This is a genomic window from Echinicola sediminis, from assembly GCF_054777495.1.
The window spans coordinates 1-42,887 of the sequence record NZ_BAAHAP010000050.1 but is presented as its reverse complement, the minus strand read 5'-3'; the positions used below and the strand labels follow the sequence as shown (position 1 = coordinate 42,887).

General features: G+C 45.2%; 21 protein-coding genes. 4 read left to right on the top strand and 17 right to left on the bottom strand.

What is annotated here, in order from left to right; translation table 11 throughout:
- Window positions 1-540: 540 nt before the first annotated feature.
- Window positions 541-2,703, top strand: coding sequence for a family 43 glycosylhydrolase (locus ACYVAA_RS13670; RefSeq protein WP_460542609.1), 2,163 nt, complete (start codon window positions 541-543; stop codon window positions 2,701-2,703).
- Window positions 2,704-3,436: 733 nt separating this feature from the next.
- Here the strand turns inward: ACYVAA_RS13670 and ACYVAA_RS13665 are convergent.
- The 3 genes from ACYVAA_RS13665 to ACYVAA_RS13655 form a co-directional block, all read right to left on the bottom strand.
- Window positions 3,437-5,680, bottom strand: a complete 2,244-nt coding sequence (locus ACYVAA_RS13665) for a S9 family peptidase (RefSeq protein ID WP_460542607.1) — start codon at window positions 5,678-5,680, stop codon at window positions 3,437-3,439.
- Between the two features lie 440 nt (window positions 5,681-6,120).
- On the bottom strand, window positions 6,121-7,719 hold the full coding sequence (locus ACYVAA_RS13660; protein ID WP_460542605.1) for a RagB/SusD family nutrient uptake outer membrane protein: 1,599 nt from the start codon (window positions 7,717-7,719) through the stop codon (window positions 6,121-6,123).
- Window positions 7,720-7,730: 11 nt separating this feature from the next.
- Window positions 7,731-10,745, bottom strand: coding sequence for a SusC/RagA family TonB-linked outer membrane protein (locus ACYVAA_RS13655; protein WP_460542603.1), 3,015 nt, complete (start codon window positions 10,743-10,745; stop codon window positions 7,731-7,733).
- Window positions 10,746-11,190: 445 nt separating this feature from the next.
- On the opposite strand from ACYVAA_RS13655, the gene ACYVAA_RS13650 reads away from it, so the two are divergent.
- The gene (locus ACYVAA_RS13650) at window positions 11,191-12,075 is read left to right on the top strand and encodes an AraC family transcriptional regulator (protein ID WP_460542601.1); all 885 of its coding nucleotides are present in this window, start codon (window positions 11,191-11,193) and stop codon (window positions 12,073-12,075) included.
- Between the two features lie 136 nt (window positions 12,076-12,211).
- Here ACYVAA_RS13650 and ACYVAA_RS13645 read toward each other — a convergent pair whose 3' ends face one another.
- Entirely contained in the window at window positions 12,212-14,053 is a 1,842-nt protein-coding gene (locus ACYVAA_RS13645; RefSeq protein ID WP_460542599.1) for a right-handed parallel beta-helix repeat-containing protein, read from the bottom strand.
- Between the two features lie 465 nt (window positions 14,054-14,518).
- On the opposite strand from ACYVAA_RS13645, the gene ACYVAA_RS13640 reads away from it, so the two are divergent.
- Window positions 14,519-16,804: a glycosyl hydrolase family 95 catalytic domain-containing protein gene (locus ACYVAA_RS13640; RefSeq protein WP_460542597.1), complete on the top strand. Its 2,286-nt coding sequence runs from the start codon at window positions 14,519-14,521 to the stop codon at window positions 16,802-16,804.
- A 68-nt stretch (window positions 16,805-16,872) separates the two neighbouring features.
- Here ACYVAA_RS13640 and ACYVAA_RS13635 read toward each other — a convergent pair whose 3' ends face one another.
- The 13 genes from ACYVAA_RS13635 to ACYVAA_RS13575 form a co-directional block, all read right to left on the bottom strand.
- Window positions 16,873-18,363: an SLC13 family permease gene (locus tag ACYVAA_RS13635; protein ID WP_460542595.1), complete on the bottom strand. Its 1,491-nt coding sequence runs from the start codon at window positions 18,361-18,363 to the stop codon at window positions 16,873-16,875.
- On the bottom strand, window positions 18,360-19,133 hold the full coding sequence (locus ACYVAA_RS13630) for a DUF4886 domain-containing protein (RefSeq protein WP_460542593.1): 774 nt from the start codon (window positions 19,131-19,133) through the stop codon (window positions 18,360-18,362). The genes ACYVAA_RS13635 and ACYVAA_RS13630 overlap by 4 nt, the downstream gene beginning before the upstream one ends.
- Before the next feature lie 59 nt (window positions 19,134-19,192).
- The gene (locus ACYVAA_RS13625) at window positions 19,193-20,419 is read right to left on the bottom strand and encodes a glycoside hydrolase family protein (RefSeq protein WP_460542591.1); all 1,227 of its coding nucleotides are present in this window, start codon (window positions 20,417-20,419) and stop codon (window positions 19,193-19,195) included.
- Between the two features lie 105 nt (window positions 20,420-20,524).
- Window positions 20,525-22,486 carry a sialate O-acetylesterase gene (locus ACYVAA_RS13620; protein ID WP_460542589.1) on the bottom strand — a complete coding sequence of 654 codons (1,962 nt, stop codon included), beginning with the start codon at window positions 22,484-22,486 and terminating at the stop codon, window positions 20,525-20,527.
- A gap of 82 nt (window positions 22,487-22,568) precedes the next feature.
- Window positions 22,569-26,870: an Ig-like domain-containing protein gene (locus ACYVAA_RS13615; RefSeq protein WP_460542587.1), complete on the bottom strand. Its 4,302-nt coding sequence runs from the start codon at window positions 26,868-26,870 to the stop codon at window positions 22,569-22,571.
- 197 nt (window positions 26,871-27,067) lie between these two features.
- Window positions 27,068-28,708: a RagB/SusD family nutrient uptake outer membrane protein gene (locus tag ACYVAA_RS13610; RefSeq protein WP_460542585.1), complete on the bottom strand. Its 1,641-nt coding sequence runs from the start codon at window positions 28,706-28,708 to the stop codon at window positions 27,068-27,070.
- Between the two features lie 18 nt (window positions 28,709-28,726).
- Window positions 28,727-32,116: a TonB-dependent receptor gene (locus tag ACYVAA_RS13605; protein WP_460542583.1), complete on the bottom strand. Its 3,390-nt coding sequence runs from the start codon at window positions 32,114-32,116 to the stop codon at window positions 28,727-28,729.
- A gap of 70 nt (window positions 32,117-32,186) precedes the next feature.
- Window positions 32,187-33,332: a FecR domain-containing protein gene (locus ACYVAA_RS13600; RefSeq protein WP_460542581.1), complete on the bottom strand. Its 1,146-nt coding sequence runs from the start codon at window positions 33,330-33,332 to the stop codon at window positions 32,187-32,189.
- A gap of 163 nt (window positions 33,333-33,495) precedes the next feature.
- Window positions 33,496-34,056, bottom strand: coding sequence for a sigma-70 family RNA polymerase sigma factor (locus tag ACYVAA_RS13595; RefSeq protein ID WP_460542579.1), 561 nt, complete (start codon window positions 34,054-34,056; stop codon window positions 33,496-33,498).
- Between the two features lie 416 nt (window positions 34,057-34,472).
- Entirely contained in the window at window positions 34,473-36,074 is a 1,602-nt protein-coding gene (locus ACYVAA_RS13590) for a RagB/SusD family nutrient uptake outer membrane protein (protein WP_460542577.1), read from the bottom strand.
- A 12-nt stretch (window positions 36,075-36,086) separates the two neighbouring features.
- Window positions 36,087-39,281 (bottom strand): SusC/RagA family TonB-linked outer membrane protein, encoded by a 3,195-nt coding sequence (locus tag ACYVAA_RS13585; RefSeq protein ID WP_460542575.1) that lies wholly within the window; start codon window positions 39,279-39,281, stop codon window positions 36,087-36,089.
- Window positions 39,282-39,498: 217 nt separating this feature from the next.
- Entirely contained in the window at window positions 39,499-40,473 is a 975-nt protein-coding gene (locus ACYVAA_RS13580) for a FecR family protein (protein ID WP_460542573.1), read from the bottom strand.
- A 117-nt stretch (window positions 40,474-40,590) separates the two neighbouring features.
- Entirely contained in the window at window positions 40,591-41,178 is a 588-nt protein-coding gene (locus tag ACYVAA_RS13575; protein ID WP_460542571.1) for an RNA polymerase sigma factor, read from the bottom strand.
- Between the two features lie 399 nt (window positions 41,179-41,577).
- On the opposite strand from ACYVAA_RS13575, the gene ACYVAA_RS13570 reads away from it, so the two are divergent.
- Entirely contained in the window at window positions 41,578-42,414 is an 837-nt protein-coding gene (locus ACYVAA_RS13570; RefSeq protein ID WP_460542569.1) for an endonuclease/exonuclease/phosphatase family protein, read from the top strand.
- Window positions 42,415-42,887 lie beyond the last annotated feature (473 nt).

Here is a 42,887-nt window from a genome sequence, read left to right as displayed (position 1 = left end):
ACTGTTTTCGACTCTACCTGGCGGCTAGACAGGTTCACCATAGCGGTGCTATGTCTCAGTCTCCAAACAGCCTGATTTTCTTGCATTTTCATGCCTCATTACGATTCCTAATGCATAATCCGGGTTAAAGTGTTTCTCTTTTTCTAACACTTCAAAACTTTATTATATCCCCAAACATTTCTGTTCCTTTATTCAGGTATTGTTTTGTTCTTAAAGGTCTTCATGAATGCTGCGCATTTCCATTGATGAAAAGAACCAAAAATCTAGGGCTGTGGAGCATCCTTCAAATTGGTCATGTCCGTTATCGATGATATCGCTATTTTCCAATTTGATTTTGAACTATTGCTTCAGGTTAAAAATGAGTGGATCTTGCTCGTCCACATCGCAAGCTAACTCATTTTCTTAACACCTTCCGCAATTGTTCAAAACCGGATGCTCCAAGGCCTCTCTTGGGGGATCCGTTGTAATATCTTGTTAAACACGTCGGTTCGGCCTTACCTGTTGACAGACTATATTTTCAGTGAATAGCCCAATCATAAAATGAAAACAGCAAACCAATTTTTCCTATTTTTCTTCCTGAGCTTATGGATGGCTTCCTGTAACCAAAAGGGACAAGAAATGAGCGCTTCTCAGAAAGAATCCTCCGGTTCTTCCAATATGCTGGAGAATCCCATTTTGCCAGGCTATTATGCCGATCCGACCATTAAGAAATTCGGTGACATTTACTATATCTATGCTACTACGGACAACGAAATGCTGGCTTCTGGAGCACCAACGGTCTGGTACAGCAATGACCTCCAAAATTGGTACAATTACACCATGGAGATTCCTTCATTGTCATCGGTTAATCTAAGAAATTACTGGGCTCCGGACATTGTAGAGGGAAAAGACGGAAAATACTATTTATACTTTGGCAACTGTCAGGCAGGCTGTAATATTTACGGGTATGTTTCCGATACACCCGTTGGCCCTTGGACAAAGTTAAATGAAGATGACACCCCCGTCATTGCCCACCACTATCCCAGACAGGGCTTCCCCTCTTTGGATGCCCAGTTTTTTACCGATACCGATGGAAAAATCTATGCCTATTGGGGGACATGGGTACATTATAATGGTGGGTATGCGGTAGGTGAACTTGATCCAAAGACCATGAAGGACATCAAGGCTCCTGAAAACATCCCCTTGGAACAAACACCCAACCCTTTCGAGGCAGCCTATATGATGAAAAAGGGGGATAAGTACATCTTAATGTATTCAGGGGAATCATGTCATGATGAAACCTATAAGGTACTTTACTCTTATGGAGACAGTCCTTATGGCCCCTTCACCCCGGGTGAAAACAACCCCATTCTAAGCACCAATGAAGACCAGACCGTCCATGGGCCGGGACATCACTCGGTACTGCAGGAAGATGATCAATATTACATCGTTTACCACAAGCACGACTACCCCATGACCAGAGGGGGATTGGCAAGACAGGTCTGCATGGATAAGATGGTCTTTGAAAATGACTCCACCATCAAAACGGTGGTTCCTTCAGACAATGGGATCCCGGCAATAGTTTCCTCCACGGTCCCCGAAAACATTGCGCTACAAGCAAGCGCCAATGCTACTTCTGTTTATCATTTAACCTCCCTACAGCACGATTACAGCTATAAAGCTAACCATGCCACCGACGAAAACAATGCCACCATGTGGAAAGCAGGGGACAATTCCTTTCCCCAAAGTCTGACCCTTGATCTGGAAGAGGTCAAAGATATCAAACGGGTCATGACCCAATTTGAATTTGCCAGCTACTACTACCAATACCTTTTGGAGTATTCTCAGGACGGTAAAAACTGGAAGGTATTTGCCGATAAATCACAGAACAAAACACCGGGAAGTCCCATGATCGATGATAAGGAGGTGCAGGCACGCTTTCTCAAGCTAACCGTTTTGGGTACTGAGAAAGCAGGTTTGCTTGCTGCCGTATGGAACATCAAGGTCTATAGCGAACAATTTGAGCTCCCGCTCAATTTGAAAAACAAGGCTTCCAATCAAGAACCTGCAAGGATCAGTAAGAGAGAGAAAATAATTGACATTGAAGCAGAAGGGCTAAATGGCCAATCATTGGCTGCCATCCCCAACAAAGGAACACTTTCAGGGCATTTTACAAAACAGGGAGAAGTCTCCCTCACTTCCGATAAAGAAACCGGCAAAAAGGTATTCCACTTCCAAAAAGGCGCATTGGTACTGGACCAAGCCGTGCCGGAAAATTTGGCTTGGAACGGGTCCTTTACAGTGGCGGCTTGGGTGAAAAACCCAGAAATAGCCAAAGAGGGAGAAATATTGGCCTCATGGTGCAACAGATTCACCTTTGGCCTGGCCAATTCCTATAACGCCCTGGCTTATAATAGCGGTCCTTATGGCGCTGCCCCCCATTTAGATGGTCATTTCGATATGCCTTACAAAAATGTCCCTGCTGCCAATCAGTGGCATCAAATTGTTTTAACCTTTGACGGAGTGGTCGAAAAAATCTATGTGGACGGGGTCCTTGACAATTCCCAAAACATGACCTTATCATCCGCTACTGAAGATGCCAAAATCATCATTGGAGCCTCGGATATTGGTGAGCACTTTTCGGGCCTGATCGCCAAATTCCAAATGTATGATTATGCCCTCAGCGCGGAGGCTATCGGGCAATTAGAAAAGTGGCAGAAATAATCCCCTCTGTTTCTTTAGCTCTGCACTTAAAAAAGCCTATCGGTAACTGGGAGTCCAGACCGATAGGCTTTTTTAACTCGGGTTCAATTCCGTTTAGATAATAGCATGCTTGAAGAATGTCGCCCTTCAATCAGAAGGGATTGGAGTGGATTCTACTTTCCGTCCAGGTGGACTGTAATGTTCTTAAGCTAAACACAGATGAGAAGGAGAAAAACAACCACATCCGTGTTTATCCTCATTCATCCGTGACAAATATTCCTCTTAATTTAAAGCATTTGGCCGGACTGGGACCGAAGGCTGTTTAACGGTGGAGTTTAAATGGCCTATAAAAAGCTATTCTAACTATCCGATATTTTGCACTTAGAATTAAACCCGAAATACTTAACTGAAATCCTTCATAAGGCTTTTGGAGCATTCGGTTTTGGGACAGTTGATGGAGGCGTTAAGAAAATGAGCTAGCTCGCGTCGTGGAACAGCGAGATCCGCTCATTTTTAGCCTCAAGCAGCTGGCACAAAATCAAATTGAGTCAAAAGTACTGTAGTCGAAAACAAAATCTGCTCAATTTGAAGGACCTGTCCCGACCACTGTACGGGATGCTCCATGGCCTAGATTTCCTGCCTCCCGCAGGCGAGGTTTGCCTACTTTTTCATCAATGGAAAAAGTAGGAAAGATTTATAGAAGAAAATCAGAATTGAATTTGGATACGTGCAACATTGCAGACACACAGTAAAACTATTTACTTTCTTCAAACTCACTCCATTCCGGTGGTTCCACGCCCAACAAATGCTTCACAAAGAAATCCCTCCTTTTGTGCTCTCCATAGCTTCCCCCTGCACTGTGTCCCATTCCCGGCACCATCAGAAAGTCAAAATCCTTGTTATGCTTGATCAACTGATCCACCAATTGGTAGGTCGAGGACGGATCCACATTATCATCCACTTCCCCCACGATCAACATCAATTTCCCCTCCAGGTGCTGGGCATTTGCCACATTGGAACATTCTTCATAATGTTTTCCGATAGGGTAGCCCATCCATTGCTCATTCCACCAAATCTTGTCCATGCGGTTATCATGGCAGCCACAGGAAGACACCGCCGCCTTGTAAAATTCAGGATGAAACAACAATGCCCCGGTGGAACTTTGCCCCCCGGCAGAAGTCCCGAATATGCCCACCCTGTCAAGGTCCATATAAGGTCTGGATTTGGCAGCCGCCTGCATCCAACGTATCCTGTCCGGGAAACCGGCGTCTTTTAGATTTTTCCAGCACACATCATGAAAAGCCTTGGAACGATTGGAGGTTCCCATTCCATCTATCTGAACTACTATGAAACCAAGCTCCGCAATTTCATTGAGCCCCCTGTAATTGGGCGCAAACGACTTGGGCACAAAAGAGCTGTGAGGCCCGGCATAAATATATTCAAGGACAGGATAGCTTTTGGAGGGATCGAAATTGGTCGGTTTGATGATGAGTCCCCAAATATCCGTTTTACCATCCCTTCCTTTGGCCGAAAAAATTTCGGGAGCTTCCCAACCTGCTTCTTGAATAGCGCTGATGTCTGCTTTTTCTAGTTCCATCAGGACTTTTCCCGTCGCCACCTCCTTCAATACCGAAACCGGGGCCTGATCTTGCCGAGAGTAAACATCGACAAAGTAGCTCAAGCCATCAGAGAAGGTAACACTGTGATTGGCCTTCTCTTGGGTAATCTGCTTAAAACCTTTCCCATCCAGCCCCACACTGCATAAGTGCAAATGGTAAGGGTCTTCCTTCGGGTCCAGACCGCTGGCCAAAAAATAAACCTTCCTTTGCTCCTCATCCACCTGCAAGACATCCCTAACTACCCAATCGCCTTTTGTAACCTGGTTCTTTACCTTTCCGCTGACACCATCATAAAGGTACAGATGTCTCCATCCATCCCTCTCAGATGACCAAAGGATTTCCTTCCCGTCTGCCAGATCCTTTCTGTATTTTTTTCCACTGTAATCGATAAACGTTTCACTGGACTCCTCAATCAGGGCTTTGGCCTCTCCTGTCTGTCCATCCACAGAGATCACACGATAAACTTGATGCCCTCTTTGATTGTATTCGAAGGTAAAAGCCCTACTGTCTTCCCTCCACTCCAATGAAGAAAGTCCGAACTGATGGGGGATTAGCCTGCTGCTAATGGTTATTGCCTTTTTGGTGTCCACCTGAAAGAGCACGGGGGTCTTTACCGGAAGTGCATCCCCAGGCTTTACGTAATCCCGTGTTTCGATTTTAGGCTGCAGCTGCCCCTGTGGAGAAGAGGCGATCAACGTAAGTTGCCTGACCTCCGCGGGCCTGACCTTATAGGCTGCCAGCTTCTCTCCATCGGGAGACCACCGCAACTGGGAAGAATAATACTCTCCGGCTGCCCCATCAAAGCTCAATTGGAATTCTTCTTCTGTTTTTAAATCCTTTATCCAAACATTATGTTCTGCGATATAAGCTTCTTTGCTTTCATCGGGGGATTGGACGGGATCGCCCTTGCGGTCGTCCCATCTGGTTCCCCAGTATCCCCGGCCTTCTTTGACTTTTTCATTTTTGACCAGGCTGGCATCCTTGAGGTCAAAAGTCCAGGAAAATGCCTTGGCCTGGAAGCTCATTTGAGTTCCTTCCTTTTCTATTTTGATGCGGCTGATCGGAAGCTGGAAGGCAGCGATGCTATCGTTTATGGCTTCTGACAACTTTGACGCCAACAGCGCTTGATCAAACAGGGGCTTTTTGATTTTTTCCTTGGCGGAAACCCGAATGTATTCCTGGCCTTTGCTGGTCTTCATCGGGTACCAAAAATCATCCGTACCCTCGATCCATTCAAAATGATCTGGTGAAAAGTAGACTTTTCCGAAGGCGTTTTTGACCGTTTCAGCTCTTTGGTAATCAGCAAATGTTCCTTGAGAGAAACCATCCACACTGGTGAACATTCCCCATAAAGCAATCAGTAGGTAATTAAACCTCATAAAGTTATACGTTTTGGTTTAAAAAAACTTTCCCGGCCAAGAAAGCTCTTGACCGGGTAATACTAAAGTAATCTAACTATCCGGGATTTTGCACTTACTATAAACGAAATGATTAACTGTAACCCATTATTAGGCCTTTGGAGCATTCGGTTTTGGGACAGTTGATGGAGCGTTAAGAAAATGAGCTAGCTCGCGTCGTGGAACAGCGAGATCCGCTCATTTTCAGCTTCCAGCAGCTGGCACAAAATCAAATGGAGTCAATAGTATTGAAGTCGGAAACATGATTTGCTCAATTTGAAGAAGGCTCCATGGCCTAGATTTTTTTCCTACTTTTTCATCAATGGAAAAAGTAGGAAAAATCAATAAAGGACAAACAGTATTGAATCTCAACAAGTGCAACTTAATGGATATGCAGTTATGATAAACATATTATCCTTCCATTAATTCGAATACCCTGGATTCTGTGTCAAATTAGGATTTTTATTGATTTCACTATTGGGTATAGGGAAAATCGTTCTGCTCTCAGCTTGAGGATGAGGACTGTGATTGAACCAGCTTTTGGTCTGAAAAACACCAAAACGGATCAAGTCCTGTCTTCTATGTGCTTCCGCAGCAAACTCCCATCCCAACTCATCGAGTAATCTGCCAAATTGGACATCAGCGCCCCCTGTTCCGTCAATGGAACCATCTTCCTGCTGGATACCATAATTATAACTGCTTCCCTGCATCAGCTCAGCCCCTGTTACTTGGGCTTTGGCAGGATCAGTGTCCTTAAAAGCCCTTTCCCTTACTTCTGTCACCAATGAAGCCGCTTCATCCGCATGGCCTGTTCGCAACAATGCCTCTGCTTTCATCAACAGGACATCCGCATATCGGAACATGGGGTAATCGTTATCCAAAGAACCGGTAGCACCTTCTTTGATGGCATATTTACCAATTCTAAAGCCCTCATTGGAGGCTGTACCGGCCATGCTGGGCACTTCTTTTTGGTAATCGATCACCACCTCTCCTGTATTGGCATGGTATTGTGGTCCCATAATCCATGTGTCCTTTAACCTGCCGTCTCCTTCATCATAGGTATCTATAAACTGAGGCACCGCACAGTTTCCTCCCCATGGCCCTGCCTGCATATTGTAAACAAATCGGCTCAAGGGGTCCAGGGTTTTCATATGAACCAAATTTCCAGTACCATAGATCTCATCATAAGGGACTGCAAAAATGATCTCCGGGGAAGTATGGTTTTCCCAATTAAAGATTTCCGAATAGTTATCATCCAATTCGTATTTCCCTCCTGCTATCACCTCATCGCAGGCAGCAATACACTTTTCCCATTCAGGAGTACCGGTATATACTTCAGCGTTAAGGTAAATTTTAGCCAATAAGGTTTGTACCCCCCATTTGTTCAGCTGTCCATAAGTGGCACTTGCATCTTCACTGAGCAAGGGCATCGCTGCTTCCAGTTCGCTGATAACAAAGGAATAGACTTCCATCCTGCTCTTTTGCTCAGGCAGGGATACATCCTTGAAATCAGTCACAATGGGGACATTACCATGATTGTCCAAAAGCAGGTAATAGGCAAAGGCCCGTGCTGCCCTTAGCTCGGCAATTACCTCGTCCTTTCCTTCGGTCATGGGAATCTCCCCGTCCTCAATTTGGGACATGACCCTATTGGCAGTGGTGATGCTACGGTAGGCACTTTGCCAGATATTGGTAGGCTGCCATTGCAGTGAGGTCCAGTTATGCTGATGCATCCGTAAATAGGTGCCACCATCGTACCAGCCGTTTGGTCTAGCCGGGGTGATGATGATATCAGCAGATTCTTCCTGTGTATCCAAATACCCCTGCCAGCCCATCATCAAACCTCTAAATGAGCCATAAACAGGCGCAATAATAGCGGGAATATCCTTTTCGGTTGGCTCAAAGTTACTGGCAAGTACCTCAGAGAAAACCTCTTCCTCCAAGTTTAAGCAGGAATATAAGCCCGTGGTCAAGATCCCAGCGGTCAGCATCCACTGGATTGATTTATAGTTGAATTTCATGATTGTTCCTTTTAGAATGTTACATTAAGTCCCAATGTATAGGTGCGGGTGGTAGGGTATTTATCGCGTTGGTCATTACCCGGATCAAATCCCGTGATACTCACCCCTTCCGGATCAATGCCCTTGTATTTGGTAAGGGTAAAGAGATTGAGGCCAGAGGCATATACCCTTGCATTTTTCAAGAAACCTAATTTCGGAATGCTGTAGCCTATCGTCAGGTTGTCCAGTTTTAAGTAGTCACCGCTTTCAATATAATGGCTTACCAAAGCCAAATCACTGTTGAGTCGCTGTCCGTAAACGGGATCGTAAGCGGTATTCAACATATTATAGGCCTTGTTGTAAGGGTTTTCGTAAAACATGCGTTGAAAATTCAGGATTTCATGGCCAAAGGCGCCCCTGAAGTTTGCCTGCATGTCAAAGTTCTTGTAACGGAAACTATTGTTGAATCCCAGGATATGGGGCGGAATGCCGTTTCCATAGAATTGTCGGTCTTCCTGGGAGGCCTGGCTTATCGGAATGGCTTCACCTTCCGTATTTTCTACCATCCACTCCCCGGTGTCCGTCAAGCCCACTGATTTCCATACATAAAATTTGCCGATCGCTCCCCCCACTTCCACACGGTGGGTATAATCCTGAATCGGTTCACCGGTATATCCGGCATTGAAGAAATCATTGGTAGCCTCAAATTGGTCGTTGGACAGGGATACCAGTTTGTTCCTGTTGGTGGAATAGGTAATGCCCGCATTCCAGGTGAAATCTTTGTTTTGAACAGGAACCACATTGATCAGCATCTCAACACCGTCATTTTGCAGCACGCCTGCATTGATGGTCATGGAACCGATCAAATAGGGCGGTACCGGCACAGGGAAATTGTACAATAAGTCATTGATGTCCCTTCTGTACACATCTATGGAGCCGCTCAGCCTGTCGCCGAAGAAGCTGTAGTCAATACCAAAATTGAATTCTTCTTTTTTCTCCCATCTCAGGTCAGGGTTGAAGTTCCTAGCCGGAACAAAACCTGGAACCCAGCTTCCTCCGATAAATGCTCCCTGGCCACGGGTAAAGTCGTAACTGATCTGGGACAAATAAGGTGAGTTGGCAATGGTTCCGGTCACACCAAAACCTGCCCGGATTTTGATCTCTCCGATATTTTTAATCCCACTCAGGAAAGGCTCATTACTGATTCTCCAGCCCAATGATACCGCAGGGAATGTACCCCATTGGCTATTCTCCCCAAAACGGGATGATCCTTCTCGGCGGACACTGGCCATGAACAGGTATTTTTCATTATAGCTATAGGTAGCCCTGCCAAAGAAGCCAGCCAACTGCCATTTGTTTTTGGAGCTGCCCATACCTGCTTGTCCGGCTTGCAAAGCCCCTCCTGCACCAAGATTGTTCCAGCCGTACAGATCTGTGGGAAAACCCCAGTTGGAAGCGCTGAAATCTTCATAAGTAGCATCCTGCCAGCTGTATCCCCCCAATAGGGTAAAATAATGGTTTCCAAGGACTTTATTATAATTGGTGGTAAATTCCAACAAGCTTTCATTATAGGCACTTGTCGACCGGGAAGCCGTTCCGTTTTGATTGTTCAGCCGGGTATTGGTATGGTCAAAAGTCGTGGCATAACCGCTAAGGTTATTGTTTTGAACATTGGAAACCATTAATTTCACATCCAGATTATCAATCGGATTATAGTTTAAGCTTCCATTTACCCGCATCTCCTTGAATTTGGATTCGGAATTGGCCTCGTATATTCTTGAAATGGGATTTTCATAAAAATAACCATCTCTCTCCTGCCAGGAACCGTCCTCTGTCCTCACCCGGTCGGTCGGGTTACGGATGATGGCCTGTCGGTAAGCATAACCGTCGGCTCCTCCTTCATCACGGGTAAACACCCGGTTGATCACCTGAATATTGGCTCTTAACTTGTCATCGTACATACTGTGGTTCAGGTCCGCCCGGATATTGAAACGCTCCTGATTGGACCTTAAAAATATCCCCTGCCAGTTACGGTAGTTGACCGATGCCGTGAAATTGGTGGTTCTGTCTCCACCATAAAAACTCAAGTTATGGTTGTGGCTGATAGGGTTTCGGGTCATTTCATCCACCCAATCGGTATTCCCTCCATAATCAGTGTACGCGATCCCTTCTTCATCGATGAGTCTTCTGTAATCATCTCCGGTAAGCAGCTCCGGCTTGCGGGCAATGGTCTGCAAGCTCACATAGCTGTTATAATTGATGGAATTTTTATTTCCCCCGCTGTTTTTCTTGGTAGTAATCAGAATTACCCCTCCTGTGGCTCTGGTACCGTAAATGGCCGCCGCTGATCCATCCTTTAGTACATCCACGGATTCAATATCCTCTGGTGGAACTGTATTTAGATTACCGGGCACCCCGTCAATCAGCACCAAAGGGTCTGAAGTACCATTGATACTATTGATCCCCCGAAGGTTGATCTGTGTATTGGATCCAGGATCGCCACTTGGGGTGGTTACCCGCAAACCGGCCACTTTGCCCTGAATCAGCTGAGCAGCATCCCTGACCGCGCCCTTCACAAAGTCTTCCTCTTTCACCCCTCCAATGGAGCTGGTCACATCCCCTTTTCGCATGGTGCCATACCCCACCACAACGACTTCAGTCATGGAAGTGGTCTCCGGTTCCAGCGTAAGGGACAACTCTTTAGAACTATAGACCGCCACCTCTTGGCTCCCAAAGCCAATGAAGCTAAAGACCAAGGTAGCCCCCTCCTCTGGAATTTCGATAGAAAAATGCCCGTCAATGTCTGTGGTCACTCCTTTCGTGCTCCCTTTGATAATAATGGACACTCCCGGAAGAGGAAGTCCATCTTCTCCACTGATAATCTTGCCGGTAACGGTGTGCTCCCTTAAGCTTTTTGTTAAAGAAACATTACTCGGGACTGTAGGAGACAAGGAATAGGGCTTTGCCAATAGCTGATTGGAATCGGTCAAATACCCCATAAAACATATTGCTCCTAACAATGCTGTTTTTGTAGTAAATCGTTTCATACGGTTCGTTAGATGGTTAAACATTTGCTAATCAAACAATTACCAGACATCAAATCAGGTAGATTTAATCAACATGATAAAAGTAGAGGATCGGGAAGTGAAAAATTTTAACCATAATACCGAATGATAGCACAGGATTATCATGTATCCATACGAAACGAAATAATAATAGGCACTTTGCCCTACTTGACCTAATAAAACCACCATGAAAAAGTCCTTAGTCTAATAATATCAGGGCTATAAACCTTAAATCTATCAGGGAATTTGTTCAAGCCCTGATACGAAATTAATCATTTCTGATACTCTATTAACACGTGTAAACCGTTTGCTGTTATTAATGGCTAATCTTTTCTATCTTAAAAGTGTACAAACCACATTTTATTAACCCTTTCTTCACATTCAACCTTAACCAAGTTAAATGTGATCCACCCCTAACAACTATCGTATGAAACCCTTATTATTTAAAATCGCCAAAACGGAAGATGAAGCCGTCAGAATATTAAAAGAAGATTATCCTTACTTTTACGACAAGCTCCATTATCATGAGGAAATACAGATCATGGTGATATTGGAAGGTAAAGGAACCTATTTCATTGGAGATGCCATAGGCAACTTCAATGAAGGAGATATTTTTATCATAGGATCCCATCTCCCCCATTTTTTCAGGAGTGATAAGCCTTATTATGAAGATTCAACCGAATTGAGATCCAGAAATATCTCTATCCTTTTCTCGCCTGAAGCCTTGGGGGATAAAATATTGAATCTCCCCGAATTCCATGCCATCAAAAAACTGCTGTATTACAGCAAAAGAGGCTTGGAGGTTCAGGGAAAATCAAAAAAACGGCTACTAAGGGCGGCGCATAAAATAGCATCCAAAGATGAATTCAGTCGTATCATCTATTTGTTCAAGCACTTGAACAAGCTATCCAAATGTGAAGAACTTACTGCCTTAAGCAATATTAAATTACAGCCGGGAACCAGCTCCAATGATACCAAAAAAGTAAATGATGTCATCTCCTACATCATGGATAACTTTGCCAATGATGTTACCCTGGCCGATGCCGCTGAGGTGGCCAACTTGAGCGTCAATTCCTTTTGCCGCTACTTTAAGCAACATACCAGAAAAACCTTTTCCCAGTTCTTAAACGAAGTCAGAATAGGCCACGCTTGTAAGCAACTGGTCATAGAAGGAAATAGTGTTAAGGAAGTTGCTTATGACAATGGCTATTACAGTGTCTCCTATTTCAACCGCCAGTTTAAGCTCATCACCGGTTTGACGCCTTCGGAATATTCCAAAGCCCATACCAATAAGCACACTATGGCCAGCTAAGGGAAAATGTTTCTATAAAAGCGGATACAGGCCATCCCGAAAACAAGCCGGTTCCTCGGATATGAACAGAAAAGGAATTGGAGGCATTGCAGGATACCCTAAAGCATACTGGTAGTGGAAGAGCTGCCAGTATTCCTTACTTCTCTTCCAATGCCAAGCCTTGATCCTTACCCAAACGGATTCCTTTTTCGCTCATTTCCTTAAGCTGAAGTTGTTTTTCCCCCTTGTAGGTGCTGAAATTATTGGACTGGAGCTGCACATCGGTACAGTGTTCTATGGATATAAAAGGTTGGTCTGTCGGCGCGACAATATCCGGTTTTCCGTTCTTGATGGTATTGCCCCTAAATATCAGCCCTTTCGTAGCCCTTGCGGTAAGTAAGGCCCCATTGGCCAAGACAAATTCATTGTCCAAAATCCGGATATTGCTGTGCACATATTGTCCTTTGGCAAACTCCAATACTTCCGGCTTGATGGCAATGGCATAGCTTCCAGGATAGGAATTATAGCCACATTCTATAAACTGATTGTTTCGGATGGTCACATCCCTTACCGGCCCAGACTCGTACCAGAAGTTGCAGTCATTGGCGATCAAAATGGCATGCATGCCCGTGCGGAAAAACACATTGTTTTCTATGATGGCTTTTCTCCTTGTCGTCAATAATAATCCACGGGTGTTGGTATGCTCAAAACGGTTGTTTCGGATCAGGACCGAAGGTGTTTTGGTCATGTTCTCTACACAATGCTTTTCCCCCAGCTTCTCAGGAACCTTTCTGTCCAAAATCAGTTCCAATTCTTTAGGGTTGATTTTGGACACCTCCCTTACTACCGCATGGTCATACACCGAAAGGTTATTATTGTCCACAAAACCGATGGAGTCACCTGCCTCGAATGCCATCAGGTTCCATGTCTGATGGTGCATAAACCGGACCTTGATCTTGTTTTCCTCATGATCAATTACTTTAAGGTGGGTACCGTGGATATTCACCGGATCATCATGGGAACCTGAAAATGTACTATTTTCAATCTTAATATCTCCGTAACAGCCCGAAAAATGGAGAAAATCAGCAAATCCGGCAATCACCCTTTTTGTCGACTTCCGGGGCCGGGCGGTGATGCCGTCCACACGGATGTCTTTGGAAAACTGGCTCACCATCCCAAGGCCATGCAAATAATGTAGGTTTACATTTTCAAAAGTCAAATCTTGGGAAAAGTTATTGAACAAACCTACACAGTCACGGTAGGTATCCCTGAACGTCAAAACATTCCCCTCTTTCAAAGCTGAATTTTTAAAGTCAAATCCCCGGAACATGATCCTATTGTCCCCCAAATCTTCCGCCCTGCTTTCTTCCATAAACTTCGCCCCAACATTGATCATGGTTTCCTTCACAGGATCATAGTTGATCACATGAAGATGTTGGGCTTTCCAACCTTCCCCATACCAAGTGACCTTGCCATTTTCCACCAAGTACTTGCTGTCACGGTTTACCTTTACAATGGCAAAGTCATCCCCTAACTTTACCACCTGAAATTCAGACATGGTAGGTCGCTCATAGTCAAAAGCAATATCTTTGACTGTTATATTCCTGCATTGATCAAGTGCCAAATGGATCATTTTTCCATGGCTGACCACCAAAGTACCATTGCCTTCCAGGGTTATATTCTGCATCCCTTCCAATAAGATCCCTATGGATTTCTCCTTGCTCAAGGTATCCGATTCGGTGGTATTGGAAATATAATATTCCTTTTTGATAGCTCCTTCTGGCCAAAGGTCAATCCTTCCTCCCGGAAATCTAAGAACAGCGCTTTCATGCTTTTCAGCCTCTTTCAAAGCGGCCTGAATACCTCCCACCGCATTTTTGTAGGAGTTGGCCTTTACACCGTAGTCTTCCAGCTGAATGATGGTTTGGGCAGTGGTTCCGGAAAGGATGAAACAGGCTACGGCTGCTGTCAATAATTTTATCTTACTACTAATTTTCATGTTTTGGGTTTTATTAAAATCAATTATGTATATCCGCGATGTCGCACGTGACCAAATCTTATTAGGTTTTTGTTGTTTTCTGTTCTTTTCCATTGATGAAAAGAACCAAAAATCTAGGCCATGGAGCCTTCTTCAAATTGAGTGAATTGGTTTTCGATTACGATCAGTTTATCTCAATTTGATTTTGTGCCATTTGCTGTAGGCTAAAAATGAGTGGATCTCGCTCGTTCACTTCGCAAGCTAACTCATTTTCTTAACGCCTCCATCAACTGTCCCAAAACCGAATGCTCCAAAGGCCTTTAGGAGAATTTCAGTTAAGGATTTTGTTTCTTTTGTACTACGTGCAAAATTCCGGATAGTCAAAAATCAATTGAACTCAAACGGAGGACGAAGTACTTTTTCTTTAAAAACATTATATTGCAACAATACAAAATAAAAATATTTTCATTACATACCCACAAATACATGAGAGCATTACTTTTACTTATTTTTTGTATTCCTGTTATTTCCTGCACATCAATAAAGGAAACAGAAAACAATCCCCTTCCTGACTTGCAGGCCTACAACTTAAACTACAATTACCTGCCCCAAACTTGGGATGAAGGCCTGCCGCTTGGAAATGGGCAAATTGGGGCCTTGGTTTGGGAAAACAAGGGCAAGCTAAGACTTTCCTTAGACCACGTGGGCTTATGGGATTTGCGGAAGATGGAAAACCTTGAGGGAGAAACATGGAAATTTTCCTGGGTCAAAGAACGATGGGAAAAAGATGAATATAAGCAGGTACAGGACCTTTTTGATGTCCCATATGACCGTGCTCCTGCCCCGTCCAAAATCCCGGGAGGGGCACTGGAATTTGAAACCCAGCAGTTTGGAAAAGTAAAAAGAAGCAGCCTGGACATCGCCAGTGCCGTGGGGAAGGTCGAATGGGAATCGGGGGCAAAACTCAGCACCTTTGTCCATGCCGACCAGGGCCTGGGATGGTTTAAGCTGGAAGGCATTGACGCCAAGGATTTTTCTCCCAGCCTTATCACTCCAGCCTATAACCTGGAAGGGGAATCGGCGGCCGATAGCCCTGTCACTGGCCAAGACCTAAGAAGACTGGGCTATCCTCAGGGCAATGTGAAAAAACTGGAATCAGGTATGGTATATACCCAAGCCGGTTGGGACGGTTTTGAATACCAAATAAGCGTACAATGGAATAACACCGGTGAGGGCATTGAAGGTTGTTGGGCGATCAGCACCAATGCGGAAGAAAAAGAGGCGCAGCAACTTGCCAAAGAAGGAATCAATATTGGTTACCAAACCGCCTTGTCCAGCCACCAAAATTGGTGGAATCACTATTGGAGCAAATCCAGCTTACAGGTTCCGGATTCCGTACTTCAAAAGCAATGGTACTTGGAACAATATAAGTTTGGAGCGGCGGCCCGCGAAAACACCCCTCCTATTTCTCTTCAGGCCGTTTGGACTGCTGATAATGGCAAACTCCCACCTTGGAAAGGAGACTTCCACCACGATCTCAACACCCAATTGAGTTATTGGCCCTGTTACACCGCCAACCATATGGACCTGGGAAAAGGTTATCTGAATTGGCTGTGGGAAAATTATCCCACCTTCAAAACATATACCCAAAATTACTATGAAACCGAAGGGGTCAATGTCCCCGGAGTGACCACCCTGACCGGTGATCCCATGGGCGGCTGGATACAGTATGCCTTTGGCCCTACCGTTTCGGCATGGCTGTCCCATCATTTTTACCTTCACTGGAGGTACAGCATGGATAGAAAATTCCTCGAGGAAGAGGCTTATCCATGGTTCACAGAAGTCGCTATCTATCTGGATGAAATCGCGGAAAAAACAGCAGATGGGCAGCGCAAGCTGCCTATCTCTGCCTCTCCGGAAATCCATAATAACAGCAGACAGGCTTGGTTTGGAAACACCAGCAATTTTGACCTGGCCAATATCCGCTTTGCCTATACCAAAGCGGCCGAACTGGCAAGGGAATTGGGAAAAGAAGAGGAAGCCCAAAGATGGGAAGAGATTTTGGCGGAATGGCCCGATTATGCCATCGATGAAACAGGGATGATGTTGGCACCTGATGAGCCTCTGGAAGCATCCCACCGTCACTTTTCCCACTTAATGGCCATCCACCCCCTCAGCCTGATCAACTGGTCAGATGGAGAAAAAGCCCAAAATATCATACGCAATACAGTCGAAAACCTAAAAACAACAGGCTCTTCAGCTTGGGTGGGCTATTCTTTTAGCTGGATGGGCAACCTACAGGCCAGAATGCTGGACGGTGAAGGCGCCGCCGAAACACTGAGGATTTTCGCCACCAGTTTTTGCTTGCCCAACAGTTTCCATGTCAATGGAGATCAATCCGGTAAAGTCTATTCAGGTTTCACCTATCGCCCTTTCACCCTTGAAGGCAATTTTGCCTTTGCTGCTGGCCTGCAGGAAATGCTGCTTCAGAGCCATGAGGACTTTATCCGCTTATTCCCCGCTGTTCCCAGCGATTGGGAAAATGCCTCCTTCAACGGTTTTTTGGCCCAAGGAGCTTTTGAAATAAGTGCTGAAAAAGTTCATCAAAATGAGATCAAAGCAGTGATATCAGCACCAGTAGGAGGAACCCTGAAAATACTCAACCCATTAGGAAAAGACTGCACGGTAAATGGAACTCCCCTTGCTGAGGGAAAAGTATATTCCGTGGACATGAAGGCTGATGAAAGCATTCATCTCACCTTCAAAAAATGATCGCATAAGTTGGAAGCTCATTTTCCAGACTCTTGGAGTGGCGCGGTTTTCATCGTGCCACTCTTATCTTACTCTACCCTACCTACACCATTTTTTAAGTGCTCAGGGAAAAACCCCGAATCAAATCCCCAGAAAATTTCCAGCAGAAAATAACTGGACAGAGCAACCAGCAAAATAGAAAAGAGGTTCATCCATAGACCTGTTTTGATCATATCCGGAATGTGCAAATATCCAGAACCAAAGACCACCGCATTAGGTGGTGTGGCCACAGGGAGCATAAATGCACAGGAAGCCGCAATGGTCACCGGAACCATCAACATAAAAGGATGGGTATCGAAGGATAGGGCCATCGGGGCCAAAACCGGTAAAAGCATGGCTGTAGTTGCCAAGTTGGAAGTTATTTCAGTGAGAAAGTTGACCATTGCTACCAAAATCAATATCATCAACAGCATGGACAAGCCGTTCAATTGCCCCATCTGATCCGCTATCCACTCTGCCAAACCGGTGGTTCCAAAACCTTTGGCCAAGGCCATTCCCCCGCCAAAGAGCAAAATAATTCCCCAAGGAAGCTTTACGGCCTCTTCCCAATTGATCAATCTTCGTGACCTGTCTTTATTCGGGAGTACAAACAAAATAATGGCCGCCGTCAAAGCAATCACCGTATCGTCAATCCCCGGAATGATTTTTTGGATAAATGAGCGAAAAATCCATGCTGTGGCTGTTCCGGCAAATACGATCAGCACCCATTTTTCCTCAAAGCTTATTTTCCCCAAATCCTTCAGCATCCTATTGATCTCAAGTCTACCACCGGGAAATTCTACTTTTTTAAAGTCAAAGGCATAATGGGTAAGGTATTTCCAACAGACAAACAACAAAACCATGCTGAGCGGAAAGCCAAACTTCATCCAATCAAAAAAGCTCAGCTTTATCCCATACAACTCTTCGATAATCCCCGCCAGGACCAAATTGGGAGGTGTCCCTATCAAGGTGGCAAAACCTCCTATGGAAGCACTGTAGGCGATGGCCAACATAAGGGCCTTTCCTACCCCGTCCCCATTATTATCTTCTGCAGATGTTCTTTTCGCAAACTGGGTGACAATGGCTGTCCCTATAGGCAGCATCATCACTGAAGTGGCGGTATTGGAGATCCACATGGACAAAAAAGCCGTGGCCAGCATAAAACCTAATATGATGCTGTTCACATTGGCCCCGATCAATGAAATAATGATCAGAGCGATACGCTTATGAAGGTCCCAACGCTCAATGGCGATGGCCAAAATAAACCCACCCATATAGAGAAATATGTACTTATGACCATAAGCCTCGGTAGTAGCAGAAATATCTACGGCCCCAGTCAGTGGAAAAAGGATGATGGGAAGCAGGGCAGTAACTGCAATGGGTACTGCTTCGGATATCCACCAGATGGCCATCCAAAGGGTAACGGCAGCCACCTGGAAAGCCCCCTCACTCATCCCCTCAGGAGGCTCGGCCCACATAAAACCTAAAAAAACCAATGGCCCCAGTAAGGCAGGTAATTGTTTGCTTAGGGCTGTTTTCATTTCACCGGTTCCATTTTTCCATCAACCAGCTTATCTACAAGCTGATGAATAAACTCAGCATCCCCTGCATTGACAATGGACAGGAATAACTCCTCCCCCCGGCTGTCAACTCCGGAGAGTCTTCCGGATAACCCCTTGGTGGTGTTGCCGGTCAGTATTTTATAAAATACACAGGCCGTGAGATAGGTCCCAAGACTGGAAGGGTGGCTTCCATCAGGGTCAAACAAGTTTAAATCGGGACGTAATTCCCTGGCTTTTTCCCAAACCTCTCCCACTGGGGCAAAATTGACTTCAGCAGCTTTGGCCAAATCCCTGTATCCCGCAGAAATGGTTTCTTGCATCAAAGGATTATAAGCGCGTGCCCAAGTCATGTACAATAGCGGCTGCGCCCCTGTGCTTTCCACCAAGTCAATAAACTTCTCTCCATAATCCTTGAATTCCTCAGGGGTATCCACGGTGCTTTTGCTGTGGTTTTGTAGGACCACCACGTCCCAAGCCCCATCCGTTATCACTTGTTTGGTCTTAAGTCCCCTATCCCCTTCCCAATGTTGCTTCAACGTAGCCCCTCCTAAGGTGGATTTTTTGGTTTCAATGATCAGTCCCTGATCTGCCCCCAAGGCACTGACCATCTGGGGAAGATTCCAAAAATAGGTATAACTGTTTCCAACAAACAGGACTTTTAAGGTATCCGCCTCTTGGCCAAAAAGATGAAAGGAAAACAAGAAGCCTATTAGCAAAAAGTACAACTTTTTATAATCAAATCGTAACATGGAGCATTAAATTAAATTCAAAACAAAACTTTGAAAACTCGACCAATATGAGGATAATTTTATTCTTTTCTGTAGAATTGACTAAAGTTTTTAGCCCTGGTCAAGGCTTCCACATAATAATAGTCCGCATAGACCAGAGGTACGTCCACTTCAGATTCATGGGGCAGGGATCCTACGCTATGGTTCAGAAGAAAAGGAATCTCCTTGGAGTCCAACCGATATTCAGGAGAGGACAAATGTTTTAAGATCTTTGTCGCTACCTTCCAATAGTCTTTTCCTCTTTCCAAATTAGTGTAATGAGATAGCTCCAAGAGGGCCGAGGCGATCACCGATGCGGCTGAAGCATCCCTTTCTGCATTTGGTATAGCCGGATCATCAAAATCCCAAAAGGGAATTTGATCTTCAGGTAGACGGGGATGGCTCAATATAAAATCAGCGATGTTCTCTGCCTGAACAAGAAACTCCTTCTCTCCGGTTTCCCTGTAGCACATGGTGTATCCGTACAGGGCCCAAGCTTGCCCCCTGGCCCAAGATGATTCAGGTGAATAGCCCTGATGGGTGGTTTTCAGTCTGGACATTCCTGAAACCGTATCGTAATCCACGACATGATAGCTAGAAAAGTCCGGCCTGAAATGATGTTTTTTGGTAGTCATGGCATGCTGCTTGGCTGCCTGGTAATAGCTGGAATCCCCAGTAAGACGGGTTGCGGCAAACAGCATTTCCAGGTTCATCATATTGTCGATAATGACTGGAAACTTCCATTTTTCCCGATTAAAATCCCATGAGCGGATACATCCAATCACCGGATCATACCGCGTCATTAAGGTATTGGCCGTTTCTATTATGACGTTTTTGTACACTGTATTTTTCAAAAGCCGGTAACCATTGCCAAAGCTGCAATACACCTTAAAACCCGTATCATGGGTATGACCATCGTACTTCTCTTTTTCAATAAACCCCGTCCACTCTTTGGCGGCAAACCGGAGCCCCTTATCCTGCGAATGCTCGTACAAATACCACAGCAAACCAGGAAAAAAACCACTGGTCCAGTCCCGGGAACTCACCCCTACCAGTTCTCCCTGGGAAGACAAAGCCCTTGGAATCCGGGTAGAATCTACTTCCAGGCAGACCAACTTCTCCTTAACCTCCAAGACAATTTTATCCAATTCCTGATGATAAAAATCTTCGGACGCTGCTTGTGCCCTCACTTGAAAAGGGAATATCAGGTAAAGTAACAGGACCCATAATCCGCCTACCCCTAAACGCTTAAAATGATTCAATAACATGGTTTTTCTGAAATTACTATTCTTATAAATTTTAATCTTACCGCCCCGCTTCACCCACACGAAACACTATATTACAGAAGCTTGACACCTCAAACCAGAGGGCTCTCATTCCGTGGACACTTTCCAGTCATCGGTTCTGAAAGGACTTGCGGGCAATTGTTCTGAATTGTAAAAATTCAGGGGACCTGGATTATCCGCCCAACCGTAGCGGACGGCCTGTGGCTGCTCGATACTGCCATGACTTACCAAAACTGTAGAATCCGATTCTACAACCGCCTTTGCCCGGTAAAACTGGTGATCGGCACCAGCTAGTGTAAATCCATTTAAGTTTTTTTGTCCATCATTACAATGTATGCCCTCTCCTGTATGTACAAAATAAAGCCTCATCTTATCACCAATTACTTCATGATGATCCAATAAAGGACCGGCACTAAGCAGGTTTGTCCGATAGGTATTTTCCAGTGCACTCAAAGCAAGCCTCCTTCCTACTTCCTGCTTGTTTTTGGGATGAATGTCATCTGCTTCTCCCAGATCAATGGCCACCGCCATCCCCGTATTGGGCAATTGCAAAGCCTTGCTTTGGGATTCCCTCAATTCTGCCCAGGTACTTTCTCCCGGTTGCTCTTCTACAGCCCGGTAATTGGCCAATTGCACAAAGTAAAAAGGAAAATCCCCCTGCCCCCAATGGTTTCTCCAGTCTTGGATCATGGCCGGAAACATCTCCCTATACACAAAGGCTCTGGAAGCATTACTCTCTCCCTGATACCAGATCACTCCTTTGATGGAAAAAGGGATGAGAGGATGGATCATACCGTTAAAAAGTGTCGAAGGAAAATTATTGGGATGGATATTTTTAGGGCTTACCGGCAAATCAGGGATTCCTACTTTCATTTCCCATTCTCCCGATAGGGCTATGATTCGGGAACCTATTTCCAACTTCAGATGCTCCGGAATTCCTTTAAACCCTCCGGTCCACCCCTTGTCCTTTACCCGGACTACAATGGTATTAGCACCTTTCCTGAGAACACCTGGTGTAATAGGATAAGCTCTTTTATCCTGACTCCCATTGGTCCAGCCGACCATTTTCCCATTGAGGTAGGTGACATCTTCCTCATCTATCCTTCCCAAATGGATAAGGGCATTATCACTGTCGGCTATTTCGGAAAGGTAAACGGTTTTCTTAAACCAAAACACCCCATCTGAATTTGGTAAATCCAGGTGCTCCAGGGTAATGGGCAATTGTACCTTAGACGGGTTCTCCCACCTCACAGTAGGATCGGACCAGTTATGTTGTAGCCCCAAATCCAGGGAATCCATAGAATGTTGCCAAACAGCTATGGCATGGTCCGCATCTTCTTTCATCTTATCCAAATCCAAGGCGCCTAGCTGCTCCAGACTATCCTTAAAAACAGGAAACCTACTCAATGTTTCCTTGCTTGTCCAAGCCTCTATATTGGTCCCGCCCCAGTTTGTACTGATCAAACCAATGGGGACGTCCAATTCCTGATGGAGTTCCCTGCCAAAAAAGTACCCAACAGCAGAAAAATCCTTAATGGACCTGGGGGAACATCGCCTCCATCCCACACTATCCGGAAGACGCACTACGGGCTGCCCGGTCATTTGATGGGGCACCTCAAATAGTCTTATCCGATCAAAATTGGCCTGGTTGATTTCTTCTGTTGCCTCCTTAACCCTTTCCACGGGCCATTCCATATTGGACTGCCCGGAACATACCCAGATATCCCCAAAATAGACATCCTGCAAGACCAGGGTACTGTCTCCCTGCACAGTTAGTTGAAATGGCCCTCCTTTTTTCTGGGCGGGGAATTCCAAATACCAGGTACTGTCCTGACCTGCAACAGTACTTACCGATTGCCCATTAATATCTACCTTTATCCTTGTATCAGGGGTAGCATTTCCCCAAATGGGCAATGGTGCATCTCGCTGTAGAACCATATGATCTGTAAACAACTGTCCAAGGCTCAACTGTGATTTTCGGTGTTGGCAGGCCCACAAGCTTACTAGGGAAAGCAGAAGATAAATAAATCCGAATGGTCTTCGTTTCATATGTTGATATTTGCAATGAGTAAGCATATTTAAAAGCTGAAACAGTCCTCTGAAAATGAAGACCATTCCAGCTTTTGATGAATTATTTGACTTTTAACTTTCCTCTAATAAGGAACTCTTCCCCATCCACTGTGACCATGTGTAAATGGTAAACAAACATGGACTTGTTCTTGGCATTATCGCTGTTTCTGTTCCACAGGATTTCGTGATTACCTTCATCCATTTTTCCCAAGGTGATCTTGTCCACTTCATTTCCATTAAAATCATAGATAGATAGCGTCACGTGGGATTCTTCGAACAGCTCATAAGCGATCGTGACCTCATATTCAAAGGGGTTCGGATAAACTTTAACCTTAGGTTTTTTTGCTTTTTTAGCTTTCTTCACCTTATCTCCATTGGGCGCCCCTTGAGAATACACCACCTCTTCCATCACATAGGAAGCATAAATAGAGTAAATGGCATTTCCTTGACCTCCAGAACCAAACTGCTCTGGCATGCCTCCTGCCCAATTTTCGCCCGAGTCAAATCGGCCTGGACTGCCCGATTCGTAATAGATAGGTGTTGGATTTTCATAAACCCAAGCCAGCCAAATGGTTTCACCTGCCCCCACACTTACAGCAGACTTCAGCATCACTTCCTGCCACCCATCCTCATTGCTCACCGGAGTAAGCGGAGTAATGGCTATCCTATTGGTCGGCACTGTGTCCCCCTCATAAATCGCCAGAAGCATATTCCCGCTGCCCGCCTTGTGGTACATGGTGACACTTTCTATCGTTCCATTTTCAGGCATAGTGTAAGGAACAGCCCTCCTATTGGCATTGTTGGTGACATTGGCCAAGCGGTCAGTGATCCCAATGGTGCTGAGCAAAGAATCCGGGGACTGCACCGTGAAGTTGACCAGCTCGGAAGCCACTTCATTGGAAGAGCTGTCTGTGGCCAGGGCATAGGCATTATAAACTCCCGGGGACACATCTGACCAGGTAAAGGTGTATGGCGCGGAATAAACAATTTGCAAAGGAATGCTGTCCTGAAAGAAAGTCACTTGAGACAGTCCCTCCATATTGAGCACTTCTGCTGTCAATTCAATATCAGCCGGGGCGGTATAAGTCGCCCCCTCCAAGGGACTGCCCAAGTTTATTGAAGGAGCTGGAGCAGGCAAATAAGAAGCATAAATGGAATAAACAGCATTTCCCTGACTTCCATTACCGAACTGTTGGGGCATACCGCTGCTCCATGTTTTACCGGAATCAAATCGCCCGGGGCTTCCGGACTCGTAATAAATGACCGTTGCATTCTCATAAACCCAGGCCAACCATACCGTTTCTCCGGCTCCCACACTTACGGGAGTCTCCAACATCACTTCCTGCCACCCATCCGACTGGTTTACAGCGGTAAGTGGCGTGATAGCTATTCTATTGGTGGGTACACTATCTCCTTCATAAACCGCAAGCAGCATATTGCCGTCCCCAGCCAAATGGTACATACTGATGCTCTCTATCGTACCATTTTCCGGCATGGTGTAAGGCACAGCCCTTCTATTGATGTAGTTGGTGGCACTGGCCAGACGGTCGGTAATGCCTACGGTATTCAGTAAGGAATCCGGGGACTGCACCGTGAAGTTGACAACTTCGGAAATCACTTCATTGGAGGAGCTGTCTGTAGCCACTGCATAGAGGCTATAGGCACCAGGGGAGACATCGGACCAATTATGTGTAAAGGGCTCTGAATAGATGGTTTGTAAAGGGAGGCTATCCACGAAAAAGGTCAGCTGGGACAGGCCCTCCACATTGAGTACTTCGGCCGTCAGTTCAATTGCTGCCGGGGAGGTAAACGATGCTCCATCAATTGGACTGGTCAGGTTTACGTAGGGACTTGAAGTAGGTATGTAGGAGGCATAAAGGGAATACATGGCACTGCCTTGGGTACCACTTCCAAATAAATCAGGCATGCCTCCCACCCAGGCCTGATTGGAATCAAACCTACCGGTACTCCCGGCATCATAGCGAATACCAGGATTGTTTTCGTATAGCCAGGCCAACCAGATGGTTTGCCCTGCACTGACTTCCACACTGTCCAAAAGGCCAATGGTCTGCCATCCTTCCGCATTATCCACTGTCGTGACAGGCGTGATGGCCAACAAACTGTCTGGAGCAGTGGTGCCGTTATAAACCGCCAGTATCATTCCCCCACTGCCGGCATTGTGGTACATCGACATGCTTTCTATCCTTCCATCCTCTGGCATCACAAAAGGCTGGGCCCTTCTTTTGTTGTTCGTGGTGTTGATTCCCAGCACTTCAGTTATCCCCACCGTCCCGGGAGGGTTGGACTTTTCCGTGATGGTCACCATGCTGGTATCGGAAGAAGATACTGCCCCTTCATTATCATGGGCCAAGGCAATAAGCTCGTAAGTTCCCGCGGTAATGTGGGTCCAGTTTGTCACATAGGGTGAAGTATTGACGCTGCCTATTGGGCTTCCATCCACGAAAAAGTCTACTTGTACCACTTCTCCATCCACATCACTGGCAGAAGCTCCCAGTTCTATAAGCCCCAGATTAGGGTCAATTTCGACCGTGCCTGAAGATGGCTTCATCAACAAAACGGTAGGAGGAATGTTTTCTGGATCCAGGGAAGCAAAAATGGAATAGACCTGATTTTCTTCCGTTGCGGAACCAAAAGCACCGGGCATGCCACTCGACCAACCATCGGAAGATTCAAAGACTCCAGGACTGCCTGACTGGTACCGAATTCCGGGATTGGTTTCAAAGTTCCAGGCCAGCCAAACCACCTGCCCTACAGCAACCTCCAATACCGTATCCAACGCTACATGCTGCCATCCTTTCTCAGCATTCACTGAAGTAAGGCCCGTTTTGGCCAGCAAGTTTCCGGGAGCCGATTCACCATCATAGATGCCCAGCACCATAATTCCGCTGCCTCCTTCATGGTAGATGGATAGTTCATTGATCGCTCCGGGCTGCGCCACCGTAACAGGAACAGCGCTCCTGCCGGCCTCTGTACTTACCAAAGGATAAATATCCGTATTACCCAAGGCTTTGTCCCCGTCATTGACGATTACAGAACAAGTGCCCGTTTTATTGCCATCCGTTGTCACTACCGAAACAAGGGCCTGACCAAGGCCTGTGGCCTGTAGCAATCCATTCTCATCCACTGTTACCACATTTGTATTGGAGGAACTCCAGGTCACCGAGCGGTCATTGGCCATTAGGGGCAAAACCTGATCCACCAACTGTTGTTTCTCCCCTACCTCCATCAGTACCGATGCAATATCCAAAAGCACCGTGTCTACTGAAAACGTGGGAGCACTGTACCAACTTTGTGGCAAATTCGGATTGGGACCGGGGTCTTGATTGAGAATGGTCAATGCCGAATTGTAAAAAGTATTGATCCCATTATCAAAACTGTTATTATCAAAAACGTAAGTGTCAAAGCCCAAGCTTTTAAAGGAATTGCCATAAAGCCCCCGCTCATCACAATTAAAAACAGTATTCCCCACAATATAACATCCCGAACCGCCAAACATAATTCCATTGTTAGAACTTCTGTCCTCATAACCTCCAGCGACATTATAAATGGTATTATTTTCCACCCAGGTATCCCTCCACTCGTCCAGGCGGTAATCGTTGGTGATGGATACCGATGCCGCCTCCAAGGTCACCGCTGCCTGATTATACTGGGTGGCCGTGCCGGGTGCAATATCGTACATGACATTGTTCCTGACGGTTACATGAAAACTCTCGCCTTTGATATTGATTGCCTCCCCATTTCCGCAGTGATGGAGCTCGTTGCCCTCTATCCAGATATATTCGCAGTTGTCCGGAAAGCTGGTATAGGCGTAATTGCCTGTCCCCACATATATGCCCTCCCCCCATTGGGAATTTCTTAATCCGGTATTATAGATATGGTTGCCGATAATGTCCACATAAGAACAACTATGATGCACATGGATACCTGCCTGTCCAGGGCCGCTGATATCATTGTTAAGGAGCATAATATGGTCGCTGCTGTCAAGCACTACTGCGTCCAGTCCTCCCCGGATAAAGACTCCCTGGACTACAATATAACTGCTGTTGACGATTTTGAAAGCCGTACCGGTATTGGTCACCGTTTCGAAAACCACCTCCCCCGTACCATCGGACTTAATGATCAGGGGAGCATTCTCTGTAAACTGACGGTTTTGGATAAGCACTTTATTGTAAGTCCCGGGACTAAAGACCAACTCATCTCCTCCATTTGCATTCTGAATAATGGCCGTCACATCATCTCCGGGATTCACCTGGATTACATTGGCCAGCACTTCCTGGGCACTGCCCAGGACCATACACAACGTCACATAAATAAAGAAATATACTTGTCTAGATAGATACATGGGATTTTGGGTTAGGTTAATTTATTGGAAAGCTCAAGCGCTCCTTTCTCTAAGGCTTTCCGTACAAAAATCTCGTCGCTCTTTCTGGTAAAGCCATAGCTTTTCCATTCACCCCAGAAAGGGTGTTATGGTCTTTTAATTAATGGTTTCTGGAGGCCAGGCCTCCAGAAACTCATCAACCGCTTAGCCTTGAGCGATTACCAACCAGGATTATTGGAATTGATGTTGATATTATTATCAATTTCCTCCTGAGGAAGAGGGAAAAGAGGATCCAGGTTCAACTTCCCAACAGGCTTATCATATTTTAGCAGGGAGTTATCCGGCAAGAATTCTGAATAAAAATGCCGCTTTACTTTGGTGCCATCCCCAAAAACGCTTTGGATTTCTCCCCATCTGATCAGGTCAAAAAGGCGTAAACCTTCAAAAGCCAGTTCCACCCTTCGTTCATGGCGTACTACCTCCACCAGATCGCCGCTGTTGACCGGAGGCATGTTGACGGATAGCCGCGCCCTGACCTTGTTCACCCAAGTATAAGCCTCCGCATCTCCCTGCTCTGCCAGGGATTCTGCCAGTATCAGGTAGAGTTCAGACATCCTCATGACGGGAACATCCTGACCGGACCAGCGGACATTGGCCAAATTGATGACTGTTCTGATCATCTTTCTGACATTCATGCCCGAGGGAGACCAACGGTAATCATATTCGACCATATCCCCGGCCGAATAGACCACATCCCACCTTACCGTATCCCCGTTCTCGTCCAATCGCTGATGGGTGTAAGCAAAATCTTCCCCTGGATATACTTTATAGTCATCCCCAGGAGCAAAAATGGTGTATTTCCTTCTGGGATCATCTTCTTCAAAAGCATCATAAAGGTCCCTCTGTGGTAGGGCATAGCCCCAACCATCCCCGTCAATCGCCGTTTTGAGTGTCGCCGGCAAGTCCCTGGACAACCGCTGAACCGCATGATTACCACCATGAAATTCATCGTTTTCCACAAACCCCCAATACCACAAAAGTTCAGGGTTACTGTCCCCCTCGTTTTCCAGGGCCCAGATTGCTTCAAAATCATCCATCAAGTGCTTCCCGGCCCCCTCTGCAATCTCAACAGCCTCTCTTGCGGCGGCTTCAGCACTGCCCCAATCTCCCATGATCAGATAGGCCTTTGCCAGCATCGCTGCAGCAATAGGCCTTGAGGGAGCCCCGGGGAATATGGGTTGGTCTTTCAGGTTTTCCTTGGCAAAGGTAAAATCCGCTATTACCTGCTCCATGACCTCTTGCTTAGGAGCCCTGGGCAAATGAAAATCATCGTAGCTTTCGGCCAGGTCCAGATACAAAGGAACATCCCCATACAACAAGGTCAAAAACTGATAGGAATAAGCCCGGTAAAAAGCCGCTTCCCCCATATATGGAGCCTGCTGCTCTACGGTGAAGCTTTCATCCGTGGACTGAGGGATATTCGTCAAAGCAAAATTGGCCGCATTGATACTCTCGTAGGGATACCTCCACCAACTCCTTACATTTTCATGCGTTGGGTTGATATTCCACTCCTCCAACGCTACGGAAGCCGCCCTTACCGGTCTCCAATAACTGTCGTCCGTCAACGCATCCAAATGGATGGTCATGTCCCTGTACAGCATGTTGGCGTTGCCCCTGTGCCAGGGTTCGTAACAGGCATTGACGGCTGCCCTCGCAGATTCTGTCCCTACAAAGAAATTGGCTGAATTAGGCCTGTCCAAAGGATACCGGTTCAGAAATTCCTCTTCATTGCAGCCGGACAACAGCATGACCAATGAAAGGAGAGGTAGTATATATTTGATGTTATTTATTGAATTCATGGTTTAACTATTTTGGGTTTAAAATGCTGCTTTAACACCTAGCGTAAGGGTCCTTGGAATGGGCACCCCGGTAACGAAGGCATTCAAACCGGATCCGGTCGCTGTGGCGTTACCCACTTCCGGATTATGGTTCTTTGTAAAAGTACGGGCATTTTGCACACTCAGATAGACTCCTAGGTTATCGATTTGCGCTTTTGAAATCAGGCTTTCCGGAAGGTCATAGCTAAGGGTAATGTTTTGAACCCTCAAATAAGAGGCATTTTCCAGCCAAAAATCGGAGAACTGTTCATTACCACCCGAGCCGTTTTTGTTCAATAGCGGAAAGGTGCCGTCCGGATTTTTAGTGGGATGGTACCGGTCATAAAGCCTTACATCCTCATTTTGGGCAAAGCTGGTCATCAGCTGAAACAGGTCGGTGGACTGCCCCGGGCCAAAAAATTCGTCCGCCCCATGGGACCCTTGCAACTGGATCAGCAAACTGAGGTTCTTATACCCACCCGAAATCATCCCGCCATAAAAAAATTCGGGATACCTACTGCCGACAATAGTCCGGTCAGCCTCATTGATCACCCCATCGGGTGCTCCGGTCAGGTTTCCATCTTCATCGAACCCATTGATGTCCATTAGCGCAATATCCCCTACTTTCTTGGTTGGAAAACTTCCGCCGGCATACTTGTCCAGTTCACTTTCATTGCGGATAAGACCATCCGATTTATAACCAAAGAAGGAATGGGCTGGGGCACCAACCTGGTGTTTGTAACCGATCCTACTTCCGCCCAAAGTGATCTCTTCCCTACCCGCCAGATCCGTCACTTCATTCTTGATTCTGGACAGGTTAAAACTGACATCATAAAACCAATCCGCATTGCCTCCTTTTGCCCCTAACAGCACCTCAAAGCCCTTGTTTCGGACATTGCCTCCATTGATCACAGGAAAGCCGGCCAATCCAGAAGAGCGGGGTATGGGCTCTGCAAACAGCATGTCAAAGGTATTTTCAATAAAGTAATCCACCGTTCCATAAAAGCGCCCGTTTAACAAAGTAGCATCCAAGCCAAGGTTGGCCTTATTGGCAGACTCCCAGGTCACATCCCTATTGACGGCAGATGTCAGGGTATACCCCAAAGCCGGCAGGTTGTTGGATACGGCCCTTACCGCTTCCAGTGCCGCACTGGTTCCATAAATACCGATGGAATTGACGTTCCCCAAAGAACCGTAGCTGGCCCTTAATTTCAATTCCTTCACCACAGGGCTGTTCTGCAAAAAAGGTTCCTCTGAAATTTTCCAAGCGACGGAACCGGAGGGAAATACCCCCCACCTGTTCTCTTCGGTAAGTCGGGAAGTTCCGTCACGGCGTATGGTACCGGTAAAAAGGTATTTGTCCTGAAAGGAATAGTTGATTCTCCCAAACATGGAAACCAATGCCCAGTCCCTGAAATAGTTGCTGTTAATTTGACTAGTGGGGTCTCCGGCATCCAAAAAACGGATATCATTGTTGATAGTGCCCGTACGTTGGGCGGAGAGTGTTTCTGAGGAGTTCTGCTCTCTGGAATATCCCAACAAAAAGTTAAAAGAATGCTGTTTGACATCCAGCTGGTACTTTAACAAGTAGTCATTGCTCCAGTAGACATTCTCCAGGGATTCCTTATAGACCGTATTGACGTTGGTCCCACCCCAGCCATAGTCCGGCGGCACTCCCGGAACAAAATCCGATTGTTTCTTTCCTGCGTAGTTAAGGCTTCCCCGTACGGTAAATTCCAAGTTTTTGACAGGGGAAAAGGCAATGTAAAGGTTTCCTTGTAGTCCTTTCCAAATGGCTTCCTGGCTACTGTTTTGGGCCTCCCAGATGGGGTTGACAAAGAAATGCTCCAATCCGGGATTATGAATGATGCCCCAATCCCCATCCTCTTCTTTATTTCGGGTAAGCGGCACCTTGGTCAGGGCCTTTCTATAATAGGTCTGGTCTCCCATCACCTTATTGGAACTGATGTTCAGGGAATTGCCAAACGTAAACCAATCCCTTATTTTATGGTCCGTATTGATCCGAAAAGTGTATTTTTTCTGTCCCGTACCAATGACCATTCCCTCCTGATCTACCAAATTGGCCGATACAAAATAATTGGAGCGTTCCGATCCTCCCGCTACGGAGACGTCATAGGACTGTATCCCCCCTTGACGAAGCATCAGATCTTTCCAGTTGGTATCCACTCCTTCATAATAGGCCAAATCACTTTGTTCCCAGTCCAATGGGATATTGGAGTTTTCATAAGACTCCGTCCAAAGCTCCAGAAACTGATCTGCATTCAACAGTTCATGTTTGAGATTACCTTCATTGCTTACCCCCCAATAGGCATTGAAGGTGATTTGGGGTTCCACATTCACCCTGCCCCGCTTGGTGGTCACCAAAATAACCCCATTGGCAGCCCTTGCCCCATAGATCGCCGATGCAGAAGCGTCCTTGAGCACAGAGATGGATTCGATATTGTTCTGGTTGATATTTTCAATGCTATTGGTGATCACTCCATCCACCACATAGATGGGCGATGAACCACTTCCATTGCCGGTATTGATGGAGCTGATTCCCCGCACCGTCACATTAAAGCCTGACCCTGGCAGACCTGAATTACTGGAAATGGACACGCCTGCAGCCCGTCCCTGAATGGCATTTAGCGGAGAAGTACCTGCAATTTTGTCAAAACTTTCCGTGGTCACTGTACTTACAGCCCCGGTAAGATCACTTTTCTTGACGCTTCCATAACCTACCACCACCACTTCTTCCAATGCTTCCATATCGGGCATAAGGGTGATGTTGATCTCTGTCTGATCCGACACATTCACCTGCTTGCTGACAAAGCCCAAAAAGCTAAACTCCAAAACCGCATTGGAAGGTACGGACAGCTGATAATCACCGTTTACGTCCGTCACCGTGCCCTTTGAAGTTCCTATGATCAGCACATTGGCGCCGGGCAAGCCCTCTCCATTATCATCGGTCACCCGCCCTTTTACCTCGATTGCCTCATTGGATTCCTGAAGCTGTCCCTTGGGAGAGGGCTCCCCTTCTTTTTTAAAAATAATGGTCTTGTCCCTGACGACATAGCTATAGCCATGGGGCACAATGAGTTCATTGAATATCGTACTCAGTGAAGCATCTTTGACGTTGATGCTCATCTTGGGCAGGCCATTAAACAAATCACTGGGGTACAAAACCTTGTACCTGCTCTTTTTTTTGATCACCCTCAGAATACTTTCAAAGGATTCATTCTGGACTTGAAGGTCCATCGTCAGGGTTTGTGAAGGACTGTAAGCCCTTACTTCCATGCCCGCAATGCACATCAGTAACATTGTCAACAAGAAGGTCTGGAAGTATTTTTTCCGGATTTTTTTGGGTATTATTGTATCCTTGTTAAACATAAATTTTAATTGTAAAAGGTTAAACATTTATTTAAACAAACTCAAAGGAGTGTTGGGAGCACTCCTTTTTTTATTTCACGGTCACTACATTTTTATCCACGTCAAATTCAACAATTCCTGAAGCTTCCAGCATTTCCAAAAACTCTTCAAAATCCTCATAGCGGGTAATTCCCCCCGTAAACTTCCTGGTTTTCAGCCCTTGGTTTTCGAACAATACTTCAATGTCATACCAGCGGGCTATCCGCGCCAGGAGGACCTGGAGCTCTAAATTCTCAAAATACATGATACCATCCTTCCAGCTGATAAAATTCTCCACCTGCACTTCTTTCTTGGTCAGGCTACCGGAAACCTTGTTCAACCGGCCCTGCTCATTGGGGCTAAGTACCAGACTTTCTCCTGAAGAAAGGTCCACGGCCACACTTCCTTCCACCAAGGTGGTGATGATGTTCTCTTCATCCTGGTAGGAGGTCACGTTAAAGGCGGTTCCCAGCACCCGGATGGTTTGGGATTGGGAATGAAGCACAAAGGGACGATCGGCATCTTTGGCCACTTCAAAATAGGCCTCCCCGGTAAACTCCACTTCCCTGATATCCTTGGCAAAGGCAGACGGGTACTTGATGATGGTTTCTGAATTAAGCCACACCTTGGTCCCATCTGCCAGTTGCAGCTTGAATGATTCTCCACGGGGAATCACCAAAACATTATACTTGGGTTTATTGGTGCCACTCTTTCCTTCATTGTACTCCAAATTCTTTCCTGAAGCGGCTATTTCTGCATAAGGGTCATTGATAGAAAAAACACTGTCCTGATCAAAGGCAATCTGTTCTCCCGAAGAGGTATACAACACAGCATTTCCTGTTTGGGAAGAAATTTGTGCCAGGACATCCTGCTCAGGTAAGCTATCCTCAGCACCAAACCGCCCCTGGCTTAAATATAATACGGCACCTGAAATAAGAACCAAGAGCACTGCTGCTGCTGCCCATTGCCACTGGCCAAATGGCCTGCTCTTTTTAAAAGTCAATTCGGCTTTCAGCTTTTCAAAAGCATCTTCCCTAAGGGGAGGCTGGTAAGTTTTTTGGTTCTTATAATACGACAGGGCCCGCTGGAAATATTCGCTGTGCTCGGGATCTGCTGCTATCCAAGATTGTAATTCCTGCTCCTCTTCAGCAGAGATACAGTCATGAGCCTTTTTCCATATTAAGAGATAATCGATCATATTCCTGTCCTTTTACATTTAAATGACAGGAGGATTTAAAAAAAGGGTGACAAAAGTTTCAACTATTTTTTATAGAACAACAAAATACAGGCGCCAAAAAACAAGCGATTTACCCAGTTAAATTTCAATAAACCAACAATTTAAAAAATGATCCTCGAGTTTTTCAAAACATAAACAAAAGGCTAAAAAGCTTGGGGTTCATTTCTTTTTTCAGCTTATCCCTGCCTCTTTTCAACTGGGTCTTTACCGTGTTTTCAGACAAACTAAGAAAAGTAGCTATTTCGGAAATCTTTTTCCCTTTTAGGTATTTCAATTCGATGATTTCCCTCACCTGTTCAGGCAAATTTTCCAGGGCTTTTATCAAATCATCTTCCCACAAAACACTTTCCTCCAACCCTTTTTCATCGATCAATGCCATCTTGGCTTCTATATAGAGGATTTTATGCTTGTCATAAACCTGAAGGCTTTTCAGCTTGTTCAAACAACGGTTTTTCACTGCAGTAAACAAATAGGCCTGTAATGTCCCTGTCAGTTCGATAAATTCCATGTTTTCCCAAAAATGCACAAAAAATCCCTGTACAAGGTCCTCGGCCTCGTCCGCATCCAAAAGGAAAGTATAGGCATAATTCACCAAATCGCTATAAAAACTTTGAAAGAGCCTATTAAAATCTTCTTCTGTCTTTCCTTTAAAATTTTTTAATGCCAGGTTATCTGTCTGTTTCAAAACTCAGCAAAGCAAAAACACACTTTGATTGTTAATGTTGGAATTATTGGGGAAGCCTAAAAAAACGCTTCGTCACAATTAACTACAATAATTTGATTTTACCAACTGGCAGACCTGTCAAATTAAATTAGGAAAAACCATTATCATCCAGAATACCACATGCCAATAAAGAGGTTTACTACAAAGCTCTTTGGCATAAAATATTTCCTTTAAAATCCATTTGGCTGTGCTGAAAAATGGAAAAGATAACCGCTACCAGAAATTTACTTTCCCGGTGGATAGCCTAGGTCCCAGTCCCATCCTAAGATAAAAAAAGGACCCTGACCAAAGATTTTTTCATCCTGGTCAAAGTCCATCAAATAAGAATTAACGGTCAACTACCTATCAGGCTAAATGCAAGCGGCAATAAGGGTATATCAATAGCCGGGGTTTTGTTTCAGTCCTGGGTTCACCTTGATACTGCTCTCATGATAAGGCCATAGGTATTGGTGTGGAGAAAAGGATCTTTCTTCGATTTTCAAAGAAACCTTTTGTCCGTTTTCCATTTTGGTATGGCCCAAAGCGGGTTGGTTAAGTACTTCCTCTGCGATTTTCCAGCGAATGATATCGTCGTATCGGACTCCTTCCCCTGCCAATTCAATTCTTCTTTCATTTCTGATCAAATCAACCCATTGGTCCTGGCTAAATGCGCTATATTCTGGCAGATTCACATCTGCTTCGGCCATTTCCAATCCAGCACGCTCTCTGAGCATATTGATGCATTCTTTTACGAGTGGGTCGATATCGTTCATCATGATTTTCGCCTCAGCATAGGTCAATAGGACCTCGGCATACCTTATAAGAGGATATTCCATGGAGCTGGAACCTTTAAAAGCATCATCTTCCGAAACAAATTTTCTAAACCAATATCCTGATTTGCTCGAGCGGGAATTTTCATAGTACATGGGATTATTGCTATCATAAATATCGATGCTTTCTCCGTAAAAGGTATCTCCATGCCCCATAATACTATAAGTATATCTCGGATCCCTGTTCAGGTCGGGATCAAGCTCATATGCTTCCTTGGAATGGTAGGGGCAGTCATCTATCGGTCTCCCCTGTAAAGTCCAATAACTGTCCACCAACGATTTTAGGGGTACGCAGTAGGATTGACCATTTCCTGTTCTAAAATGCGGGGCCAAATCCCTAAAGGAATAGGTCGATCCCGAAAAACTTTCCCTGTTCATATGAAGGATCACTTCATTGTTTTTATCTGAAGCATCGTACTGAAATAGCTCTCCATACACCGGATGAAGGCTGTACAATTGACTGTCCATTATCTCCTTGGCCTGCCGTGCTGCCATCTCGTACTTCCCATTATAGAGCGCGTATCTCATGATAATGGCCTTGAAGGAATATTGATGGAACATGTATTTATTGGCCGTATAGGGTTCAACAGGTAATTTGTTCGCTATTTCCTCTGCTAAAGGAAAAATGGTTTCCAGAATTTCCTCTTTTGGAACCGCTGGCTGTCTGGCTTCATCCAAATCCGCAGGCTCCAAAACAAAGGGAACATCCCCCCACCGGGCCGTAAGCTGGAAATAATGCCAGACCCTAATTGCCTGAAGGATATTATTATAGCGTTCGCGGATGGCCTCATCTTCCACATAAGGTTCGTCTACTTTGTCAATAAAGGTGTTCAGACGGCCCAAATGCTTCATGTGCAGGGAATAGTAATACTCCGCCAATCTTGAATTACTGTTCATACTTCCGTTGGCAATCAGCTGCTGATGCTGGCTGCTTTCCCGGGCATAGGCATTGTCTGACCTGCCATCCAGCATATAAAGTAACAGCCTACGGTCACTGTTGTGGGTAAATACATCTCGGTAACTACTGTAAACCACTCTGCGCAAATCATCCTCATCATTGTAAAATTCCTCAAAGGAAGTGGCTGTGGGGTCGGATTTATCCAAAAAGCTTTCACAGCCAGACATGGAGAATAATGCCGACAATAATATTGCTAAACTAATTTTTTTCATTGCTTCGTTGGTTTATAAAATCGTAAACTTCACCCCTAAACTATATGTGGCCATTCTAGGGTAATTTCCACTGCCTCCATTTCGCTCCGGCTCCAGCCCTTCCCACTTGGTGAAAGTAAAGGCATCTTGGGCGTTGACATACACCCTGAGGTTCTGTACTCCTTTTACCGGTTTGGGAACAGTATATCCCAATTGAAGTGTTTTGACCCTAAAATAGCTGGCATCACTAAGCCAAATATCACTTAAGTAAGTGTTGGTACTGGTTCCCGTCCACACCCTTGGGAAGCGGCTTTCGGGGTTTTCAGGAGTCCACCGGTTATCCATGTAAAATTGGCTGGGGGTTCCCAAATTGTTGTTGGTGCCATCCACATGAATCGGGTAGCCTTCCATTCCGTTTAACCTTCCTGTTCTTTTTCCTACGCCTTGCCCTAGGAAGTTGAAATCCCATCTCTTGTACTTCAAATTCACCGTAACGGAATAATTCATATGTGGAAAAGGGTCGCCCAGATTGATTCTGTCTTTGTCATTGATGAGGCCATCCCCGTTTTGGTCCACGTACTTGATATCCCCTGGCAAGGCATTGGGAAGTTTGGCCTCTGTCCCGTCGATTTCAGCTTGGTTTTGGAAATAACCATCACTTTCGAATCCGTAATAGTTATCGATTGCAATCCCGTTATACCAGATCTTATCGGCGTTCCCTTTAAACACCAAGGTATCAGACACATTATAACCTGCTTTTAATACCTTGTTGGTGTTGTCAAAAAGCATCCCCCCTACACTGTACTCAAAGTCCCCTATTTTATCCCTCCAGTTAGCTGAAATCTCCCAGCCTTCATTTTCTACCTCACCGATGTTCACCGCTTGTTCCAAATAATAGGACCCGGTAAGGGGAGGTACTGGAAAATTATCATAGATCAGGTCATAAGAATACTTGTTGTAATATTCGGCCGTCAAGGTCAACCTACTCTTGAGGAGGGTAATATCCACCCCTACATTGCTCTGCTTCTGTTTTTCCCATGTAAAACTAGGGTTGGGAACTCTGAAGGTCCATCCCCAGTTGTTGACATCCTCCTGCCAAAGGTAAGGGGCCACATTTTCGTTACCGATCTTACCGTAAGACATTCTGAATTTTAGGTTATTGATGATCCCCCGTTCGTTGAGGTCCCTGAAAAAGCCTTCATTGTGGGCGTTCCAGGCCAAAGCTGCTGAAGGGAAGAAACCCCAGCGATATCCAGGTGCAAACTTACTGCTACCATCTCTTCTAGCGGTGACCTCCAACAGGTAACGTTCGTCAAATGAATAATTAAGTTTGGAATAAAAAGAAGCCTTGGCAATCTCCCTATAATCGGTATAGGTATGGTTCATGATCTCGGTACCGGCGATCAAATAGATTTTATCTTTTTGGTTCCGCAGTTCTTTTTCATAATTGGCATTTGCCCTGGCCGTAAACTGACTTACACTGACGCCTTGATCTGCTCCAACGGCATTGGCCCAAGTAGCTACAGGTCTGCCATTGCCATCAAAAAACTTAAACGTCTCCCGCTTATATTTGCTGGCTGACTTATTGATCATATAAGACAAATTACCGCTCAGATGAAAGTTGTCATTGATATGGTATTTGGGTCTTAAGTTGATGGTACTTCTATCGTATAAGTTATTATGGGTACCACCGTGATAGATCCGGGCCAAAGGATTGAGGTCGTTGTGCAGGATGTAGTGCTCTGGCAGATCAGAATCATAAAACACGCCCTGCGTTGGGTTCATCCTCCAGGCCAACTGGTACAAGCCATGGCCATCATTGTTGGCATATAGCCTATTTATTTGAAGCCTTCTGGCATAAAAATCGGCCAATAGGACAAACTTATCCGCAATATTGATATTCGTATTGAACCGTGCACTGAACTTTTCGGTTCCTTCCAGTTCGTTGAGCCCGTTTTCCTTTACGTAGCCCAGCATGAGGTTGAACGTTCCCACTCCCCCACCTCCGGAAATACTGGAAGAGACGTTGTAAGAATGGGCTTTTCGCTCCATTAATTCACCAAGCCAGTCCGTGTTGGGGCTTAAGCCCTGCTCCGCATTGGAAATATCTTCATCAGTATACAAAAGGGATTGTCCCTGTAAGTCCCTGGCTTCGTTATTTAGCCTCATGTAGTCGGCTGAATTCACAAAATCAGGAAGGTCTATGGGGTCATTCATGGCAGTCCAGGCATGCATATTTACTTTGAATTTGCCCGTAGTCCCCCGCTTGGTTTCCACGATGATGACACCATTTGCTCCTCTGGAGCCGTACATGGATGCTGATGCGGCATCCTTAAGTACGGTGATACTTTTGATTTCATTGGGATCGATGTCTGAAAGAGACTGTTCCATCCCATCAACAATGACCAAAGGATAGCTTCCCATTAAGGTGCTTACCCCTCTGATCTGCAAAGCGGTCTGACTTTGTCCGGGGAGGTTGTTGCCCTGCATTAAGGTAACTCCGGGAATCGTCCCACTGAAAGCTTCCTCTAGTTTGAAAATGGGCCGGTTGACTGCCCTTTCCATATCCAGGTCGGAAACGGCGGATGCTACGTGCTTCTTTTCCACCTCACTGTAGCCAAAAACTACCACTTCATCCAAAGCGGCACTTTCTTCCTGGAGCACCATGTTGATGTTCGAGCGGCTGTTTACCTTGATCTCTTGGTCTGAAAATCCCAGCATGCTAAAGATCAACGTGGCATTTTCTTCTGTATTGATGGCATATTTACCGTCCAGGTCGGCCACCGTCCCCAAATTGGTACCTTTGACCAAAACGGTTGCTCCCGGCAGGGGTTGTCCGCTTTGGTCCCTTACGGTTCCGATAACCTTGATTTTATCGATATAGCGGGGCATATCCTTTGCTTTGGTTACCGATATGCTATTGTTCAGCTGTTGAAATTTTAGCTGATGCTTCTCCGATAATAGGTTCAAAAGTTCCTCCACAGTAACTTTTCTCTTGTTGAAGGAAAACCGGTCCAGGCTGTTTGAAACCGTCTCATCATACAAGAATACAAAGTCCGTCAAAGATTCTATCTGCCTGAACACCTCCTCAAGGCTGGCTTCTTTTGATTCAAAGATGATACTGATATCACCGGGGCTTTTCCCCTGTAATTTTGAGGCATGAGAAAACGGAATGCCTAATAGCATGATGACCGTCACAGTCAATAACTGCTTCGATAGGTGGGTCATTTGTTTTGAAACATTGAAAAACATGGAAATAAAAGTTTAGTTCATTTTTGCAGTTTAATGGTTTTAATAATCTGGAAAGGGCAATAATATCCAAGCAGCTTACATTTATAGGAGCTGAACAGGGTCTTTTTTGGAATCTCTTGGACGGTCCGAGAAAAAACGGTTGCCTCTTCCGGTTATTAGCAAAGGGTTTGTGGTGGATGGTATTACATAAGCATCACGGTTTTTGGTGGTGGTTAAATTTTAGTAGAATGGTATTTTCGGACGTTCGTTCCCAATCGATGTTCTTGATAAACTTGATCTGGTTGAGAAGATTGGACAGACTGTCCTTTTTGAACTTTCCGGAAAGCGTAAGCTTTGCGAGTTCAGAGGTTTCATAGACTATTTGGATATTGTAATTTCTTTGGATGATCCTTCCAAGATCTTCCAAGCTGGCCTGATTCAGATTGATCATCCCGGATTTCCAGGCAAGCACCGCCTCCATATCACAGCGTTGTTTTATCAGGTTTCCCGCATTGGTGAGCGTGGCTTCTTCATTGGCGGTAAGCATTGCCTTATTGGGGGAGTCCCTTACGGTTTGCACCTGGACTTTACCTTCCAGCACACTTACTTTGGGGCTTTCTCCAGGGTAAACATTGACATTAAAAGCGGTTCCCAAGACCTCTGTGGTAAGTGTCTCTGTGATCACCTTGAATGGCCTTTGGGCATCTTTGCTGACCTCGAAAAAGGCCTCCCCTGTTACTTTCACCGTTCTGTTTGTCCGACTGAATTTTTTGGGATAGGAAATACTGGATTCAGCATTTAAGAACACTTTGGTGCCATCTTCCAGCGTCAGTTCTAATTGTTGCCCATTTGCCGATATTTTTTTTATCCAGCTTTTATTTTGATGAGTAGAATAAATGGAATGGCTTAAATAAGCTCCCAAAAAAAACAACGCCAGAACTGCAGCATACTTCCAAAATTGCACGAAAGGCTTCTTGGCCTGGGCAGGATGACTGACCTTGCTTAAGGCTTTCCGCTTAATACTGGAAAATATCTCTGAACCGATAAGCGACAGTTCCTCTTTAGTCCTATCCCTCTTTTTTTGTTTGAGGCGATCAAACCATCTTTCTATAAGCTCATCCTCACTAGAGGTGGTCTTGCCTTGCTCGTACTTTTTTAAAAGCTGATCAAATTCCTTTTCACTCATCATGCGTTCTACTATTTAAACCATAGTGGAACAAAGCGAACAAAACACCTACGCGGACTTACAAAAAATTTTGAGTTTTAACATTTTAGTAACACAAACAACAATCCCTTAACACGATTTCTAGTTGATCATAAAGACCGCAAGCATTAAGGCCACATCAAGCTCCGGCGATTTTTTGAGGTGGTTCAGTGCTTTATGGATTTGATTTTCTACCGTACTTTTGGAAATCCCCAGTCTGTTGGCGATTTCCTGGTTGGTAAGATGTTGGAACCTGCTGAGCCTAAAAATTTCCTTGCATTTGGGAGGGAGCTCTTCAATACTGTTGTCAATTTTGGTCCTAAGCTCATCATAGTATATTTTCGATTCCACGTCGTTGGTGGCGTTCAAAACCTCGTTAAACTGCTGTAAGTAGTTCTTCTGAAGCTCTTGCTTTCGTATATATTCTATGAATTGATACTTGGTAGCCTGATACAGATAGGAGAAAGGATTATTGATAGTCAGGCTTTCCCTTCGATTCCATAGATCCAAAAAAATCTCCTGGACAAAGTCCTTGCTCAATTCATCGTCTCCGGTAACTGAGACACTGATTTGGAAAAGCCGTTCCCAATATTTGTCATAGAGCATTTCGAAAGCCTCCCACGATCCTGATTTCATGGCTTCTAAAAGCGATACGTCATCCTGCTTAATGCATCCTTTGGAAACATACATGGTTTTCATTGATACTTTTTGTAGAAATTGGCTGCAATTATCTTTACTAAACTGAAAAAACTAAAAGAATCAGTGTTATGTGATTTTTAATTTTTACGAATATCAACTCCTTTTTAAAGCCCTAAAAAGATCATTTTGACTCCTGTAATCATCCTTAGGTGCTCAACTCCTTTCTCCAAAAAACTTTACAGTCACACTCAATCCCCCTACTACCCTTTGTTCTAAGTTAGAATAAAAAATTAATTTTTTAAAGAACCCTTTTATATTTGATTAATTTTTCCCAATTATCGGCTTAACATTTTATTAATTTTAATACTTTTCCACCAATTGGTACCATTGGTATATTTGCCTCAGGATAAAAAAGAACCTAAGGTGAATGAACTAAGAATTTTATCGACCATGAGACTATTTTCATTTTTATTGATCCTCCTCATTTCCCTGAGCAATTGTACCACCACAGATGCACAGCCTAGCCCCTCATCAGGGCAAAAGGAAGATTCTGAAACAGGGAAGCCCATAAAAGTGCTTTGCTATAATATCCATCATAGTAATCCCCCGAGCAAGCCTGATTTTATTGACTTGGAAGCCATCGCCAATGTTATCAGAAACAGTGGGGCAGATATCGTGGGGCTGCAGGAGGTGGATGTCTTTACCAAAAGGTCAGGTCAGGACTTGCACATGGCAAAAGCACTGGCAGAAATGACAGGCATGGATTATTATTATTTCTCCAAAGGCATCGACTACCAAGGCGGAGAGTACGGAACAGCCATTTTATCAAAATTTCCACTTTCAGATACCCAAACACATTTGCTCCCTGCCGAGAAAGGTACCGAGCAGCGCACCTTATCTGTCGCTACAGTGACCTTAGAAGACCAAAGCAAAATCAAGTTTGCCAATACCCATCTGGATTACACCAGTATAAGTAATGCCCTTTCTCAGGCTGCATTTATTGTTGATTATTTTAAGGATGAACCCCTCCCCTCAATTTTGGTCGGGGATTTCAATGCGGTCCCCACAAGCGATCCCATTCAACTTTTGGATAAAACCTTTACCAGAACATGTAGTAACTGTGCACCAACCATCCCAGTCGACCAGCCAAACCGGGCCATCGACTTTATCATGTACCGTTCTGCTTCAGCATTTAGTGTGAACATGCATAAGGTTATTCAGGAAAAATACGCATCCGATCACTTGCCGGTTCTTTCCACCTTATTGCTGAACACTGCGCAAGAATAAGTATAGAAATAAGACACTAGATATTAGACAAAAGACGCTAGACTCATTTGTGCCTCCCGGCAGAGGCGATTAAAGCTACGAAGCAGGAGGCTGAGCCTGTCGAAGCCTATCTTATGCAATTCCAAACTGGTTCAATTAAAGGAAAATCAGTGCCAATTCGTGTAATTCGTGGATCTTAATTTCAATTCCAAATTGGTGCTAATTATTAAGAGACAATAGACACAAGACATCAGACGCTAGATCATTTGCAGCTCCGGCCCGAGGCGATTAAAGCAGCGAAGCCGGAGACTGAGCCTGTCGAAGCCTATCTTATGCAATTCCAAACTGGTTCAATTAAAGGAAAATTAGTGCCAATTCGTGTAATTCGTGGATCTTAATTTCAATTCCAAATTGGTGCTAATTATTAAGAGACAATAGACACAAGACATCAGACGCTAGATCATTTGCAGCTCCGGCCCGAGGCGATTAAAGCA

Coding starts and splice junctions, on each gene's coding strand:
- ACYVAA_RS13610 (WP_460542585.1), bottom strand. CDS start 28,708: ATGAATTCAATAAATAACATCAAATATATACTACCTCTCCTTTCATTG.
- ACYVAA_RS13575 (WP_460542571.1), bottom strand. CDS start 41,178: ATGTATGTTTCCAAAGGATGCATTAAGCAGGATGACGTATCGCTTTTA.
- ACYVAA_RS13625 (WP_460542591.1), bottom strand. CDS start 20,419: ATGTTATTGAATCATTTTAAGCGTTTAGGGGTAGGCGGATTATGGGTC.
- ACYVAA_RS13570 (WP_460542569.1), top strand. CDS start 41,578: ATGAGACTATTTTCATTTTTATTGATCCTCCTCATTTCCCTGAGCAAT.
- ACYVAA_RS13655 (WP_460542603.1), bottom strand. CDS start 10,745: ATGAAACGATTTACTACAAAAACAGCATTGTTAGGAGCAATATGTTTT.
- ACYVAA_RS13670 (WP_460542609.1), top strand. CDS start 541: ATGAAAACAGCAAACCAATTTTTCCTATTTTTCTTCCTGAGCTTATGG.
- ACYVAA_RS13580 (WP_460542573.1), bottom strand. CDS start 40,473: ATGATGAGTGAAAAGGAATTTGATCAGCTTTTAAAAAAGTACGAGCAA.
- ACYVAA_RS13665 (WP_460542607.1), bottom strand. CDS start 5,680: ATGAGGTTTAATTACCTACTGATTGCTTTATGGGGAATGTTCACCAGT.
- ACYVAA_RS13650 (WP_460542601.1), top strand. CDS start 11,191: ATGAAACCCTTATTATTTAAAATCGCCAAAACGGAAGATGAAGCCGTC.
- ACYVAA_RS13630 (WP_460542593.1), bottom strand. CDS start 19,133: ATGTTACGATTTGATTATAAAAAGTTGTACTTTTTGCTAATAGGCTTC.
- ACYVAA_RS13645 (WP_460542599.1), bottom strand. CDS start 14,053: ATGAAAATTAGTAGTAAGATAAAATTATTGACAGCAGCCGTAGCCTGT.
- ACYVAA_RS13635 (WP_460542595.1), bottom strand. CDS start 18,363: ATGAAAACAGCCCTAAGCAAACAATTACCTGCCTTACTGGGGCCATTG.
- ACYVAA_RS13600 (WP_460542581.1), bottom strand. CDS start 33,332: ATGATCGATTATCTCTTAATATGGAAAAAGGCTCATGACTGTATCTCT.
- ACYVAA_RS13590 (WP_460542577.1), bottom strand. CDS start 36,074: ATGAAAAAAATTAGTTTAGCAATATTATTGTCGGCATTATTCTCCATG.
- ACYVAA_RS13660 (WP_460542605.1), bottom strand. CDS start 7,719: ATGAAATTCAACTATAAATCAATCCAGTGGATGCTGACCGCTGGGATC.
- ACYVAA_RS13585 (WP_460542575.1), bottom strand. CDS start 39,281: ATGACCCACCTATCGAAGCAGTTATTGACTGTGACGGTCATCATGCTA.
- ACYVAA_RS13615 (WP_460542587.1), bottom strand. CDS start 26,870: ATGTATCTATCTAGACAAGTATATTTCTTTATTTATGTGACGTTGTGT.
- ACYVAA_RS13620 (WP_460542589.1), bottom strand. CDS start 22,486: ATGAAACGAAGACCATTCGGATTTATTTATCTTCTGCTTTCCCTAGTA.
- ACYVAA_RS13605 (WP_460542583.1), bottom strand. CDS start 32,116: ATGTTTAACAAGGATACAATAATACCCAAAAAAATCCGGAAAAAATAC.
- ACYVAA_RS13640 (WP_460542597.1), top strand. CDS start 14,519: ATGAGAGCATTACTTTTACTTATTTTTTGTATTCCTGTTATTTCCTGC.